The organism is Nocardioides luteus, from assembly GCF_015752315.1.
Lineage (GTDB): Bacteria > Actinomycetota > Actinomycetes > Propionibacteriales > Nocardioidaceae > Nocardioides.
Window position 1 is genome coordinate 3,288,301 of record NZ_JADOVJ010000001.1, and the last position, 55,981, is coordinate 3,344,281.

54 protein-coding genes and 1 tRNA gene (1 of these 55 cut by a window edge) are annotated in these 55,981 nt (G+C 70.4%); 23 read left to right on the plus strand and 32 right to left on the minus strand.

Features of this window, described 5'->3' with window-relative positions:
- Nucleotides 1-20: 20 nt before the first annotated feature.
- Genes HD557_RS15790 through HD557_RS15800 form a run of 3 tightly spaced genes read right to left on the minus strand, consistent with a single transcriptional unit; the run spans nt 21 to nt 3,096 of the window.
- A complete protein-coding gene (locus HD557_RS15790; RefSeq protein ID WP_196874585.1) occupies nt 21-1,118 on the minus strand; it encodes a catalase family protein in 1,098 nt (365 codons plus the stop codon).
- Between the two features lie 13 nt (nt 1,119-1,131).
- Complete coding sequence (locus HD557_RS15795) at nt 1,132-2,475, minus strand: Dyp-type peroxidase (RefSeq protein ID WP_196874586.1); 1,344 nt, start codon at nt 2,473-2,475, stop codon at nt 1,132-1,134.
- Nucleotides 2,476-2,487: 12 nt separating this feature from the next.
- Nucleotides 2,488-3,096: a hypothetical protein gene (locus tag HD557_RS15800; RefSeq protein WP_008361693.1), complete on the minus strand. Its 609-nt coding sequence runs from the start codon at nt 3,094-3,096 to the stop codon at nt 2,488-2,490.
- A gap of 231 nt (nt 3,097-3,327) precedes the next feature.
- On the opposite strand from HD557_RS15800, the gene HD557_RS15805 reads away from it, so the two are divergent.
- Genes HD557_RS15805 through mhpA form a run of 5 tightly spaced genes read left to right on the plus strand, consistent with a single transcriptional unit; the run spans nt 3,328 to nt 9,206 of the window.
- Complete coding sequence (locus tag HD557_RS15805) at nt 3,328-4,461, plus strand: VOC family protein (RefSeq protein ID WP_196874587.1); 1,134 nt, start codon at nt 3,328-3,330, stop codon at nt 4,459-4,461.
- Nucleotides 4,458-5,393 (plus strand): fumarylacetoacetate hydrolase family protein, encoded by a 936-nt coding sequence (locus HD557_RS15810; protein WP_196874588.1) that lies wholly within the window; start codon nt 4,458-4,460, stop codon nt 5,391-5,393. Before HD557_RS15805 ends, HD557_RS15810 begins: the two co-directional genes overlap by 4 nt.
- Entirely contained in the window at nt 5,390-7,306 is a 1,917-nt protein-coding gene (locus HD557_RS15815; protein ID WP_231380316.1) for an acyl-CoA synthetase, read from the plus strand. Before HD557_RS15810 ends, HD557_RS15815 begins: the two co-directional genes overlap by 4 nt.
- Before the next feature lie 8 nt (nt 7,307-7,314).
- Nucleotides 7,315-7,665 carry a DoxX family protein gene (locus HD557_RS15820; RefSeq protein WP_196874589.1) on the plus strand — a complete coding sequence of 117 codons (351 nt, stop codon included), beginning with the start codon at nt 7,315-7,317 and terminating at the stop codon, nt 7,663-7,665.
- On the plus strand, nt 7,665-9,206 hold the full coding sequence (gene mhpA, locus HD557_RS15825) for a bifunctional 3-(3-hydroxy-phenyl)propionate/3-hydroxycinnamic acid hydroxylase MhpA (RefSeq protein WP_196874590.1): 1,542 nt from the start codon (nt 7,665-7,667) through the stop codon (nt 9,204-9,206). Before HD557_RS15820 ends, mhpA begins: the two co-directional genes overlap by 1 nt.
- 59 nt (nt 9,207-9,265) lie before the next feature.
- Here mhpA and HD557_RS15830 read toward each other — a convergent pair whose 3' ends face one another.
- Genes HD557_RS15830 through HD557_RS15845 form a run of 4 tightly spaced genes read right to left on the minus strand, consistent with a single transcriptional unit; the run spans nt 9,266 to nt 14,114 of the window.
- A complete protein-coding gene (locus HD557_RS15830) occupies nt 9,266-10,798 on the minus strand; it encodes an amidohydrolase family protein (protein ID WP_196874591.1) in 1,533 nt (510 codons plus the stop codon).
- Nucleotides 10,799-10,825: 27 nt separating this feature from the next.
- Nucleotides 10,826-12,370: an FAD-dependent oxidoreductase gene (locus HD557_RS15835; protein WP_196874592.1), complete on the minus strand. Its 1,545-nt coding sequence runs from the start codon at nt 12,368-12,370 to the stop codon at nt 10,826-10,828.
- Complete coding sequence (locus HD557_RS15840; protein ID WP_196874593.1) at nt 12,367-13,257, minus strand: alpha/beta fold hydrolase; 891 nt, start codon at nt 13,255-13,257, stop codon at nt 12,367-12,369. The genes HD557_RS15835 and HD557_RS15840 overlap by 4 nt, the downstream gene beginning before the upstream one ends.
- Entirely contained in the window at nt 13,254-14,114 is an 861-nt protein-coding gene (locus tag HD557_RS15845; RefSeq protein ID WP_196874594.1) for an alpha/beta fold hydrolase, read from the minus strand. The genes HD557_RS15840 and HD557_RS15845 overlap by 4 nt, the downstream gene beginning before the upstream one ends.
- 65 nt (nt 14,115-14,179) lie before the next feature.
- Between HD557_RS15845 and HD557_RS15850 the strand changes: the two genes are divergently transcribed.
- Entirely contained in the window at nt 14,180-14,896 is a 717-nt protein-coding gene (locus HD557_RS15850) for a TetR/AcrR family transcriptional regulator (protein WP_196874595.1), read from the plus strand.
- Nucleotides 14,897-15,403: 507 nt separating this feature from the next.
- Here the strand turns inward: HD557_RS15850 and HD557_RS15855 are convergent.
- Nucleotides 15,404-15,475 (minus strand) — tRNA-Val (locus HD557_RS15855).
- A gap of 112 nt (nt 15,476-15,587) precedes the next feature.
- Between HD557_RS15855 and HD557_RS15860 the strand changes: the two genes are divergently transcribed.
- The gene (locus tag HD557_RS15860) at nt 15,588-16,397 is read left to right on the plus strand and encodes an alpha/beta fold hydrolase (protein WP_196874596.1); all 810 of its coding nucleotides are present in this window, start codon (nt 15,588-15,590) and stop codon (nt 16,395-16,397) included.
- An 8-nt stretch (nt 16,398-16,405) separates the two neighbouring features.
- Here the strand turns inward: HD557_RS15860 and HD557_RS15865 are convergent, their stop codons facing one another.
- Nucleotides 16,406-16,759 carry a nuclear transport factor 2 family protein gene (locus tag HD557_RS15865; RefSeq protein ID WP_196874597.1) on the minus strand — a complete coding sequence of 118 codons (354 nt, stop codon included), beginning with the start codon at nt 16,757-16,759 and terminating at the stop codon, nt 16,406-16,408.
- A 99-nt stretch (nt 16,760-16,858) separates the two neighbouring features.
- Here HD557_RS15865 and HD557_RS15870 point away from each other — a divergent pair, with 99 nt between their 5' ends.
- Nucleotides 16,859-17,728, plus strand: a complete 870-nt coding sequence (locus tag HD557_RS15870; RefSeq protein WP_196874598.1) for a LysR family transcriptional regulator — start codon at nt 16,859-16,861, stop codon at nt 17,726-17,728.
- Here the strand turns inward: HD557_RS15870 and HD557_RS15875 are convergent.
- Nucleotides 17,710-18,363, minus strand: coding sequence for a DUF3159 domain-containing protein (locus HD557_RS15875; RefSeq protein WP_008361716.1), 654 nt, complete (start codon nt 18,361-18,363; stop codon nt 17,710-17,712). The two genes, HD557_RS15870 and HD557_RS15875, sit on opposite strands and share 19 nt — an antisense overlap.
- A 243-nt stretch (nt 18,364-18,606) precedes the next feature.
- Between HD557_RS15875 and HD557_RS28285 the strand changes: the two genes are divergently transcribed.
- The 3 genes from HD557_RS28285 to HD557_RS15885 all read left to right on the plus strand — a co-directional run bounded on the left by HD557_RS28285 (nt 18,607) and on the right by HD557_RS15885 (nt 20,903).
- Nucleotides 18,607-19,212: a hypothetical protein gene (locus HD557_RS28285; protein ID WP_231380317.1), complete on the plus strand. Its 606-nt coding sequence runs from the start codon at nt 18,607-18,609 to the stop codon at nt 19,210-19,212.
- A gap of 177 nt (nt 19,213-19,389) precedes the next feature.
- Nucleotides 19,390-20,370 carry a hypothetical protein gene (locus HD557_RS28290; RefSeq protein ID WP_231380318.1) on the plus strand — a complete coding sequence of 327 codons (981 nt, stop codon included), beginning with the start codon at nt 19,390-19,392 and terminating at the stop codon, nt 20,368-20,370.
- Nucleotides 20,367-20,903 carry a hypothetical protein gene (locus HD557_RS15885; protein WP_196874599.1) on the plus strand — a complete coding sequence of 179 codons (537 nt, stop codon included), beginning with the start codon at nt 20,367-20,369 and terminating at the stop codon, nt 20,901-20,903. Before HD557_RS28290 ends, HD557_RS15885 begins: the two co-directional genes overlap by 4 nt.
- 23 nt (nt 20,904-20,926) lie before the next feature.
- On the opposite strand, the gene HD557_RS15890 is transcribed toward HD557_RS15885, so the two are convergent.
- Nucleotides 20,927-21,556 (minus strand): trimeric intracellular cation channel family protein, encoded by a 630-nt coding sequence (locus HD557_RS15890; protein WP_008361723.1) that lies wholly within the window; start codon nt 21,554-21,556, stop codon nt 20,927-20,929.
- A gap of 124 nt (nt 21,557-21,680) precedes the next feature.
- Here HD557_RS15890 and sepH point away from each other — a divergent pair, with 124 nt between their 5' ends.
- Nucleotides 21,681-22,724 carry a septation protein SepH gene (sepH, locus tag HD557_RS15895; protein ID WP_269210646.1) on the plus strand — a complete coding sequence of 348 codons (1,044 nt, stop codon included), beginning with the start codon at nt 21,681-21,683 and terminating at the stop codon, nt 22,722-22,724.
- Nucleotides 22,725-22,880: 156 nt separating this feature from the next.
- Complete coding sequence (locus HD557_RS15900) at nt 22,881-24,563, plus strand: alkaline phosphatase D family protein (RefSeq protein WP_196874602.1); 1,683 nt, start codon at nt 22,881-22,883, stop codon at nt 24,561-24,563.
- Between the two features lie 149 nt (nt 24,564-24,712).
- On the opposite strand, the gene HD557_RS15905 is transcribed toward HD557_RS15900, so the two are convergent.
- From HD557_RS15905 to HD557_RS15935, 7 genes are all read right to left on the minus strand, one after another.
- Nucleotides 24,713-25,369, minus strand: a complete 657-nt coding sequence (locus tag HD557_RS15905; RefSeq protein WP_008361729.1) for a thymidine kinase — start codon at nt 25,367-25,369, stop codon at nt 24,713-24,715.
- Between the two features lie 10 nt (nt 25,370-25,379).
- The gene (locus HD557_RS28295) at nt 25,380-26,024 is read right to left on the minus strand and encodes a CGNR zinc finger domain-containing protein (protein WP_231380320.1); all 645 of its coding nucleotides are present in this window, start codon (nt 26,022-26,024) and stop codon (nt 25,380-25,382) included.
- 18 nt (nt 26,025-26,042) lie between these two features.
- Complete coding sequence (locus HD557_RS15915; RefSeq protein ID WP_196874603.1) at nt 26,043-26,672, minus strand: pyridoxamine 5'-phosphate oxidase family protein; 630 nt, start codon at nt 26,670-26,672, stop codon at nt 26,043-26,045.
- Between the two features lie 111 nt (nt 26,673-26,783).
- A complete protein-coding gene (locus HD557_RS15920) occupies nt 26,784-27,908 on the minus strand; it encodes an alkaline phosphatase family protein (protein ID WP_008361735.1) in 1,125 nt (374 codons plus the stop codon).
- A 7-nt stretch (nt 27,909-27,915) separates the two neighbouring features.
- Nucleotides 27,916-28,500, minus strand: coding sequence for a DUF5998 family protein (locus HD557_RS15925; RefSeq protein WP_196874604.1), 585 nt, complete (start codon nt 28,498-28,500; stop codon nt 27,916-27,918).
- Between the two features lie 33 nt (nt 28,501-28,533).
- The gene (locus HD557_RS15930) at nt 28,534-31,236 is read right to left on the minus strand and encodes a bifunctional acetate--CoA ligase family protein/GNAT family N-acetyltransferase (protein ID WP_008361737.1); all 2,703 of its coding nucleotides are present in this window, start codon (nt 31,234-31,236) and stop codon (nt 28,534-28,536) included.
- 57 nt (nt 31,237-31,293) lie between these two features.
- Complete coding sequence (locus HD557_RS15935; protein ID WP_196874605.1) at nt 31,294-32,184, minus strand: TIGR03620 family F420-dependent LLM class oxidoreductase; 891 nt, start codon at nt 32,182-32,184, stop codon at nt 31,294-31,296.
- Between the two features lie 71 nt (nt 32,185-32,255).
- Here HD557_RS15935 and HD557_RS15940 point away from each other — a divergent pair, with 71 nt between their 5' ends.
- Entirely contained in the window at nt 32,256-32,558 is a 303-nt protein-coding gene (locus HD557_RS15940) for an ArsR/SmtB family transcription factor (RefSeq protein WP_008361739.1), read from the plus strand.
- Here HD557_RS15940 and HD557_RS15945 read toward each other — a convergent pair.
- A complete protein-coding gene (locus HD557_RS15945) occupies nt 32,552-32,779 on the minus strand; it encodes a type II toxin-antitoxin system VapB family antitoxin (RefSeq protein ID WP_008361740.1) in 228 nt (75 codons plus the stop codon). The two genes, HD557_RS15940 and HD557_RS15945, sit on opposite strands and share 7 nt — an antisense overlap.
- Nucleotides 32,780-32,955: 176 nt before the next feature.
- On the opposite strand from HD557_RS15945, the gene HD557_RS15950 reads away from it, so the two are divergent.
- Complete coding sequence (locus HD557_RS15950; protein WP_196874606.1) at nt 32,956-35,418, plus strand: DNA gyrase/topoisomerase IV subunit A; 2,463 nt, start codon at nt 32,956-32,958, stop codon at nt 35,416-35,418.
- 139 nt (nt 35,419-35,557) lie between these two features.
- On the opposite strand, the gene HD557_RS15955 is transcribed toward HD557_RS15950, so the two are convergent.
- Genes HD557_RS15955 through HD557_RS15980 form a run of 6 tightly spaced genes read right to left on the minus strand, consistent with a single transcriptional unit; the run spans nt 35,558 to nt 41,596 of the window.
- A complete protein-coding gene (locus tag HD557_RS15955; RefSeq protein ID WP_196874607.1) occupies nt 35,558-36,556 on the minus strand; it encodes a cyclase family protein in 999 nt (332 codons plus the stop codon).
- Nucleotides 36,553-37,725 (minus strand): alpha/beta hydrolase family protein, encoded by a 1,173-nt coding sequence (locus HD557_RS15960; RefSeq protein WP_196874608.1) that lies wholly within the window; start codon nt 37,723-37,725, stop codon nt 36,553-36,555. Before HD557_RS15960 ends, HD557_RS15955 begins: the two co-directional genes overlap by 4 nt.
- A 27-nt stretch (nt 37,726-37,752) precedes the next feature.
- Complete coding sequence (locus HD557_RS15965) at nt 37,753-38,481, minus strand: SDR family NAD(P)-dependent oxidoreductase (protein ID WP_196874609.1); 729 nt, start codon at nt 38,479-38,481, stop codon at nt 37,753-37,755.
- The gene (locus HD557_RS15970) at nt 38,478-39,467 is read right to left on the minus strand and encodes a fumarylacetoacetate hydrolase family protein (protein WP_196874610.1); all 990 of its coding nucleotides are present in this window, start codon (nt 39,465-39,467) and stop codon (nt 38,478-38,480) included. The genes HD557_RS15965 and HD557_RS15970 overlap by 4 nt, the downstream gene beginning before the upstream one ends.
- Before the next feature lie 9 nt (nt 39,468-39,476).
- Nucleotides 39,477-40,442 carry a VOC family protein gene (locus HD557_RS15975; RefSeq protein WP_008361750.1) on the minus strand — a complete coding sequence of 322 codons (966 nt, stop codon included), beginning with the start codon at nt 40,440-40,442 and terminating at the stop codon, nt 39,477-39,479.
- 26 nt (nt 40,443-40,468) lie between these two features.
- Entirely contained in the window at nt 40,469-41,596 is a 1,128-nt protein-coding gene (locus tag HD557_RS15980) for an FAD-dependent monooxygenase (protein ID WP_196874611.1), read from the minus strand.
- 115 nt (nt 41,597-41,711) lie between these two features.
- Here HD557_RS15980 and HD557_RS15985 point away from each other — a divergent pair, with 115 nt between their 5' ends.
- The 5 genes from HD557_RS15985 to HD557_RS16005 all read left to right on the plus strand — a co-directional run bounded on the left by HD557_RS15985 (nt 41,712) and on the right by HD557_RS16005 (nt 47,590).
- Nucleotides 41,712-42,638: a LysR family transcriptional regulator gene (locus HD557_RS15985; RefSeq protein WP_196874612.1), complete on the plus strand. Its 927-nt coding sequence runs from the start codon at nt 41,712-41,714 to the stop codon at nt 42,636-42,638.
- A gap of 121 nt (nt 42,639-42,759) precedes the next feature.
- Nucleotides 42,760-43,950: an MFS transporter gene (locus HD557_RS15990; RefSeq protein ID WP_196874613.1), complete on the plus strand. Its 1,191-nt coding sequence runs from the start codon at nt 42,760-42,762 to the stop codon at nt 43,948-43,950.
- Between the two features lie 80 nt (nt 43,951-44,030).
- Nucleotides 44,031-45,119, plus strand: coding sequence for an FUSC family protein (locus tag HD557_RS15995; protein WP_196874614.1), 1,089 nt, complete (start codon nt 44,031-44,033; stop codon nt 45,117-45,119).
- 48 nt (nt 45,120-45,167) lie between these two features.
- Nucleotides 45,168-45,875, plus strand: coding sequence for an LppX_LprAFG lipoprotein (locus tag HD557_RS16000; RefSeq protein ID WP_008361761.1), 708 nt, complete (start codon nt 45,168-45,170; stop codon nt 45,873-45,875).
- Nucleotides 45,872-47,590, plus strand: a complete 1,719-nt coding sequence (locus tag HD557_RS16005) for an MFS transporter (RefSeq protein WP_196874615.1) — start codon at nt 45,872-45,874, stop codon at nt 47,588-47,590. Before HD557_RS16000 ends, HD557_RS16005 begins: the two co-directional genes overlap by 4 nt.
- Here HD557_RS16005 and HD557_RS16010 read toward each other — a convergent pair.
- Complete coding sequence (locus HD557_RS16010; RefSeq protein ID WP_196874616.1) at nt 47,587-48,138, minus strand: DUF4188 domain-containing protein; 552 nt, start codon at nt 48,136-48,138, stop codon at nt 47,587-47,589. The two genes, HD557_RS16005 and HD557_RS16010, sit on opposite strands and share 4 nt — an antisense overlap.
- A gap of 89 nt (nt 48,139-48,227) precedes the next feature.
- Here HD557_RS16010 and HD557_RS16015 point away from each other — a divergent pair, with 89 nt between their 5' ends.
- A complete protein-coding gene (locus HD557_RS16015) occupies nt 48,228-48,860 on the plus strand; it encodes a MerR family transcriptional regulator (RefSeq protein WP_196874617.1) in 633 nt (210 codons plus the stop codon).
- Between the two features lies 1 nt (nt 48,861).
- On the opposite strand, the gene HD557_RS16020 is transcribed toward HD557_RS16015, so the two are convergent.
- The 6 genes from HD557_RS16020 to HD557_RS16045 all read right to left on the minus strand — a co-directional run bounded on the left by HD557_RS16020 (nt 48,862) and on the right by HD557_RS16045 (nt 53,985).
- On the minus strand, nt 48,862-50,046 hold the full coding sequence (locus HD557_RS16020) for a cytochrome P450 (RefSeq protein WP_196874618.1): 1,185 nt from the start codon (nt 50,044-50,046) through the stop codon (nt 48,862-48,864).
- A gap of 11 nt (nt 50,047-50,057) precedes the next feature.
- Entirely contained in the window at nt 50,058-50,306 is a 249-nt protein-coding gene (locus tag HD557_RS16025) for a hypothetical protein (RefSeq protein ID WP_196874619.1), read from the minus strand.
- Nucleotides 50,307-50,421: 115 nt separating this feature from the next.
- On the minus strand, nt 50,422-50,565 hold the full coding sequence (locus tag HD557_RS16030; RefSeq protein ID WP_008361769.1) for a GPGG-motif small membrane protein: 144 nt from the start codon (nt 50,563-50,565) through the stop codon (nt 50,422-50,424).
- Between the two features lie 40 nt (nt 50,566-50,605).
- Nucleotides 50,606-50,848: a hypothetical protein gene (locus HD557_RS16035; protein WP_008361770.1), complete on the minus strand. Its 243-nt coding sequence runs from the start codon at nt 50,846-50,848 to the stop codon at nt 50,606-50,608.
- Between the two features lie 87 nt (nt 50,849-50,935).
- On the minus strand, nt 50,936-52,945 hold the full coding sequence (locus HD557_RS16040; protein ID WP_196874620.1) for a catalase: 2,010 nt from the start codon (nt 52,943-52,945) through the stop codon (nt 50,936-50,938).
- 77 nt (nt 52,946-53,022) lie between these two features.
- Nucleotides 53,023-53,985 (minus strand): glycosyltransferase, encoded by a 963-nt coding sequence (locus HD557_RS16045; protein ID WP_008361772.1) that lies wholly within the window; start codon nt 53,983-53,985, stop codon nt 53,023-53,025.
- A 134-nt stretch (nt 53,986-54,119) separates the two neighbouring features.
- Between HD557_RS16045 and HD557_RS16050 the strand changes: the two genes are divergently transcribed.
- Entirely contained in the window at nt 54,120-55,784 is a 1,665-nt protein-coding gene (locus HD557_RS16050; RefSeq protein ID WP_008361774.1) for a carbamoyltransferase family protein, read from the plus strand.
- Nucleotides 55,781-55,981, plus strand: the beginning of a protein-coding gene (locus tag HD557_RS16055) for an HAD-IIIA family hydrolase (RefSeq protein WP_196874621.1). The gene runs 1,302 nt beyond the window's last position; the window shows 201 of its 1,503 coding nt (coding positions 1-201); the start codon lies at nt 55,781-55,783; the stop codon falls past the right edge of the window. The genes HD557_RS16050 and HD557_RS16055 overlap by 4 nt, the downstream gene beginning before the upstream one ends.

Sequence of the window (55,981 nt, forward strand, 5' to 3'; positions counted from 1 at the left end):
CAGGCGGCCGAGGCTCGGGGTCAGGCGGGGATCTCGTCGATGCTGACCGGCTCGTGCTCGGCCACGCCGTTGTAGTCGTGGCGGAACGTGCTCGAGTGTGGATAGGCGCTACGGCGGGACCGCATGACAGACCCGAGCGGCCGGTGCGCGGCCAGTGCGTGCCACGGGTTGAACGAGAGCAGGTCGTCGGCGTAGCGGCGCCTCGCGTCGCTGTAGGGGTCTTGGGCCGGCAGGTGCACCGTGGCCACGACCTCGTGCGGCGAGAGCTCCTCGGGCCAGAGCACCGAGGCGTCCTCGATCGGCATCCGCTCGACGTCCACGCACAGCTGGGCCCGCAGGTCGTACTCGGCGCCCTGCTCGGTGAAGAAGTCTCCGACGAGCTCGCGCAGCGCGGATTCGCCGAGCTTGGGGTCGACGGGCTGCCCGGTCAGGTTCCTGACGTTGGTCGAACGCGGCGCGACCGACAGCTTTGCCACGTGGTCGCCGTAGCGCACCGCGGCCATCGAGTGGAAGGTCTCGCCGAGGATGTGGTTGTTCTGGGCCGCGAGGGTCTCCGCGGCCGGCGGGATCGGCCGGCGCAGGCGGGTCAGGACGGCATCGGCGACCCGCGCACCCGCACCGAGGACCTTGAGCTGTTGATCGCTCTGTCGGGGCTGGCTCTCGAGGAGGTTCTGCAGCTTGGCGTACTCGCCGATCGTGCCGAACGGGAGGGTGGGGTGGTTGACCAGGAGGAAGTCCTGGGTGCTGAAGCCGTCCTCGACCGCCCGATCCCCGGACACGCCCAGGACCTTCATGGCGAACCCGCGCTGAACCGGCACCTGATCCGTACGGAGGTCGCCGGGGGCGGTCGAGAGGCGCACCACGATCGGGTACGTCGCCGGCGCCTCGAACAGGCCCTGTGCGAGGTGCTCGGGTAGACCTGCGTGGACGCGCAGCTCGCCGACAAGCACTCCGTGGCTCTTGGCATGTGCATCGCGCAGGCCGTGCCGATGCTTGGCGGCCACCTGCTTGTTGGCCTCGAGCATGGCTGCCACGACCTGTCGGGTCAGCTCCTCCTCGTCCGGGAAGGGTTGTTCGAGGTCGTCGCGGTATCGGACATAGCCGACGGGTTCGGTCATGATGATCTCCGGTTCAGGCCGTTGGTTCCTGGCTCAGCCAGGCGATGGCGGACAGGCTGGGCATGAACAGGTACTCCCCGCCCAGCAGCGTGTTGAAGCTCTGGATGCCCTGGACGCGGCGCGGAGGTGTGCCGGGCACCGTGAAGTAGGCCCCCTTGTCCTGGTGGGAGATGAGTGGGTCCTTCTCCTTGTCGAGGCCGGCGAAGTTGCCCGAGTTGACCCATTCGCTCTGCAGGAACTCGACGGTGTCGATCGCCCGCGCGCTGAGCGCGATGAAGTCCAGGCCGCGACTGCTTCCGTCGTCGCGTACCTCGCTGTCGGGGACAGCGTCGCCGTAGGACGTGCTGCGACGGATGAGCCGGCGGATCCTGAGGTCGGTGAGGATCTCGAGCTTCGAGTCGCGCGGGTTCATGCGCCGGATGTGCGATCCCAGCGGCGTACGCAGCCCGCGAGGGTCCTCGGCGTACTTGAAGTGGTTCTGCCGTCTCGGATCTTCGCCGAGCGCCGGGTCGTCGCGGTCCGGGGAGAGCGCGAGCGGGGCGCCGCTGCGCCAGCGGCCCACGAGCTTCGCCGCGAGCAGCTCCCGCTCCTCGGCGGTGTCGGCGTTGTCGTGCAGGAACCGGTTGAACGCGGCGACGTGGGAGTGGTACTTCCGGAAGACCACGTAGGTGCCGTTGCGTCCCAGGACGCTCGGGCTCGGCATCGGCAGCGGTCGGCCCGTCTCGCTGGGATAGCCGAGGACGAACTCGCCCGGCTTGATCGGCCGCCCGTCGCCCGGCATCGTCTCCGCACCGCTTCCTTCGACCGCGGGCTGCGTGAAGCCGTCGCGGTAGCCGAACACGTTGAACCCGGTGGCCCCGAAGTCCTGGTGCGACAAGAGGTCGACCCCTGCCACCTGGGCCAGCTCTCGCTGGTAGCCGTCGACGGCGTCCTGCCACGCCTCCTTGCTCTCGGCGTAGACGCTGACAGCAAGATGGGCACGGCCGGTGCCGAAGGGGAACTCCCAGTTCTGCGGAGCGTTGGGGCCGGTGTCGCGAAGCCTCTCGGCGCGGGCCGCCATGCCGGCACGGAAGTTGGCAGGGAACGAGGCCAGGCTCTCCTCGGAGACCCCCAGTGCCTCCAGCCCCGGGTAGCTGATCGCCACGACGGTCCAGGCCGGGACGGGCTCGTCCCAGCGGGCCGCGGAGGTGATCCGCGGCGCGAGTCGCCGCAGGAGCTCCCTGCCGGCCGCGGCATCGGTGATCTCCAGGATCGCGTGGGTGCCGAAGTACGGCTCGGGCCGCGCTCGCAGGACTGCCGCCTGGATGTCGTCCAGTTCGAGCGTCGGCTGTTTGGTCAGGCGGCGGAACAGGTCCATGGCCGCGCGAGATCAGTTCAGCTCGGTGAGGAAGTTCTGCACCGTGCGGTCGAGGCGCTTCAGACGGTTGGCGCCGGCGACCGTGAGGGTGGGATGGGCGACGAACCAGGCCTCCGCCGGGAGCTGGTACTGGACGATGAAGTCCTTCACATCCGGCGACTGGATCCCAGGCCAGCCCTCGACGTTGCCGAACAGGTAGTCCATGAACTCGGGGATCTTGGTCGCGAAGTCGTCGATGTAGGGATCCCACTCGCCGTCGTAGGCGGTGGCGAAGAGCAGCTTGGTGTCGTCGTCGAGGAACACGAAACGCATGTTGTGCAGCGTGCCGACCTGGCCTGCGCCCGCCAGGTTTCCCCCGACGAGGCCGAAGAACTTGCGCAGCTTCTCGGCGCCGCCCGGCTTCAGCGGCATGATCGCCGTCAGCTCTGACACCTCACCGCTCTTGGCTCCGACGCGGCCGGCTGAGGTGACGGCGTGCTCGGCCATCTCCTCCTTGTCGGCGAGCAGCTCGGCCACTCGCAGCTTCAGTGCGATCTTGGCGTCGTCGATGACGGCGTCGATCTTCTCGCGGATGGCGGTCGGCAGACCCTGGAATCGGTTCTCGAGATCGCGGTCACTCATGGTTCCCCCTTGGTCGATGGATGGCGCCCCGGAACTGGAGCGTCGCTACGACAGTACTCCAACCTGACGAATTTGTCAGTCCTGCTGGTTTCGGCAAACAGCCGTTCGCAATAGTCCCCGAAAGCACACTGACCAGCTTTCGCTCAAGAATGCCGATTTCGTCAGCGAGGTCTTGACTGAGGATATGCTCGTAAGTGACGATTGTCTCAGTTGAGATGAAGGGAGTGGATGATGGCTGGCCATCACGGCACGCACAACGACCTCCACAGCGAGCAGGGCGCCGTGCGCGGCGAGCACCCGGGCCGAGCGACCGACCCGGTGATCAAGGTGCGCGACCTCGCCTGGCTGGAGTTCCAGAAGCCCGACCTCGCGGCCTCGGAGCGGTTCGCCCACGCGTTCGGGTTCAGCACGCTGACCCGCACGGCGGACGAGCTCCTGCTCCGCGGCACCGAGGCCGGCGGGCCCTGCGTCATCGTGCGCAAGGGACCCTCCAAGTACCTGGGCGCGGCCTTCCAGGCAGCAGATGCCTCCGATGTCCTGCGGCTCGCGGGGGCAGTGGGCACGAGCGCCGCACAGCTCCCCGAGAACCTCGGGGGCCTGGGCGTCGACCTCGTCGACCCGAGTGGCGCCAGGGTGCGAGTGGTGGCCGACCTGTACGAGCATCCCGCCCTGCCTGATCAGCCGGTGCAGACACTCAACACCGGCCGGCAGACCCTGCGGGTGAACCGGACCCAGCGGCCCGCGCGCGAGCCCGCGCGGGTCGAGCGGTTGGGCCATGTCGTGCTCCAGACCACGAAGTACGTCGAGACGCTCGACTGGTACCTGGAGCACCTCGGCCTGATCGTGAGTGACTTCAAGTACTTCGAGGGCCAGCGGGAGCGCGGCCCGACGATGAGCTTCATCCGCTGCGACCGCGGTTCGGAGCCGGCCGACCACCACACGCTGGCGATGACGCTGGGGCCTCGCAACCGCTACGTGCACTCGGCCTACCAGGTCGCCGATCTGGATGCGCTCGCGGCGGGCGGAGAGCACCTGCTCGCACTGGGCTACTTCCGGTCGTGGGGAATCGGCCGTCACATCGAGGGGAGCCAGATCTTCGACTACTGGCGCGACCCCGACGGGTTTCTCGTCGAGCACTTCACCGACGGTGACCTCTTCGACAACACCCTCGAGCCCGGCTGGTCCCCGATGACCGCCTCCGGTCTGGCCCAGTGGGGCCCCTCGGCCTCTGCCGACTTCATGGGCGTCTCTCCCCGGCGCGCCGACACCTTCCGCGAGCTCGGTTCGATGATCACCGCGCTGCGCGGTGACAACGAGTTCGACCTCTCCCGCCTCCGCGGCCTCCTGAAAGTTGCCTCCTCATGACCATCTCCGTACTCCGCACCGCCGACGCCTGGTGGGTGCAGAAGACCGACGGCGCCACCCGCGTCGAGACCGACGCCCTCACCACCGCCGACCTGCTGGCCGACCGGACCGCCGTGGTGGCGGCGCTGTCGCAGCCGGCCACGACCTCGGTGGAAGACCTCGACCTGGTCTCGCCCGTGACGGTGCCGTGCCGCGTCGTGGCGCAGATGACCAACTACGCCTCCCACGTCAAGGACGCGGGCATGAACCCGGCGAGCATCCCGCTCACCTTCTTCCGCAAGACCTCTGGGTCGATCAGCGGCCCCTACGACGAGGTCGTACGGCCGCCCCACGTCCGTCTGCTCGACTACGAGGCCGAGATCGGCATCGTCATCGGGCGTTCGATGCCGGTCGGCACCACGATCACCGAGGACAACCTCGCAGACTTCGTCGCCGGACTCGTGATCACCAACGACGTCTCCGCCCGCGACGTACAGCTGCCCAAGACCCAGTTCTTCGAGGCCAAGTCCTACCCCACCTTCACCCCGACGGGCCCGGCGCTGCTGCTGCTGGAGGCCGACGACCTGAAGCGGTTCACCGATCTCCGGCTGCGGCTGTGGGTCAACGGCGAGCCACGCCAGGACATGACCGTCGCAGACATGATCTACAGCCCCCTCGAGGCCCTCCAGGCACTGTCCCTCTTCCAGCGCCTCGATCCCGGTGACCTCCTGCTCACCGGCACCCCCGTCGGCACGGCGCTCAGCGCACCCCCGAAGCCGATCGAGATCATCGGCTCCTTGTTGCCGCCGGCGACCAAGTGGCGGCTGTTCTTCCGGGCCCAGGGCAAGAACCCGAAGTATCTCGAAGAGGGTGACGTCATCGAGATCGCCATCGCGACCGACGACGGCGCTCTCGACCTGGGCCGGCAGCGCACCGAGGTGAGGCACGGATGAACAGCATGCTCTGGCCGACGTACGACGCACCCGGCGACCTGACCGCGATCGAGGCGGTCCCTCTCGCCGACCGCGGGCTGCCCGAATCCACCTACTCCCTCCTGAGCCGGGCGGCCTCTCTGTGGCCCGACCGGGTGGCGGTGTCCGTCCTTCCCGACGCCGCACGGTGGGAGCAGCCCTCCGAGCGGACCTTCCAACGGCTTCTGGCGGATGTGCATCAGGTCGCCAACCTGCTGCACCGCATCGGCGTCGACCGAGGCGATGCCGTCGCGCTGCTGTCCCCGAACTGCGACGAGCTCATCACCGCGACGCTCGCTGCGCAGCTGGCGGGCGTCGCAGCCCCGATCAACCCGGGACTCTCGCCCGACCACATCACCCAGCTCCTGAACCGGTCCGGCGCCCGGGTGCTCATCGCCGCCGGCCCCGAGCTCGACCCAGGGGTGTGGCAGACAGCCCGCGAGATCGCGTCCCGGGGTGAGCTGGACGCCCTGCTGGTGCTGCGACCCACCGCCGGAGATGGACCGGCCGAGCCGCTTCCGGCGATCGGGGACGTACGTCTGGACTACCTGTCCGTGCTCGCGCAGGAGGAACCCGACTTCGGTTTCGCAGGAGTCGAACCCACCGGCAGCGACCCGGCCGCCGTCTTCCACACCGGCGGAACCACCGGCACCCCGAAGCTGGCCGCCCACACGCACGCCAACGAGGTCTCGGACGCCTGGATGATCGCGGCCAACGGCCTGCTCGACGAGGACAGCACCGTGTTCGCCGCGCTCCCGTTGTTCCACGTCAACGCCTTGGTCGTGACCACGCTGGCCCCGCTGTTCAAGGCGCAGCGCGTCGTGTGGGCCGGACCGCAGGGCTACCGCGACGCGAATCTCTACGGGTGCTTCTGGCGGCTGGTCGAGCGTTACCGGATCGCTGCGATGAGCTCGGTGCCCACCGTCTACGCCCTCCTGGCCGGGTGCCCGGTGGACGCCGACATCACCTCCCTGCGCTTCGCGCTGGTCGGAGCCTCTCCCCTGCCGCTGGCCATACGCGAGAGCTTCGAGACGCACACGGGAGTCGCCCTGGTGGAGGGATACGGGCTCACCGAGGCCACCTGTGCCAGCGCCCGCAGCTTCCCGTACGCCCCTCGCCCGGGAGCGGTCGGGCAACGACTGCCGTACCAGCAGGTCAAGACCGTCGAGATCTCCCCGAGCGGCGAGTGGGTCGACCTGCCGCACGGCACCGTCGGCATCCTGGCGATCAAGGGACCCACGGTCTTCCCCGGCTACGTCACCGGCCGCAGCAGCGAGGGAGGCCTCCTGCTCGACGGCCTCGGCAAGCTCCGCGACGGGTGGCTGGACACCGGCGACCTGGCCTGGGTCGACGCCGAAGGCTTCGTCCACCTGGCCGGTCGCGCCAAGGACCTGATCATCCGTGGCGGGCACAACATCGACCCCGCCGTCATCGAGGACGCACTGCTGTCCCATCCTGACGTGACGGCTGCACAAGCCGTCGGCCGTCCAGATCTGCATGCCGGCGAGGTGCCCGTCGCCTTCGTCACGCTGGCACCCGGTGCCACGGCGACCCCCGCCGAGCTACGAGACTGGGCGCGCGACAACGTGGCCGAGCAGGCCGCCGCACCGAAGTCGATCACCGTTCTCGAGGCCATGCCGGTCACCGACGTGGGCAAGCCCTACAAGCCTGCGCTGCGCGCTGAGGCGACCCGCGACGCGGTCGTGGCCGCCCTCGCCGGCATCGACGGCGTCGCCGAGGTCCGCGGGCTGGTCGAGGACGGCGGCGTGGTCGCCGAGATCGAGACCACGACCGGACTCGAGGAGGCACTCGTCAAGGACGCTCTCGGGCGCTATCCGATCGCCTGGCGCCTCGCCGCGACCGTCCCCGATCCCCTCGTGCGCACCCGACCGTAGGAACCTCGATGACCATACTCTTCATCCTCACGGTCGCCCTGGCCGCTGTCTTCACAGCGCTGGGCGCGGCCAAGCTGCTTGGTCTGCCCGCGATGGCTCAGCGAGCCGCCCACGTCGGATTCAGCGTCGCCGCCTACCGCGGCATCGGCGCCCTCGAGATCGCCGGCGCGGTCGGGCTGCTCCTGGGATCGGTCTCGAGGTTCATCCCCGTCGCGGCCGCGCTCGGGCTATTCATCCTTCTCGGTGGAGCGACCTTCGTCCATCTCCGCGGCGGGGACGGGGTGAGGGAAGCAGCGCCTGCGCTGGTGCTCGGTGGCCTGGTCGTCATCGTTCTGGCACTCAGGCTGGGGAGCCTGTGATGAACTCAGCAGCTCCCTCCGAGACGTACCCGATCGTCATCGCCGGCGCCGGCCCGACGGGCGTCACCGCCGCAACACTGCTGGGGCACTACGGCATCCGATGCCTCGTGCTGGACCGCTGGGACGGGGTCTACCCCCAGCCTCGCGCTGTTCATCTGGACGACGAAATCTACCGGATCCTCGCCGAGCTCGGGCTGGCAGACGACTTCGCTGCGATCTCGCGACCTGCGCACGGTCTGCGACTCGTCGACCGGGATCTCCGGGTTCTGGCGGAGTTCGACCGGAGAGGCGAGCAAGGACGCCACGGGCACCCGCGCGCGAACATGTTCGACCAGCCGGCCCTCGAACACCTCTTGCGCACGAACCTGAAGGACCAGCCGAGCATCACCGTACGTGGCAACGTCGAGGTGACCGATGTGACCCAGGACGGTCACGGCCGTGTCCGCGTCGACTTCACCGACCGGATCACCGGTGCCCACGAATCGGTCCTGGCGACGTACGTCCTGGGCTGTGACGGTGCGAACAGCGTCGTGCGGTCCGCCATCGGAGCCCGGATGGAGGACCTGCACTTCGAGCAGCGCTGGCTCGTCGTGGACGTCGCGACCTCGGCCGACCTCGACCAGTGGGAGGGCGTGCACCAGGTCTGCGACGCCACCCGTGCCGCGACGTACATGCGCATCGGCGAGACCCGGTACCGGTGGGAGTTCCAGCTGCTGCCGGGAGAGACCGCCGACGACTTCGCCTCGCTCCAGGCGCTGCTCCCGATGATCCAGCCCTGGGTCAGGGGCACCGCCATCTCCTATCTCGAGCTCGTTCGAGTCGCGGAGTACACCTTCCGCGCCCAGGTCGCCGACCGGTGGCGCGATGGCAACGTGTTCGTGTTGGGGGACGCCGCACACCTGACCCCGCCCTTCATCGGCCAGGGCATGGGCGCGGGCCTCCGAGACGCGATGAACCTGACCTGGAAGATCGCCGGTGTGCTGGCCGGAGACCTCCCCGAGAGCGTGCTGGAGACGTACGAGGCCGAGCGCAAACCGCATGCTCAGGCGCTGATCCGCCTCGCCAAGCTCATGGGCGTCCTGATGACGCAGGGCGGCCGCGCGGGCGACACCGCTCGCCGGGTCCTCGCCCCGCGCCTGCGCTACATCCCCGGCATGCGGGCCAGGATCCTGGACAGCGAGACCCCCGCACTGGCGCGCACCGCACTCGTCAGGAGGTCGCGGCTCCGCCGCTCACCGGCGGGGCATCTGGCACCGAACGCCGTCATCTCCGACAGCCGTCGGTTCGACCAGACCGTCGGGCACCGGTTCGCTGTCGTCTCCGCACAGCCCCTCACCGCCTCCCAACGCTCGCTCCTGACCAGCCGGGGCGCGGTCTCGGTCGAAGCACCCGCCGGCTCCCCACTCCACGCGTGGCTGATCAAGAACCACGTGGCCGCGGCGCTGGTGCGGCCGGATCGAACGGTCATGCTCGCCAGCCGCGACGCGGCCGCCGTCTGCGCCGCGACTCCGACCTTCCGGCCCGAGCGGGAGCGGTCGTAGGGCAGCAGCGGCCGACGCGCGTCACCGGCTCCGCGGGCCGCGCATGCGCGGGCATCATTTCATCGTCTGGTTCTGGACCGTTGGCCCTTGGCGGACTGGGCGAGCATGACCCTGAACACCATGTCGTCCAGGCCGCGGACCTGCAGAGCCTTCCCCGCGACCCGAGCTCCGATCGCGGTTGCTCTGTCCAGCGGGAATGCTGCCCGGACGTAGATGTACGCCTGGTCGAGGCTGTGCTGGGTCGCAGCCGTGAAGATCCGATCGGCGGCCTGCTGAAGACGTAGCTCGATCCCGTGCCAATCGGTGCCCACCAGTTTCCCGTCTCGTTTGACGATCCTGCCGTCAACCATGACCAGCTCGACGTCGCCTGCCCCTGCTTGCACGACGACGGTCTTGACCGGGTCGAGGAGAGGCGACAGGTGGTGCTCCGCGGTGCGCACCAGGATCAGGTCAGCACGCTTCCCGACCTCCAATGTGCCCACCTCGCGGTCCAGGCCGGCCGCGCGGGCGCCGTCGATGGTGGCGGCGCGCAGGGCGTGCTCCGTGGTCAGCTGCAACTTGTCCGGCATCATCCGGTGGTCGCCGAGCTTGTCGTTGGCGGCCATGCGCCCGGCTGCCAAGGCCAGGCGCATCTGGGTGAACAGGTCCCCCGAGCCTCCCGAGACGATGTCGACTCCCAGACCACAGGCCACTCCTGCGTTCCGTGCCCTGGGCCAGATCGGAGTTCCCATACCCATCTGCATCTCGCTCTCCGGGGTCACCGAGATCGAGGCGCCGACGCTCGCGATACGTGACAGGTCGGCGCGGGACAGCACGTTCCCGTGGACCAAGAGTGTGCGGTCGTCGATCATGCCCTTCGCCAGGAGTCGGGTGACATAACGGGTGCCGCGGGCGAACGGCCCGTTGGCGACGTGCACCGAGAACCGATGCGCACCCAGGCGCCGGGCAAGCTCCACCTCCGGGACGGTGTAGTGCAAGGGGGCGAAGAGGAAGTCGCTGCCGCTGATCCCGAACCGGATCAGACCAGCGTCAGCAGGCAGCCTCGCGGCGCGAAGCCTCTCCGCGTCCTGGTGGCGCCAACGGGAGGTGAAGGTCCGTTCAGGCTCGATGGGTACGTCGGGGTTGGCGACATCGGGCAGGCCGTAGCAGTAGACGGCTCGAATCCCCGCGTTCTCCAGACCCGTGAGCAACGCGTCGGCATGATCCGGGGTGACGACCAGGTGAGCGTTGTCGACCACCGTTGTCACGCCGGCGTTCAGCGCATCCAACGCGCCTGCGTAGTTGGCCAGTTCCGCGTCAGCCGCGGTGAAGTGGGGCGCGTAGCCGTAACGCACCAGCGCCATGTAGTCGTACAGGGTCCCGTCGGCCAAGGTGGCTCGCAGGAGCGACTGCCAGGTGTGACGGTGCGTGTCGACCATGCCGGGCATGACGATGCCTGCACGTGCGTCGACCACCTCGGCATCGGTGACTCCGAGGTCTTGTCCGATCGCGGCGATCCGACCGTCCTCGACCAACAGCTGGTTGAGTCCAGGCGGAGCCGGTTCGGCGACGGTCAGCAGGTTGGCGTTGGTGATCAGTACGCGTCTGGACATGGTTCCACCTCGGATCGATTGCGGCTTTCAGGTGGCGGAGGGGGTCAGCAGTGAGATCGCGGCCTGCGTCTTGCTGACCATGTCTCGTGAGGCGACCGAGGCGAGATAGCCATCCGGGCGCACCAGGAGCAGCGTGTCCTCGTCGACTCCGTAGGAGTCGCGGAAGCTCCCGTTGTCATCGGTCAGAATCAGATCGGCGGTCGGGGACTGTGCGTCGATCGCCACCGTCCTCAGGGCCGCGCCGGCCGCTGGCCACTGGATCTCGCTCAACGCACGAGCTGCTCCGTCGCCGTAAGCGACGGCGGTGAAGTGTGGGCCTCGGTAGGCATCGAACATCCTCGTGGGCTTGCCCTCGGCGTCGACCACCTTGGCATCCGGCGCGCGGTCGCCGCCGCTGAGCCCGCTGGTGGTCTGGTCACCGGAGGCTGCCAGCGGACCGCCCCGATACGTGATCCCGAGCTGCTGTTCGTCCTTGCCACGACGGATGCTGGTGGGATCGAGCTTGCCGATGGCCTCGTACTTCTTGGTCGACAGGCCGAGGACTCCGGCTGCGATGGGCTGGCGCTCGGCCTCGTAGGAGTCGAGAAGGGCGTCGTCAGCTCCCCCGAGGACCTGGCCGAGCTTCCAGCCGAGGTTGTAGGCGTCCTGGATGCCGGTGTTGAGGCCTTGAGCTCCTGCGGGGGTGTGCACGTGCGCTGCGTCCCCGGCGATGAAGACCCGGCCCTGGCGATAGCTGCTGGCGAGCCGGGTGTTGGGGCGGAACACCGACCGCCAGCGAATGTCTTGGAGCTCGACACCCGATGCGTGGGTGTGGGCACGGATCCGCGCGTTGATCTCGTCGAGATCGGTGGGCGGGTTCTCGTCCGGCGCGAGCCGGACCATCCATTGGAAGAGATCGCTGTCGGGCAATGGGCACGCCGCGACGAAGCCTGCACGGAGGCGGGGCCACATGTGCCACCGGTCTCGCGACAGGCCGGTGGTGGTGGCGTCGACGATGAGGATGCGGTCCTGCTCGTCGGTCGACCCGATGAAGTCGATGCCGAGTGTGGAGCGGGTCGTGCTCGCACCACCGTCGGTGCCGACCAGGTAGCGGGCGGTGACGTGTTCGACACCGGCGGCCGTGGTGAGGGTCGCGGTGACCGTCGTGTCGTCCTGGGTGAATCCGGTGATCTCGGTGCCGTACTCGACCTTGCCGCCCAGCTCGGCGAACCGAGCGTGCAGCGCCGCGTCGGTGGCGAACTGAGGAATGAGCCACGTGTTGGGGTACGGCACGTCGGCGGTGGCCGCGCGGTTCTTCATCATGCTCCACGGGATCACGGCCCGCCCGAGGTGGAGGCCGAGCTTGGGATACAGGCTCCCCTGGTCGAGGACGGCCGAGAGAACACCGAGATCGTCGAGGACCTCGAGTGTTCGCGGCTGGAGTCCCTTCGCGCGGGACCCTTCAAAGGAGTGCGGTGCCTTGTCGACGATCCGGACGTCGAGGCCGCGACGCACCAGGTCGATCGCCAGCGCCGAGCCACTCGGGCCGGCACCAGCGATGAGTACGTCGATCACGGTGTCATCTGTCTTCATTGCTCGAGCCGTTCTGTTGGATGGGTGGTGAACGACGCGACCAGGTGCGCGACCTCGTCGGGTCGCTCGAGTGGCGTCATGTGCCCGCACTGCGCGATCACGTGACACTGTCGCGGCTGCAGGAGTGTGCGAGCCTCGTCGAGGCTGGCGATGGGGGTGACGTGGTCGTCGTCGCCCCAGATGAGCATGGTGGGAATGCCCGAGTGGCCGGTGCGACCGAAGAGTTCGGCCCGGCCGTGCAGGGGCAGATTCTGCAGCGTCGAGAACAACGCGTACATGGAGCCTTGGTAGCGAAACGCGTCGCGCACCATCCGGGTCAGGGCCGCCGCACTTGCGTCGTCCCGCACGTTGTGGCCCAGGTGGTTTTCCAGAATTCGCCGTCCGAGCCGTCTGCCGACGAACGCGGCAGCGTGATCGCTCTTGAAGAGCCAACGGCTCGCCGGGGCGGCGGACAGCCCTGCCGGCCCGGCAAGAGTCAGGCTCTTGATGTCCGAGCGGCCCGCCACGTACGCCATGGCGATGATCGCGCCCATCGAGGTCCCGACAACGTGGTGAGGTGGGAGTCCGAGCGCGTCCACGAGCTCCTCGACCTGACCGACGAATACTGCCTCGTCGTAGTCGCACGTCAGGCGCTGCGAATACCCACGTCCATAGGCGCTGAACGCGAGCGTTCGCAATCCCATGCCGTGCAGGTGCTCGGCCAGGCCGTCCCAGTAGAACAGGGGAACGGTCAACCCTCCGGTGAGGACGACGGTCTCGCCGTCCTCGGGGCCGGTCAGCTCGTAGTGCGTCACGCCCTGGGACAGCTCGACGAAGCTTCCGCGTAGGCCGCGCCTCGCTCGCTCGTCCAGGAGAAGGTCCTCTCCTTGACCGACGAAGTACTTCATGATCGCGCCCCGTCCTGCGTCGGGCGATCTCTGTGGAGATCCGGATCGCCTTCCAGAAACTCGCGGATCCGCGCGGCAGCCCACTCAGGGTCCTCCTCGGGCAGCAAGTGGCCCCCGGTCGGGTGGGTCCGCTCGACCGCTCCCGGGATGTCCCGGCCGAAGTGCTGAGCGTCGATCGACGCGCTGCGAAGCACGAGCGTCGGTACGGCGACATCAGGAATCAGGCTGCTGCGATCCTCCTGGTCCGTGTTCGCGAAGTCGACGAAGGCAGACCGGTTGCCAGGGAGGTTCATCATCGCGTGGACGCGGTCGACCATCGCCTCGTCCACGATCGACGGTCGACCGACAAGCGCGCGAAGGTTGCGCTCCGTCGCCCGCCTCGGAAGCCCGCGCCGCAGCAGCGGACGGAGGATCGGGTTGCGGGCCAGTCGTATGCCCATCGGGAGAGACTTCTCGGGGTAGCCCGTGGCGTTGATGAGCACCAGGTTCTCCACCCGAGAGGGTTCGGCCAGGGCAAGGTTCCAGCCGATGTTGCCGCCGAGCGAGTTGCCGACGACGGAGAAGCGTTCCAGGCCCAGCTCGGTCATGAACCCAGCGACCGTGTCGACGTACGTCGACACCCGGTAGTCCCTGTCGGGGCGCGGTCCGGTGAGCCCGAAACCAGGGAGGTCGAGGGTGATGACGTCGAACGACGTGGACAGGCGCTCCGCGACGCGCTCGAAACCGTGGATCGACGAGCCGCTCCCGTGCAGCAGCAGAAGCGGGCGGCCGCTGCCGGAGCGCTTGAAGTGCAGCCGCAGGTCGCCGACGACGGCGAATCGAGAGTCCGGGTCCGGATCAACAAGGGAGGATTTCATAACGGATACAGTGTTGTCATTAATGCTGGCGCTTGTCAACAACTATCGGATACGATGTAACCGATATGAATGCGCGCACTGATTCCGCTGCCGAATCGACCTCAGGTCCGGACGGCGACACCGACGCCCCTCGTCCTGGCCGCTCGCGCGGCCGTCCGCCTGTCCCCAAGGAACGAATCGTTGCGACAGCACTGAAGATCGTTGACGAGGAAGGTGCCGAGGCCCTCTCGCTCCGCGTTCTGGCGCAACGGCTGGACTCGAGCACCGCGACCCTGTATCGACACTTCTCCAATCGGGCCGAGCTGATCAACCACGTGATCGACCACACGTTCGGCAGGGTCCCTGTTCAGGTCGACGAGCTCCGGAGCCTCGGCTGGGAGAACGCGTGCCGAGCCATGGCCACGTGGATGTTCGAGAACCTTCGACGCCATCCGAACGTCGCACCCCTACTCCTCGCCCAGGTGCCCACCGGGCCGAATGCGTTGGCACTGCGGGAGGTCGCCCTCCAGGTGCTTCTGGACGCCGGGTTCCAGCCACCAGTCGCAATCCGTTGCTACGCGACGCTCGCGCGATTCGTCCTGGGTTTCGCCATCCAGCTCAACGGTGAGGACACAGAGGACGCGGCACCCGCCCAGGCCTATCGGAACCCCGGCGACGACAGCCGCCCCGCCTCAGCTGCCGTGGCCGACTTCTTCCCCGTCCCGCTGGATGACGAGTTCAGCTTCGGCCTCAATCTTCTGGTGACCGGACTGGCCCAACTGCGACGAGAAGGAAGCGCATGAGGTCCTCACAACCCTCTCGAGAACCCGCGCGAGGCTCCGCCGAGGGCTCCGGCTCGAGCTCGGTCGAGATCCCAGCGGCAGCAGCGCGCATCGCCGCCACCGCCCCACCGGGCCGAATCCCCTTGCCGATCAACCGGCTCACGGCACCTCTCCTCCGGGCAGCCGTCAATCGGCGCGTTCGCCAGCAGATGCGTACGGCGCTCACGAACTTCGACGGCGACATCGCCGAGGACAACGTCGCCGGCGTGCGCGTCACCCGCGCTTGGAAACGCTCAGCAGCACTGAACGGTGGCATGCAGCCATGGGCCGTCTCACCCAGATCAGCCGGGTCCGAACTCTGACCAGGTCATGTATCTGAGCGGGGTCCACGGTCCGTCCGCGACGAAGTGCGCGTGGCCACCTGTTCAGGCAGTTTGTCAGGCAAGACCGGACAATCGTTCGACGGACCGAAAAGCAAACCAGCCTCCGACCCGGGTAAAACACCTGGTCGGAGGCTGGTTCTTCGCGTGCGTGATACTGGGTTCGAACCAGTGACCCCTTCGGTGTGAACGAAGTGCGCTACCACTGCGCCAATCACGCGTTGCGGGTGAAACATTAGCGCATCCGCTCGCCGGACCCACATTCGGGGACACGCCGGACGTAGGCTCCGAGCCATCGGCACGACACCCGAGGGCAACCCGAAGGAGCAACGATGCTCGCGTACGAACGGACCGGCAGCGGGGAGCCGCTGCTCCTGATCCATGGGATCGCGCACCGCCGGCAGGCGTGGGCGGGGGTGGTGGAGCGGCTGGCCGACGAGTTCGAGGTGATCACGGTCGATCTGCCGGGACACGGTGAGTCGCCGGCGTTCGATCTGGCGGGACGTACGGTGCGGGAGGCGGTGACGGCGGAGCTCCATGCGCTGCGCAGCGAGCTCGGGGTCGAGCGGCCGCACGTCGCGGGCAACAGCCTCGGCGGGCTGCTCGCGCTGGAGATGGGCGATGCCGGGCACGCGCGTACGGTGACGGCGCTCTCCCCCGCCGGGTTCTGGATGAACCGCGTCGACTACCTCTACGTGCGCGGGCTGTTCGCCGGCATCCAGGCGGTCGCGCGGCCGCTGGCGCCTGTGGCGGGGACCGTGCTGCAGTCTCGGGTGGCGCGTACGGTCACGATGAGCCCCTTCTTCGCCCACCCGGAGCGGATCGACCCGGCGGTCGCGGCCGCCGACACGGCCAACATGGTCACCTCGCGGGAAGGGATCAAGACGTTCTTCAGCGGTGTCTACCGCTACGACTACCCCGGACCGCCCGAGCCCGAGGTCCCCACCACGATCGCCTGGGCATCGCGCGACCTCACCCTGCTTCCCTACCAGGCGAAGGTGGCCGCGCGACGCCTTCCGCACGCAAACCATCGGTGGCTGGCGGGGTGCGGCCACGTACCGATGAACGATGACCCCGACCTGGTGGCCGAGGTCATCCGCGAGACCGCCCGTACGCAGCCGCGCGGCCAGCAGGTCGCCTAGCAGGTCGCCTACCCGCGAGCGGCGAGGATCCCGCGCGGGTCGAAGGCGACCCGGATCTCGGTGATCAGCCCGTCCTCGACGCGCATCCAGTTGGCGGTCGGGGCGGGCTCGGCGACGGTGGTGTGCAGGTCGAACCAGGTGATCACGCTCGGCCCCTCGGCGAGCCGCTCCTTCACCTCGATCCTGTCGAGCACCTGCGCCATCCCCTCCAGGCCGGCGACGCACTCGTCGGCGCCTGAGATCGTGGCGAGCGGGCCGGCGAAGCTCACCTCGTCGGCCAGCAGCGAGCGCAGGCGGGCGAAGTCGCGCTCCTGCCAGGCGGTGAAGTACGTCTCGGCGAGCTCGGCAGCGGATGCGGTCATCGGGTCTCCTCAGGTCGGTTCGATTTTCACCACCCAGCCTGACCGGGATCGATTCAGCACTCAAACAGATAGTTCTGCTGGTTGCTAGCATCAATGCTTATGGAGATCGGACAGCTCCGCTACTTCGTCGCCGTCGTCGACCACGGCTCGTTCACGGCCGCGGCGCAGCGGCTCCACGTCAGCCAGTCGGGAATCAGTGCCCAGCTCGCCAAGCTCGAGCGCGAGCTCGGGCACGACCTGCTCGTCCGGGGGCCTCGCAGCGTACGGCTGACCCATGCCGGCGAGACCCTCCTCCCTCGCGCCCGCGAGGCGATCCGGGCGATCGAGGGCGTGCGGCAGAGCGCCGACGAGCTGAGCGACCTCATCCGGGGCCACGTACGCCTCGGGATGATCGCCGGCTGCACGATCCCCGGTTTCCTCGACGCCGTCGCCACCTTCCACCGGGAGCACCCCGGCGTCGGCGTCGAGCTCGTCGAGGACACCTCCGACCGCCTCCAGCGGCGTACGTTGGCCGGCGAGCTCGATTTGAGCCTGATCTCCCATGCGGGACCTGTCATCGACGGCCTGGCCACGGAGTCGGTCAGCGACGAGCGGCTCGCGGTGATCACGCCGGCCGGCCATCGTCTCGCCAACGCGCGGCCGCGGCTCGCCGATCTCCACGCGGAGACGGTGCTGTGCATCCCACCCGGGACGGGCGTACGGACGGCTCTGGAGCAGTCGTGCGCCCGGGCCGGGGTGGAGCCGAAGGTCGACCTGTCCGGGTCGAACCCGGAGACGCTGCTCGGGCTCACCGCGCGCGGGCTGGGGGTCTGCGTGCTGGCCGAGTCGATGGCGGCCGGGACGGATCTGGTCGCGACGCCGATCGTGGATGCGGAGGTGCGCGCCGGTCTGGCGCTCGTGATCCGGGAGGGCGACCAGCAGCGCGCCAGCCGCCGGCTCCACGGCCTGCTTCAGGCTGCGCTGACCTGAGGATGGCGCAGCCCGGGGTGGTCCTCGGGCAAGGAGCGGCGCAGCACGAACCAGCTCACCAGCAGGCAGAGCGCGACCAGGGGCCAGCTGAGCGCGACCCGGGCGATCGCCAGGGCGACCACGTCGCCGGACCACCACAGCGGGCCGAAGATCGCGACCCGGATGACGTACTGACAGACCCAGACCCAGCTCGCCAGCGCATAGCCGCGCAGCAGGACGGGATCGCGGCGCCAGGCACCGCGCTGGCGCAGCACCAGGCCGACGACCACGCCGAGCAGCGGCCAGCGGAACGCGATGCTGACCACCCACACCAGGGCGCTGGCCGCGTTGGCCGCGAGCTGGACCACGAAGAAGTCCTCTGCCCGCCCCGTACGCAGCGCGATCATCGCCGCGACCGCGACCCCCGCCACCCCCAGCAGCACAGCGCGCGGCTTGCGCCCCTTGCGCCACTGCCAGACGGCCACGAGCGCGGCCAGGCCGAGCGCCACCACCGTCGCAACCCACAGCTCCCCGCTGACCAGCCAGCCGGCCACGAAGGCGACCGGCGGCACCGTGGCGTCGATCGCGCCGCGGGCTCCTCCGAGGAGGTCGGCCAGGGTCTCGGCGTCGTCGTCGCGGCGGTCGGTCGTCGTCACGCGAGTAAGGGTAGCCTTACTAGCAAGTGGCATGACGTCTCGGGCCGCCGAAGTGACGCCTCGCCCGGCCGGGGTGACGCCTCGCCCGGCACAGCTGACGCCTCGGCCCGCGGGGGTGACGGCTCGGCAAAATTTCACCGGGAGGGCAACCGGGCGACGTACCCCGGCCATCCGGCGCCGATTGGCTCTGAGCGCCGCTGCTCGGGCACGCGGAGACGGCTTATCTCACGCGGAGGATTCAACGTGTCACACGAGCACCACTCCCACTCGCACGGGCCCGACGGTCACCACCACGCCCACGAGCACGGCCACGAGCACGGCCACTCCCACTCTCACTCCCACGAGGTCGACGAGATCACCCTCGCCGCCTCCTCGGACGCGTCCGACAGCGACCTGCGTCCCGCCGAGGTCTCCCGGCGCAACCTGCTCCGCGCCGCCGGCATCGCCGGTGCGGTGACCGCCGGGATGGCGGGCATGACCGGCGTGACCCCGGCGATGGCCGAGACCGCGACCGCCACCGCCCGGACCGGCAACCGGGCCACCATCCGGCACTGGCTCGCCGGCGACCACCACATCCACACCCAGCACAGCTCGGACGCGATGTACCGGGTCATCGACCAGGCGCAGCACGGCGCGGCGTACGGCCTGGACTGGCTGGTCATCACCGACCACGGCGGCGCGACCCACGCCAAGCTCGGCGTCGAGCTGGTCAACCCCGACATCGTGGCCGCGCGCAAGGTCCTCAAGGACACCCTGATCTTCCAGGGGCTGGAGTGGAACATCCCGGCCGCCGAGCACGGCACCGTCTTCGTCGCCCCGGGCGCCCACGAGGTCGCCGTGCTCAAGTAGTTCGAGAACGACTACGACGGCTCGGTCAAGGGCGCCAGCGGCAACTCCCCAGAGAACGAGGCGCTCGCCGTCGCCGGCATCCAGTGGCTCGGCAAGCAGGTCGACAAGCGCCGCGTCGCGGACGCCCTCTTCCTGGCCAACCACCCGGCCCGCAACGGCATCGACAGCCCGCACGAGGTGCGCGGCTGGCGTGACGCCGACCCGCGGATCGCGATCGGCTGGGAGGGTGCCCCCGGCCACCAGGCAGCCGGTCTGCCCGCCGGCTACGGTCCCGGCAGTGCCCGTGGCTACTACGGCAACGGCCCCGGCCCGAACTCCTTCCCCGGCTACCCCGCCGAGTCCTACCGCTCCTGGGGCGGCTTCGACTGGTTCACCTCGACCGTCGGCGGCCTGTGGGACTCGCTGCTCGCCGAGGGCAAGCCGTGGTCGATCAGCGCCAACTCCGACTCGCACGTCAACTGGGGCGACACCTCGCGCCGCCCCGACGGCTCGGACTCGGCGTACTTCAACGCCAACGGCCGCTACGGCGACCCGGTCTACGCCGGCTCGGTCAACAACACCGCCGGTGACTTCTGGCCGGGCTACTATAGCCGTACCCACGTCGGCGCCACCGAGCGCAGCTACGGCGCGGTCATGAAGGGCCTGCGCAACGGCCGGGTCTGGGTCGACCACGGCGCGCTGGTGAAGTCGGTCGACGTCCGCGTCGTCTCCTCCGACGGCGGCTCGGAGAGCCTCGGCGGCACCCTGAAGGCCAAGAAGGGCAGCCGGATCTCGCTGGTCGTCACCATCGCCGCCCAGGACGTGCCGAACTGGTCGCAGTTCATCCCGTCGCTCAACCGGGTCGACGTGATCCGGGGCGCGGTCGACCCGACGTACGTCTCGGACCGCGACACCTGGAAGGCGCCCGACACCAAGGTGATCGAGCAGACCGACACCTCGGGCCGCACCGGCACCTTCCAGCTGCGCTACGACCTCGGTCGCGTCGAGGAGGCGTTCTACGTACGCGTCCGCGGCACCGACGCCAACCGGTTCCAGCCCGGCTACCTCGGTGCGAGCGTCGACCCGGCCGGTCCCGCGATCGACGTCGTCGGCGACGCCGACCCGTGGGTCGACCTGTGGTTCTACACCAACCCGGTCTGGGTCGTCCCGACTCGATGACCACCCTGGCCGTCGACACCGACGCCCGGGATCTCGCCGGCGCCGAGCACCTCGTCCATCGCCTGGACGAGGTGCTCGGCGCGGGCCGGCCCGAGGATGCGTACGTCATCAGCACCCATGTCGTGCGCGAGCCGACCGCCCGCTTCGTGGCCGTCCTGGACTGGCCCGGCGGCCCGGCGGTCGAGGAGCTGACCGCGCTGCTCGCCGACCGGCTCCCCGATGCGTACGTCACCCTCGACTCCCCCGCGATCGCCGAGGCGGAGGCCCGGACCGCCGGCCGCCTGGCCCGCTACCCGGGCCGGAGGAGCATCGAGACCGTCACCACGGTGGCCGCGGTCGAGGCCGGCAGCGTCGTCGACGCCGTCGAAGGCCTGGCCGGGATCGACCTCGAGCCCGCGGACACCCTCGACCTCACCGGGTTCGCGCGGCCGGTGTGGCGCGAGGGGCGCTGCGTGCTCCTGGTCCAGCGGGCCGCCGCCGGCCTGGTGCCGTTCGAGGCCCGCCACCAGATCCCCTGCTGCTCCGACCACTGAGACCAGCCACCGATCGAGAAGCCTCAGACCGACGCGGAACCCCGCGGCAGTGGCGCCTCCCAGTGGCGCCACATCGCCAGCAGCCGCCACCCGGAGCAGGTCACGAACGCGACCGCCATGGCGAGTGTCGCGGGTATCCCGGCGTAGAGCCCGAAGGCCGCGACCGCGGCGCCGGCGAAGGCCGGGATGGCGTAGAAGACGCTGCGGCGCAGGATGATCGGGACCCGTCCGGCGAGCACGTCGCGGATCGCGCCGCCGCCCACGCCCGTGGCCAGGCCCATGATCGCGGCCGCGAGCGGGGAGAGGCCGAAGTCGAGCGCCTTGACGGCGCCGGCGATGACGAACAGCCCCAGCCCGAGGGCGTCGAAGACGTTGACCATGGGCTCCAGGCGGCCCAGCGCGGGGTGGAAGAAGAAGGTCAGCAGACCGGCCGTCATCGGCACCACGAGGTAGCGCCAGTCGGAGAGCGCGGCGACCGGCGTCGCGCCGATGGCCATGTCACGCAGGAAGCCGCCGCCGAGACCGGTGACGCAGGCGAGGACGATCACGCCGAAGATGTCGAGCTCCTTGCGGACCGCCATCAGGCCTCCGGAGAGCGCGAAGACGAAGCACCCGACCAGGTCGAGCACGAGAAGGGTCAGCGACTGTTCCACTGCCAAATGGTCGCCTCGTTGATCGCGAAAACCCCAAATGCCACGGCCTCGCGGCATGGGCACCCCATACGATGACGGTCAGTGGCGTAGGGTCGTCACAACCGTTTCTAGAATTGAGAAGAGGATGTCGGCCGAAGGATTGCCTTTGACTCCGGGCCAGCTCGAAGAGCAGGCACCGGATGAGGTTGGTCCCGTCCTTCTGCGGCTCATCTCGGTCAGTGACGATGGTCTACGCATGCTTCTCGTCGATGACGAGGATCGTGAATACACCGCCGACATCGACGACCGTCTCCGTGCAGCACTCGAGGCTGTGTCGACCCGCCGATCGGAGCAAACCGTGAACAAGACCCCGAGCAGCAGCCTGCGGCCCCGTGACATTCAGACCCGTATCCGTGCGGGCGAGAGTGCCGAGGAGGTCGCCGCTGTCGCCGGCACCACGGTCGAGAAGATCTTGGCCTTCGCCGGTCCCGTCCTCGCCGAGCGCGAGCACATGGCGCAGCGTGCCCAGCAGGCTTCCGTACGCCGTCGGCCCGGTGAGGCCGCCAGCACCGCCCGCACCCTGGGCGAGGCCGTCAGCGCCCACTTCCAGACGATGTACGTCGACCCCGACTCGGTCAACTGGGACTCCTACCGGCGTCCCGACGGGCGCTGGAAGCTCACCGGTGAATACGAGACCGCCGAGCGCTCCGGCATCGCCGAGCTGACCTACGACGCCCCCGGCAACTACGTCGAGCTCGACAACGACGACGCCCGGTGGCTGACCGGCGAGAAGCTCGAGGCCGCTGCGCCCGAGCCGGAGCCGGTCGTCACCGACGACATGCTCGCCGCCCGCCGGCGCCGCGCGAAGAGCCCGGCCCCGGCCGCACCGGCCACCCCTCCCCCGGCTCCCAAGCCGGTCCCGGCGGCCAAGGCCGCGAAGCCGGACCCGGTCGATGTGGACACCCCGCTCGAGGCCTTCCTGGGCGACGAGAGCCCGACCGAGAAGCAGGCAGCGGTCCCGGCCGAGCCGGAGCCCGTCGCCGAGCCGATCGCCGAGCCGGCAGCCGCCGAGGCAGAACCCGCCGAGGAGGCCCCGCAGAAGCCCGCCAAGAAGGCGTCCTCGCGCCGCAAGCGCGCCTCGGTGCCGAGCTGGGACGAGATCATGTTCGGCGGCGGCAAGCAGGACTGACAGACTCCTCACACCACGTTCACGGACCGGCCATCGGCCGGTCCGTGATGCGTTGGGGAGCCGACCGACCAGTGTCGGGCTGGGGTCGGTCGGCGTTCATGCGCCACCGATGAAGTGAGTGGAGGCAAGCACTTTCACCTTTCTCGGAGGCCCCCGATGCTCCTGCCCGAATCGCTGAGCCGACGCTCCCTCCTCTCCGGCACCGCCTCGACCGGTGTCACCGCAACCGCCGCCATGCTGCTCGGCACCGGCTCGATCCCCGCCGACGCCGTGTCCGTCAAGACCGTCAAGCCGCTCTCCCGCTACCCGTTCACCCTGGGCGTCGCCTCCGGCGACCCGCTCCCCAACTCCGTCGTGCTCTGGACCCGCCTCGCCCCCGAGCCGCTCGCCGCCGACGGTCTCGGCGGCATGCCGCAGGAGCCGGTCAAGGTCCGCTGGCAGGTCGCGGAGGATCCCCTCTTCCGCAAGGTCGTCAAGGCCGGCACGGTCACCGCCACCCCCAACTTCGGGCACTCGGTCCACCCCGAGGTGTGGGGTCTGCGCCCTGGCCGCGACTACTGGTACCGGTTCATGGCGGCCGGCGAGGTCAGCCAGACCGGTCACACCCGGACCGCCCCGGCGTACGGCTCCCCGCTGGCACGGATGAGCTTCGCCTTCGCCTCCTGCGCGCTCTACAGCCACGGCTTCTACACCGCCTACCGGCACCTGGCGGACGAGGACGTCGACGTCGTCTTCCACCTGGGCGACTACCTGTACGAGTCCGGCGTCACCGCCGAGAACAACTGGCGCCGGACCACGGTCGACCCCTCGCTGGCCGGGGAGACCCTGGACCTGGCGCGCTACCGCCAGCAGTACGGCCTCTACAAGTCCGACCCGGACCTGATGGCCGCCCACCAGTCGCACGCGTTCGTGGTCGCCCCCGACGACCACGAGATCGAGAACAACTGGGCCGACGAGATCCCCGAGGAGCGCAGCCAGTCGCAGGGCGCGCTGTGGATGCCGCGGCGTACGGCTGCCTTCCAGGCCTACTACGAGCACCTGCCGTTCCGGGCCAGCTCGCTGCCCGACGGACCGGACATGCAGATCTACCGGAACCTGCGCTACGGCGACCTGGTCGACTTCAACGTGCTCGACACCCGGCAGTACCGCGACGACCAGGCCTACGGCGACGGCAGCGACCCGGCGAGCCCGGAGCTGACGCCGGACATCTACGACCCGTCGCGCTCGATGATGGGTCTCGAGCAGGAGGCGTGGCTGCAGCGCAACTGGCGGCAGTCGACCGCCCGCTGGCAGGTGCTCGCCAACCAGGCGCCGATGGCCGAGACGGACCTCGACGAGACCGAGGCCAAGACCCTCTACATGGACCCGTGGGACGGCTACATCGCCAACCGCAACCGGCTCCTCGAGGGCGCCCGCACCAGCGGGATCGAGAACCTCGTGGTCATCACCGGCGACCGGCACCACAACTACGCCAGCAACCTGCTGGCCGACTACGACGACCCCGAGTCAGCCGTCGTCGGCAGCGAGTTCGTCGGCACCTCCATCGCCAGCGGCGGAGACGGCGCCGACATGACCACCGGCGGCGAGAGCCTGCTCCGGGCCAACGACCACCTGAAGTTCTTCAACAGCCAGCGCGGCTACGTACGCGTCAGGGTCACGCCCGACGAGCTCTCCAGCGACTTCCGGGTCGTGCCGTACGTCGAGCGCCGGGGTGCCCCGATCTCCACCCGCGCGACCTACGTCGTCGAGAACGGTCGCCCCGGCGTCCAGCTCGACACCCAGAACGCGGCCGTCGGCACGAAGTACGCCGACGTGCCCATGCCGACGCTCAACCGCTGACCGCTGGTCGAGCCGCCGGAGCCGCTAGGCGAAGGCGTGTCGAGACCAACACAGTCCCGTCGAGCGCCGACAGGACTGTGTTGGTCTCGACACGCTCGGCCGCAGGCGGCCTCGCGGCTCGACCAGCGGAGCGGCTCGACCAGCGGGTGTCAGCCGAACGGCAGGGGCTCGGGCACGAGGGAGACGGACTTGGCCCGGGCCGCCGTGAGGCGGCGGCGGTGGTGCTGGCGGCAGAGGACCTCGTAGGAGACCGCGCTGGGGGTGGTGCCGGACTCACGGTCGGTGTCGCCGACGACGACCTGGTCACCCTCGGTGACCATGACGCCGTCCTCGACCCGGGCGTTGTGGGTGGCCCGCTTGCCGCACCAGCACAGTGCCTCGACCTGCAGCACCTCCGTACGGTCGGCGAGCTCGACCAGACGGGCGGCGCCCGGGAAGAGGCGGGTGCGGAAGTCGGTGAGGATGCCGAAGCAGAACACGTCGATCTGCAGCTCGTCGACGATCTTGGCCAGCGCCTCGATCTGCTCGGGGGTGTAGAACTGGGCCTCGTCACAGATGAGGTAGTCGATCCGGGCGCCGTGGGTCAGCGCGTCGACGGCGTGGCGCCAGAAGTCGAAGTCGTCGGTGACCTCGATCGCGTCGTGGGTCAGGCCCAGGCGAGAGGTGACCACCGCCTCGCCGGAGCGGTCGTGGACGGTGAAGATCAGCCCCACCCTGCCGCGAGCCGCGTGGTTGTGGTTGGTCTGCAGCGCGAGAGTCGACTTCCCCGCGTCCATCGTCCCGGTCCAGAAGGTCAGCTCAGCCACTCGCCGAAGCCTAGTGGTCCGCGCCGCGGCCCGTGGCAGGACCCTCGTCGCTGGACCTGCTCCGCCGATAGTGGCGCGCGACCCGTGCCCGGTTGCCGCAGCCCGCGGAGCACCACTCGCGCCGCGGGTGGTCGCGTACGAAGTAGAGGACGCAGCCGGGGCCGCCGCACGCCTTCAGCTCGTGGGGTGCCTGCCGGGTCAGCACCTCGGATCCGTCCAGCGCGATCAGGTTCAGCTCCCGCTGCAGGCCGGAGCCGTCGGTGAGCCACTCGCGCACGTAGCCGCCCTGCGGACCGTGGCGCAGGACGGGCGCGCAGTGGGAGACGAACTCGTTGAGCACCGCGAGCGCCGCTTCGGAGCTGAGCCCCTCCGAGACACTGTGCGGCCGGCTGTCGCCGGTCACCTCGGCGGCCAGCCGGCGCAGGGCGTCCCGCAGGGCCCGGGCCCGGGCCAGGTCGTGCTCGCCCAGGCCCTGGTGGCGGCCGAGCCCCGCCTCCTCGGCCCAGGCCTGGAGGTGCGCCACGCTCTCCAGCGAGTCGTGCACGGCCGCCCGGTCGGCCCAGATCGTGTTCATGAGGCGTACGGCCGCGGGCTGGGTCGGATACAGCACCGGCACCTGCAGCTCCACGGCCGTCCCCTCCGTCGTCGAACTCATCTCGATCTAATGGTCAGTCTAGGCTTCAGCCGTTACACCGCCGCCACGGGCGATGGCCAGCTGGGCCTCGAGCTCGCTGATCCGCTCGGTCAGCTCCGCGACGGTGTTCTGGGCGACCGCCAAGGGCACCAGCTGCGGGATGTGTTGCTTGCAGTTCCAGTCGTACGCCTCGACGTCGATCAGGATCCCGCGCTCGACCTTCGCCGAGCTCCCGGCCGGAGCCAGCGACTCGACCAGCTCGGGATCGTCCTCGGGCTCGACGACCCGCGCACGACCGAAGATCTTCATCCTGGCCTGGAGCTGGTAGTCGATCAGGAACAGCGAGACCCGCTCGTCGTGGTCGAGGTTGCCGCGGGTGATGTACTGCCGGTTGCCCCGGAAGTCGGCGAAGCCCAGCGTGGTCTCGTCGATCACCTTCAGGAACCCGGGAGGCCCGCCGCGGTGCTGCATGTAGGGCCAGCCGGTCTCGCTGACCGTCGCCAGGAAGAAGCTGTCCCGCGACGAGATGAACGCGGCCTCGCCCCGCCCGATCCGGTCCGGAACGCTCTCGCCGTCCGCCATACGTGCGTACGCCGCCGCGCTCCCGTGGATCGCCTGGTGCTCGGTCACCAGCGGCGTGAACGCGACCTGTCCGTAGTGCCCGGTCATCGCCGGCCCTCGACTCCGTGCTCACCCATGACACACCCCTTCCCGCCGGATACGGCGAGTCGTCACTAATGGATACTTAGGATGTAACCATTAGAGACGGGGTTCATTCCCCTAGGAGACCAGCAGTGGGATGAGCATCTCGTCGGGGGTCAGCGAGCCGTGCAGCCCGACCAGCGTCGTCTCGTAGTTGAACAGGCTCGTCGAGACCACCGCGTGCTCGCCGTGCGAGGCGACGATGACGTCGCCGAGCCGCGGCAGCACCGACGGGGTGACCGGCCCGAACCAGCCGCGACGGATCGCGGTCTCCCGGGTCATCACCTCGGCCTTGTCGCCCAGCTTCTCCGACCAGGTCGCGACCACGTCGTCGACCGCGCCGCGCGAGCAGTAGAGATGGCGGAACCGGGCCTCACCACCGACCAGCGCGACACCGTCGCGGAGCTCGGGGAAGTCGTCGATGTCGGTGCGAGAAGCCGCCGGCGAGTCGACCATGCCGTGGTCGGCGAGCACCAGCAGGCGTACGGACGGGTCCAGGGCGTCCCGCAGCTGTTCGGCCTCGGCGTCGATCATCGAGAGCTGCTGCAGCCACGGCGAGGAGGCGACCCCGTACTTGTGGCCGGTCCAGTCCAGATCGCCGTCGTAGAGGTAGGTCAGCGACCCCGGGACCCGCGAGAGCGCGACCGCCGAGGCGATCCGCTCCCCCACCCGGTCGGCGCCGACGAACTCCGCGCCCCGGTGGGCGGCGATGGTCAGCCCCGAGCCACCGAAGGCCCGCTTGTTGATGACCGTGACCGGCACCCCGGCCTCGCCCAGCCGCTGGAAGACGGTCTGGTTGGGCTGCCACTCGACCGGGTCGACGTCCTTGCGCCACTGCAGCGCGTTGAGGAGGTGCTCGGTGCCGGGGATGCGCGAGGTGTAGCCGACCAGCCCGTGACCACCGGGCGTCAGCCCGGTCCCGAACGAGGTGAGGCTGGTCGCCGTCGTCGACGGCACCCCGGCCGTACCTGCCTCCTGGTCCTCGCTCAGCGAGGCCAGGAACGGAGCCGCGTGCGCATAGCGACGCAGCAGGTTGGTGCCCATCCCGTCGACCAGGAAGACGACGTACGCAGCGGCGGACGGCAACTCGAGACCGGATCGCGCCTCGGAGGTGCCCAGCGGGATGCCCATGGCGGCGGCGACCGCCGGCAGGACATCACCCAGTGAGCGCTCCCCGTAGGCGGGGGCGAGAAACCCGGTCACCCCGCCGTCACCGGTTGTGGGTGCGAGCCGAGAGCGATTCTGCGAAGGAGAGCAGGCGGGCGACCGAGTCGTGCCCGTCGGCGGCAGCCGAGACGCGCAGCGAGAAGTCGTCGGGGGTGAACACGCCGGTGTAGCCGTGGTCGGCGTCGCAGTTGGGGTCGGAGCAGCCCGCGGGCTCCAGGTCGACGCGGTTGACGCCGCCCCACCCGATGGTCATGACGACCTCGGCCGGCTTGCTCGACCCTTTGGTCGGGTTGGTGATCATCCGGGTCACCACGACGGAGTTGACCGAGTCGATGCGCACGGCCTCGGTCGAGGTCGAGGTGTAGGGCTCGGGCAGCAGGTCGTCGCCGGCGTGCTCGTCGGTGTGGGCCAGGATCAGCCGGGTCGGGGTCAGCACCAGCACGGAGAGGTGGCGGCGCACCTCGTCACGGTCGAAGGTCGGCTCGTGGTGCAGGAAGAAGGAGGACACCTTCTCCCCCGCCACGGCGGACGCGACGCAGTCGGCCACCACCTCGGGGTAGTAGCCGGTGCGGTCGATCTCTGCGCGCAGATCGTCGGCGCGGTCGAGATCATCGGTGCGGGTGCTCATACACCCATCCTTCCACGGGCCGCCACGGGCCGCCTAGCCAGGCAGCGTGTCCCCGACCGCCGGGTTGAGGCGGCGTACGAACCAGTCCGAGCGGGGATCGGCGACCAGGTCGACCCGGGCGCTGGCGGTCAGGACGGCGGAGTACTCCTGACCGACCAGGACCAGGGACAGGTCGAGCGAGGAGATCTGGGGCAGGTCGTTCTGCAGCTGGGCGACCTTGAGGACGAGCCGCTCGATCTCGTCGACGTCGACCATGTCGCCGCCGCGGTACCCGAAGAGCAGCGGCGCGGCCTTGATCTCGCGCACCATCGAGGCCGCGTCGCGCTGGGACAGCGGCGGGATCCGGTAGGCACGGTCGGCCAGCAGCTCGGTGATCGCTCCGGCGATGCCGAAGGAGACGACGGGCCCGAACAGCGGGTCCTCCATCGACCGGATCGCGACCGGGACACCCGGCGGCGCGGTGCGCTGCACCGCGAACCCGCCCGTGTCCGGCGGGATCCGGCTGGTGATCAGCTCCCAGGCCTCGGTCATCTCCTCGACGTCGTCGATGTTGCGTACGACGTGGGCCTGGTCGGGCCGCTCCCGGACGCTCTCGACGGTCGCCTTGAGCACGACGTCCCAGCCGAGGTCCTCGGCGGCGGAGATCGCCTCCTCGAGGGTGGTGACCTTGTGGGTCTTCCAGAGCTTGATCCCGTACGCCGCCAGCACCATCCCCAGGTCCTCGCGGCTCAGGTCGCCACCCGAGGGTCGCGCGGCGAGCACGTCGGTGACGATCTTGCGGGCCGTACGCGGGTCGCACTCCTCCGCGCTGAGCCACGGGATCTCGCCGTCGGCGGTGCGCAGCCACACGGCGTACTCCACGACCTTGGCCAGGGCGCGTACGGCCGACTCCACCGAGGAGTAGGACGGCACCGAGCCGCGACCGGCGGTCGACCCGGCGACGTCGGGGACCCTCAGGAGCTCGGGGACACCCTCGGCACCGAGGAAGCTGGTGACCAGCGGCTTGTCGGACTGCTCGCCGACCGCGGCGAGCACGTTGGCGATCTCCTCGCCGGACACGTTGAGCGGCGGGATGTAGACCGAGATCACCGCGTCGACCTCGGGGTCGTCGATGGCCGCGTCGAGAGCGTCCTCGAAGTCCTCCGCGGACGGTTCGGTGGGCAGCGGGACCTGCTTGTTGACCTGCAGCCCCACCGAGACGGCGGCGTCGGCGGCCAACAGGCCCAGCGCGTCGGAGTTGCCGACGATGGCCACGCGGCGTCCGCGCGGGAGCGGCTGGTGGGCGAGCAGCTGGGCGACGTCGAACATCTCGTCGAGGGTGTCGACCTGGATGATCCCGGCCTGACGGAACATCGCGTCGACCGCGGCCGGCGGGGCGCTGATCTTGCGGACCGCGTGGCCCATCGGCACACCCTGCGTGGTGCGTCCTGAGCGGACCGCGACGATCGGCTTGCGCTGGGAGACGCGGCGGGCGATGCGGGAGAACTTCCGCGGGTTACCGATGGACTCGAGGTACATCATCACGACCTCGGTCGAGACGTCCTCCTCCCAGTACTGGAGGAGGTCGTTGCCGGAGACGTCGGCGCGGTTTCCGGCGCTGACGAAGGTCGACAGACCGAGTCCGCGATTGTTGACCTTCTCCAGGATCGCCGAGCCGAGCGCACCCGACTGGCAGAAGAAGCCCGCACGACCGCGCGGCGGCATCGTCGGCGCGAGGCTGGCGTTGATCTTCACCTGCGGGTCGGTGTTGATGACGCCGAGCGCGTTCGGCCCGATCAGCCGCAGCCCGTAGGAGCGGGACAGGTTCACCAGCCGGCGCTGCCGCTGGCGACCCTCCTCGCCGGTCTCGGCGAAGCCGCTGGAGATGACCACGAGCCCGTGCACGCCCTTGGCGGCGCAGTCGAGCACGACGTCCTGCACGGCGTCGGCGGGCACCGCGACGATCGCCACGTCGACGTCGTCGGGGATGTCCTGGACGCTCTTGTAGGCCGGCATCCCGCTGACCGCGCTGGAGCTGGGGTTGACCATGTAGACCCGACCGGTGAAGTCGCCGATCACCAGGTTGCGTACGAGCGCCTGGCCGACGGTCTCCTGCCGTCGGCTGGCGCCGATGACCGCGACCGAGCGCGGGTTGAAGAAGCGGTGGATCGAGGCGGCCTCGGCCTCGTGCTCGCGCAGCGCGAGGCGGCCGACCGCGGTGTCGGTGACGTCGATCCCGAACTGCAGCGAGATGACCCCGTCCTCGTAGACGCTGGCCACCTTGTAGCCGGCGTCGCGGAAGGTCTGGATCATCCGCGCGTTGTCGGGGAGGACGTCGGCGGTGAACTTGGTGACCCCGCGCTCGCGTCCCGCCTGGGCGAGGTGCTCGAGCAGGATCTGCGCGATCCCGCGGCCCTGGTAGTCGTCCTCGACCAGGAAGGCGACCTCGGCCTCGCCGGGCTTGACCACGTCGTAGCGACCGACCGCGATCATCCGGCCTCGGAGCGTGAGGATGAACGCCACCCGGTCCTTGTGGTCGACCTCGGTGAAGCGCGCGACGTCCCGGGCCGAGAGGTGCGGCATCGGCGAGAAGAAGCGGTAGTACTTCGACTCGTCGCTGACCCGGTGGTCGTAGAAGTCGACCAGCAGGTCCTTGTCCGCCGACCTGATCGGCCGGATGTGTGCCGTCCGCCCGTCGCGCAGCAGCACGTCCGCCTCCCAGTGGGAGGGGTACGGCGGGGTCTGCTGCGCGGTCACGAGAGAAATCTAGCGGTTGGCCCCAGGTCGACGCTCATGGCAAGCCGTGCGAAATCATCACGAGAGCTCGAGAGCGCTCGCAAGCCGCCGCCACTCGGGCAGCGGCAGCTCGGAAGGGCCACGCTCGGTGAGCACCTGGACCAGGACATGGTCCGCTCCGGCGTCGCGGTGGGCATGCAGACGAGCCCGCACGGCGTCCTCATCGCCCCAGGCGGCGCCCAGGTCCACCCATCGGTCGCTCCCCTCGCCCTCGAAGTCTTCCGGCACGAGGCCGTAGTCCCGCAACGCACCGGTGTAGTTGGGCAGACCGAGGTACATCGACAGCCGCTGCCGCGCGACAGCGCGAGCGCGTGCCGGGTCCGTCTCGAGGACGACCTTCTGCTCGGCAGCCAGCAAGGGCCCCGCTCCGAGCACGGCGCGTGCGTGCGCGGTGTGCGCCGGCGGCATCAGGTAGGGATGCGCGCCGGCCGTGCGGTTGCCGGCGAGACCGAGCATGCGCGGGCGGAGGGCAGCCAGCAGTCGGCCCTCCTCCGGGACCGTGCCCGCAGCGTCGAGCTCGTCGAGATACGCGACGGTTCGGCTGTACGGCTTGACGTACGTCTGCTCGCCGACCTGCTGAGCATGGCTGTTGCCGAGACCGAGCACGAACCGACCACCGTACGTCGCGTCGAGCTCTGCATAGCGGGCCGCCACCGCGGTCGCGGGGTTCTCCCAGATGCTCACGATCCCGGTGACGACGAGCAGGTCGGTGCTGCCGGCGAGCAGGGCCTCGTGCACCGCGAACGGCATCGAGGAGGACCCGACCCAGATCGCGCCGTAGCCCAGGCTCTCCACCTCGGCCGCGACCTCACGCGCCCGGCCGAGGTCTGTCCACTGCCGCGCACCGGTCCACACCCCGTAGGACGTCAGCCGCTTCTTGAGCTCGTCCACCTTCTGCTGGTCGGGCATGCAGAACTCCCTCCGATCGACTATGTTCGACGGTGATCGAACATCCCAACCTTGTACGACGGAGATCGAACATGTCAACCGATTCCCGGCCCCCGGCGGCCGACGCAGAGCTCCAGCGTGCTCTCGACGCGGTCGGCGACCCCGTACGACGCTCGATCCTGCGGCAGCTGGCCGCGGCCGATCCGTGGACGATCGCGTGCGGTCAGTTCGACCTCCCCGTCGGGAAGTCGACGCTGACCCATCACTTCAGGTCCCTCGTCGAGGCAGGTCTTCTCGAGCAGCGCGACGAGGGCAACCGGCGGATGAACCGCCTGCTGCGCGACGAGTTCGACCGCCGGTTCCCCGGGCTGCTCGACCTGGTGCTCGATCAGTGACGCACGACGTTGGCGCGGTCGCGCTCGTTGAGCACCCGCCAGCCGTCGTAGTCCCAGTTCCGCGCCAGCTTCTGGGCGTGCTTGGGGGCGTCGCCCTCGTGGTTGCGGAGGACGAGCTCGCGCACGGCGAACTCCACCGCCTCCTGGGGCGTGGCCGCGCCGGAGATCCGCTGGACCTCCGCGAGCAGCTCGGTGTCGAGCTCGATCTGGGTGACAGCCATCTTCAAGCACCTCCATGTGCGTTGAACCGGTGACTCCTGGACGGTTTGACCTACACAGCCAATGTACGCGGATGTGCGGCGTACGAAAGGGCTGCGTGCCTCGGATCGGAGCCTAAATCGGCACAGTCGGCGAGCCCGGTGTCGCGTTCGCACAGGGATTCGAGACAATGCCCCTTATGGCACGCGGCAAGACCACCCAGGATCTCCCCGACGACTTCGAGGAGCACATCCTCGACACCGACATCGGGGAGGAGATGCGCTCCTCGTTCCTGGAGTACTCCTACTCCGTCATCTACTCCCGGGCGCTGCCCGACGCCCGCGACGGCCTCAAGCCCGTGCAGCGCCGGATCCTGTTCACGATGAACGACATGGGAGTGCGCCCCGACCGCGGTCACGTGAAGTGTGCCCGCATCGTCGGTGAGGTGATGGGCAAGCTGCACCCGCACGGCGACGGCGCGATCTACGACGCCCTCGTGCGGATGGCGCAGCCGTGGGCGATGCGGCTGCCGATGATCGACGGGCACGGCAACTTCGGCTCCCCCGGCGGCGACGACCCGGCTGCGGCGATGCGTTACACCGAGGCCCGGATGGGCCCGGCCGCGCTGGCGATGACCGACGACATCAAGGAAGACACGGTCGACTTCCGCCCCAACTACGACTCGCGGGAGATGGAGCCGAGCGTGCTCCCCGCCGCGATCCCCAACCTGCTGGTCAACGGTGCCACCGGCATCGCGGTCGGCATGGCCACCAACATGGCCCCGCACAACCTGGTCGAGGTCATCGCCGCCGCCCGCCACCTGATCAAGCACCCGGGCGCCGAGCTCGACACGTTGATGAAGTTCATCCCCGGTCCCGACCTCCCCACCGGCGGCACCATCGTCGGCCTGGACGGGATCCGGGATGCGTACGAGACCGGCCGCGGCTCCTTCAAGATCCGCGCCACGACGCGGATCGAGACGTTCGGGCGCCGCAAGGGCATCGTGATCACCGAGCTGCCGTTCAACATCGGCACCGAGAAGATCATCGAGCGGGTCAAGACGCTGGTGCAGTCCAAGAAGATCCAGGGCATCGCCGACCTCAAGGACCTCACCGACCGCCAGCACGGCACCCGCCTGGTGATCGAGGTCAAGAACGGCTTCGTGCCCGAGGCCGTCCTCGAGCAGCTCTACAAGATGACCCCGCTCGAGGACTCCTTCGGCATCAACAACGTCGCGCTCGTCGACGGCCAGCCGCGCACCCTCGGCCTCAAGGAGCTGCTCGAGGTCTTCCTGGGCCACCGCTACGACGTCGTCCGCCGGCGTTCGCAGTTCCGCCGCGACAAGGCCGCCGACCGGCTCCACCTGGTCGACGGCCTCCTGATCGCGATCCTCGACATCGACGAGGTCATCCAGCTGATCCGCGCCTCGGAGAACGCCGGTGAGGCGAAGGACCGATTGATGTCGGTCTTCGACCTGAGCCAGCCGCAGGCGGAGTACATCCTCGACATGGCCCTGCGCCGGCTCACGAAGTTCTCCAAGATCGAGCTGGAGAAGGAGCGCGACGAGCTGCAGGCCACCATCGAATACCTCGACTCGATCCTCGGCGACGACGAGATGCTCCGCAAGGTCGTCTCCGACGAGCTGGGTGAGGTCGCCAAGACGTTCGGTACGCCACGCCGCACCGTGCTGCTCGCCTCGGCCGGGACCCCGGCGCTGGAGGCGATGAGCCTCGAGGTCGCCGACGACCCGTGCTTCGCGATGCTCTCCTCGACCGGGCTGCTGGCCCGCTCCTCCGACGCCGAGCCCTTCACCACCGGCTCGGCGCGCGCCAACCACGACGTGATCGTCTCGGTGGTCCCGGCGACCGCGCGCGGCCAGATCGGCGTGCTCACCTCCCGCGGCCGTCTCGTACGTCTCGGGGTGCTCGACCTGCCGGCGATGCCGCCGACCCACGGTGACCCCAACCTGTCCGGTGGTCTGCCGCTGTCCGCGCTGCTCTCGCTGGAGTCCGACGAGCGCGCGCTGGCGCTCACCACGCTGGCCACCGACGGGCCGGGCATCGCGCTCGGCACCCGCCTCGGTGTGGTCAAGCGGGTCAACCCCGAGGTGCTGCTCAACAAGGACGAGTGGGAGGTCATCAAGCTCGCCGACGGCGACGAGGTGGTCGGCGCGGCCCAGCTGCGCACCGGCACCGAGTCGCTGGTCTTCGTCACCTCCGACGCCCAGCTGCTCCACTTCCCGGCCGACGCGGTGCGGCCGCAGGGCCGCAGCGCCGGCGGCATGGCCGGCGTCCGGATGGCCCACGGCTCTCGCGTCGTCTTCTTCGGGGTCGTCGCGCCCGACGCTCCGGAGGGCGCCGCGGTCGTGACCGTCGCCGGGTCGTCCTCGGCTCTGCCCGGGACGGAGACCGGCAGCGTGAAGACCACGCCGTTCAGCGAGTTCCCGGCCAAGGGCCGGGCCACCGGCGGCGTACGCGCGCACCGGTATCTCAAGGGCGAGGACACCCTCGTCTTCGCGTGGGTCGGCGCCGCTCCTGCGATGGCCGCCGCGGCTTCCGGTGCGCCCATCGACCTGCCCGAGATCGACCCCCGCCGCGACGGCTCCGGAGTCCCGCTCGAGCAGCCGATCGACGCCGTGGCCGGCCCGGTCGCCTACCGATAGCCCCCGCTGGTCGAGCCGCCGGAGCCGCTAGGCGGAGGCGTGTCGAGACCAACACAGTCCCCATCGAGCGCCGAGGGGACTGTGTTGGTCTCGACACGCTCGGCCGCAGGCGGCCTCGCGGCTCGACCAGCGTTGCCGGTCAGCGCAGCGCGATCGGGTTCACCGGGGCGCCGACGGCCCCGGTGACCCGCAGCGGCGCCGCGGTGAGCAGGAACTCGTAGCGGCCGTCCTCCGCGCACGCGACCGCGAGGCCGTCGAGGTCCCACATCTCACCCAGGAAGAGCCCGAGGTGCGGGATCGCGACCTGGTGCAGCGGCTGGAAGGCGTCGTCGAACTCGTTGGGCCGCACCTCGAAGCCCCAGGTGTCGGTGGCGATCGCGGCGATCTCGGTGCGGTGGAGCCAGTCGGCGGTGGTGAAGGACAGGCCGGGCGCCGGTCCCCCGGCGTAGCCGCCCCAGCCCTCGCCGGCGGCGACGCCGCGGCGGGCGCGGGCGAGCTGCCCGGTGCGTACGACGACGATGTCGCCGCGGCCCACGGCCGAGGTCGGGCCCTGTGCGGCGATCGTGCGCTCCAGGTGCTCCTCGGTGATCGCGAAGCCGTCGGGGAGCTCACCGTCCGTGCCGAGCTCGGTGCCGACCGCGCGACCGACGTCGAGCAGCACCCCGCGGCCGCAGACCACCTCGGCGACCGTCTCGATCCCGGTGACACCGTCGCCGAGCGAGGTCACGACCGTCTCCGCCGGGCGGCCGTTCCAGGCACGCCCGTGGTCGAAGATGTGGCCCAGCCCGTCCCACTGGGTCGAGCACTGCAGCGGCATCGCGATGACGTCGTCGGCACCGCCGATGCCGTGCGGGAAGCCCTGGACGCCGGTAACCGCGTCAGTGCCGGTGTCGAGCATGGTGTGCACCGGGTTCGTACGCCGCCGCCAGCCGTTCTGCGGCCCGTCCATGTCGAAGGGCAGCGAGAGCGAGTGGGACCGGCCGGTCCGCACCAGCCCCGCGGCCTCGACCCGCTTCGCGTCGGTGAGGAAGTTCATCGTCCCGCGGACGTCGTCCTCGCCCCAGCGTCCCCAGTTGGAGACCCGGGCGACCGTCTTCGCGATCTCGCCCTCGGGATCGGTGCGGTCCAGGACGGTCACGACGCGTCCAGCTCGGCGAAGGTGTCCGCGACCCAGTCGGCGATGAAGCCGGTGACGTGCGGGAGGTGGTCCAGGCCGATGTGCTCGGTGGCGCCCTCCTCGGGCGTGAAGATCCTCAGCTCACGCTTGGGGCTGCGCGTCGCCTGGTCGTAGGAGCGATGGGCGTAGGAGAGCGGGATCTGCCGGTCGTTCTCACCGTGGGCGATCAGGAACGGCACCGTGATCTGCTCGACCACTCCGTCGAGGTTGACGTCCTCGGCGAACCGGATGAACGTGTCGATGTCCGGCTGCCCCCACACCCACAGCACGTGGTCCCAGTAGTGCGGCACCGGGTTCTCGCCCTCCCGGTCGAGGCGGCGCTTCTGCACCGCGCCCCAGTCGTGGTTGGCACCCCAGGCCACGCACAGCGCCAGCCGCTTCTCGTACGCAGCGGCGCGAGGCGCGTAGTAGCCACCGAGCGACCAGCCCACGAGCCCGATCCGGTCGGCACGTACGTCCGAGCGCGTCTCGAGCCAGTCGACGCAGGCCGCGGCCCAGGCCTCGGTGTCGACGCGCGCGGTCAGACCGTCCAGGCGCAGCGCCTCCCCGGCGCCGCCGCAGTCGACCATGAGCGTCGAGATGCCACGCGCGGCCAGCTCGGTGTGGACGCCGGAGCCGACCATCATCTCCTTGGTCGAGTCGAGCCCGTTCCACACGATCATGACGGGCGCCGGGCGGCCGTCGGCGTTCGCCGGGTGGAAGTAGGCGGGCAGGCTGGTCTCACGGCCGTCCTCGACGTACGGGACGGCGACCTTCACCGTCGGCTGGTCGAGCAGCTCGAAGGAGCGGACGAGCAGGTCGACGCTGCGCTGGTACTCGGCGTTGCGGCCCGGGTCCTTCGCGCTCTGCATCCGCTCGGCCTGGGAGACGTAGACCGAGGCACGGAAGAGCTTCTGCCCCGCCGTACGCCGGTGGCCGGCCTTCTCGGCCTCACCGGCCTGCTCCTCGAGCTGGTCGGCGACGCGGCGCCAGGCGGCCATGAACTCGGCGGTGCCCACGTCGGAGCCCTGCGCGGCCAGCTCCCGCAGCGGCCGGCAGGCCCGGTCGACCTCGTCGATCAGCCCGCCGGAGTTGAGCGTGGCGACCACGCCCAGGTTCCAGACGTAGTTGCCGGGAAAGTACTCGAACATCTCTTGTCCTCTTGGTTGTGATGGATCTCAGCGCAGCGCGTCGGAGACGGCCTTGGCGCCGGCGTGCGAGGCGACCCCGCCGTCGACGGGGATCTCGGCACCGGTGACGTACGCCGCCCCGTCACCGAGCAGGAAGACCACGACCGACGCGACCTCCTCGGGTGTGCCGACGCGGCCGAGCGGGGTCGCGGCGACCGAGGCCTCGCGGAACGCGTCAGGCGCGGAGGCGGTCATGGCGGTCTCGATGAAGCCGGGATGCACGGCGTTGACGCGGATCCCGCGCTCCCCCAGCTCGAGCGCAGCGGTGTGCGTGAGCCCGCGAACGGCCCACTTGCTGGTGGTGTAGGCCACCGGGTAGTGCCCCTGCAGCGCGGCGAGCGACCCGATGGTGACGATCGACCCGCCGGCGGGCATCAGCGGCGCGAGCGCCTGGATCCCGAGCAGCGGCCCGAGCACGTTGACGTCGTGGGCGTCGCGCATGTCGGCCACGCTCGCGGCACCGACGCGGGCGCGCCGGGTCACGCCGGCACAGCTCACCAGCCCGTGGACCGGTCCATGCGTCGACCCGGCGAGCTCGTCCGCCAGCTCGGCCCAGGCGTCCTCGTCGCGGACATCGAGGGTCCGTACGCCGGGCGCGACCTCGCGGTCGACGCTCACCGCCGTCCCGCCCGCGGCGGTCACCGCGGCCACGACCGCCGCGCCGATCCCCGAGGCCGCTCCGGTGACCACGACCGTACGTCCGGCCAGCGGGCTCATCGGGGCACCTCCCGGGCGGCCGCCCGAGACGCACCGTCGCGACGGCGCACCGGCGGCAGCTCGGGGGCGGGCGGGGCGACCGCGACGGTGTTGGTGAGGGTACCGATCCCCTCGACCTCGAGGGTGACCACGTCACCGGGCTGCAGCGGCTTCGGCTCCTGCGCGCCACGACGGCCCCAGAGCTCGGCCAGGCACCCGCCGTTGCCGACGGTGCCCGAGCCGAGGACGTCGCCGGCGACCACGCGGGAGTCGCGGGAGGCGTACGCGATCATCGTCTCGAAGGTCCAGCCGATGTTCGAGAGGCGGTCGCGGCCGACCTCGGTGCCGTTGACCGAGACGGTGCACAGCAGGTCGAGGAAGCCGTCCTCGTCGCGGTGCGGCTCGAGCTCGTCGGCGGTCACGATCCACGGCCCGAGGGTGGTCGCGAAGTCCTTGCCCTTCGCCGGCCCGAGACCGACCTGCATCTCGCGACCCTGCAGGTCGCGCGCCGACCAGTCGTTGAGGATCGTGTAGCCGAAGACGTACGCCCCGGCCTCCTCGGGCGCGACCGACCGGCCCTCGGCGCCGATGATCACCGCGACCTCCAGCTCGAAGTCCCGGGCCTCGCAGGCTGCAGGAAAGGGGACCTCGGCATCCGGTCCGAGGATCGCGTGGGGGTTGGTGAAGTAGAAGGCAGGGGCGTCGTACCAGGCGTCGGGGACGCCGACCGCGCCGTCGACGGAGCGGCGTACGCCCTCGACATGCTCCTCGAAGGCCACGAAGTCACGGACCGAGGCGGGCTCGAGCGGCGCCAGCAGCTCGACCTCGGCGAGGTCGAACGGACGCGCCGCCCGGGCATGATCGGCGGCACGCTCGAGCGCGTCGCGCCCGGCCTCGATCAGCGAGCGCATGGTGTGCCGGACGGCGAACGGGTGCAGGCCGTCGCCGGTGACCAGCCCGACGCGCGGCGCCCGCAGGTCCGGGTCGAGGAAGGTGGCAAGCTTCATCGGCTCTCCTCAGACCGGCGGGGCGACGAAGACGCCCTTGTCCGGGTCGTTGAAGGACTTGCCGGCGATCAGCTCGTTCATCGGGTTGGCGGTGCCCCACTGGTCGGTGACCTCGGGGTCGCTGAAGTCGTAGAGGTGCGGATGCCAGGTGTCCTCGGCGAGCTCCTCGAGCTCGGTGGTGTACTCGATCGTGTTGCCGTGCGGGTCCAAGAAGTAGCTGAAGGTGTTGTTGCCGGCCAGGTGCCGGCCTGGCCCCCAGATCTTCTCCACGCCGGCGCGCAGCAGCCGCCCGGTGCCGCGCATGTACTCGTCCAGGCCGCGCATCTCGAAGGAGGCGTGGTGCAGCGCGACGTGCGGCCCGCGGGCGACCGCGAGACTGTGGTGGAACGTGTTCGTACGCAGGAACCACATCATCGACCCCAGCCGCGGATGCATCAGGGTGTCGGAGAGCGCGAAGCCGAGGTGGCGCTGGTAGAACGCCACGGTCTGCTCCGGGTTCGGCGAATTGATGACGACGTGGGAGAGCTTGACCGGGACGGACTCTCCCTCCTCGATCTTCCGATGTTGACGCACGGCAACATCGCAGGAGACCTCGACCGTACGTCCGTCGTTGTCGAAGAAGCGGAAGCCGTAGCCGCCACCCGGGGTCAGCACCGGGCCGGGCTCGCTGACGAGGGTCACCCCGGCGCGGCCGAGCCGCTCGGCCATCGCGTCCACGTCGGCGGGACTGGCCGCGCCGAAGGCGATCAGGTCCAGCCGCTTGTCGTCGGCGCGGCGCAGGCGCACGGAGTAGTGCTCGGGCGAGCCCTCCGCGGCCAGGAACGCCAGGCCGGAGTCGGTGGTCTCGGCCGTGAGCTTCCAGGTGTTCGTGTAGAACTCCAGCTGCCGCTCGTAGTCGGGCACGGCCAGGTCGACGTGGCGCAGGTGGGTGATCAGCCGCTCGGCGGGCGGGGTCTCGATGACGGGGTCGGTCACGGTGTTCTCCTCGTGAGATGGGTGGGTCAGGCGGGCTGGGTGACGAGGGTGGCGACGCGGGCCATCAGCCCGGGTACGTCACCGCGCTCGTGCGCCTTCAGCCAGGTGCAGAGCTGGAGCGAGGCCTCGACGACGGCCTTCGCACGCGGTAGCCGGCGCTCGGTGAACGCGGGCCAGACGGCGTCCAGATCGTCGAGACCGGTGAGGAGCTCGGCGAGCACCGCGGCGTCCTCGAGCGCCTGGGCCGCGCCCTGGGCCATGGTCGGCGGGCAGCTGTGGGCGGCGTCGCCGATGATCACGACCCGGCCGCGGTTCCACGGGCCGTCGACGACGTGGCTCTCGAAGTGGGTGTGGTTCACCCGCTCGGCGTCGGTCAGCGACGCCCGGATCTCGTCCCACGGCCCGTGGTACGCCTCGGCCAGCTCGCGCATCACCGCCAGGCCCTCCGCCGGCGAGAGGTCGGCCCGGTCCTGGGCCGGCTCGACGATGTAGGCGTAGAGGGAGTCCGGAGAGGTCGGGCAGTAGCCGGCGATGTAGGACGGTCCGCCGTAGAAGAGGTCGGTGCGGGTGACCTCGGCCGGCCGCCGGGTGAAGGCGCGCCAGATCCCCATGCCGACCGGCTCGGGCTCGACCTCGATCCCGATCGCCCGACGCGTCCACGACCGCAGCCCGTCGGCGCCGACGACGAGGTCGTAGCGCCCGTGCGAGCCGTCCGCGAAGGCGACGTCGACGCCCGCCTCGTCCTGCTCGAGGCTCGACGGCGTGACCCCGAAGCGCACCTTGGCGCCGGCCGCGGCGGCCCGCTCCACCAGAATCCGGGCCAGCGCGGGGCGGTACATCCCCACCGTCGCCGGCAGGTCCGGCCCGCCGGTGCGGTGGTCCTCGAGCTCGACCAGCAGGGTCCCGGCCGGGTCGGGCGCACGCAGCCCGAGGGTGTCGTAGCCGAAGCCCTCCGTCCGCACCTGCTCCCACACGCCCAGGTCGCGCAGCACCCGCAGGGCGTTGCCCTGCAGGGTGATCCCCGACCCGAGGGCGGCGAGATCCGGCTTGGCGTCGACGAGGTCGACCGAGACGCCGCGTTCGGCGAGCAGGATCGCGGTCGCCGTCCCGGCGGTTCCGGCGCCGATGACGAGAACCGAGCTGATGGCGGGCATGAGATCTCCCTGGAGGTGCGGGGGTGGAGTGACGAGCACCACTCTCGCTCCCGCAGAACTATTCAGGAAGGGCAGATCTTCTATCCCGCCTATCCATGGTGTTTATAGTCGGAGCATGGCCGCCGATCCGCTCCGCAACCTCGATCTCAACCTCCTGCTGTCGCTGGACGCGCTGCTCGAGGAGCGCAACGTGACCCGGGCGGCGGAGCGGCTCGGGCTGAGCCAGCCGGCGGTCTCGGCCGCGCTGCGGCGCCTGCGGCGGCACTTCGGCGACGAGCTCCTCGTCCGCACCGGCAACCGCTACGACCTCACCCCGCTGGCCACCCAGCTGCGCGGCACCACCACGACAGCGCTCGTCGGCGTACGTCGGGTCTTCGAGGCCGAGCCCGGCTTCGACCCGGCGACCTCGACCCGCGAGTTCACCGTCGTCGCCTCGGACTACTCCGCGACCGTCCTCGGCGACCACCTCGCCACCGAGGTGGCCCAGGAGGCCCCCGGCGTACGCCTGCGGTTCCAGCTGCAGACCCACGCCGACGTCGACCAGGCGCCGGAGTCGCTGCGGCACGTCGATGGGATGGTGCTCCCCCACGGCTTCGTCCACGACGTGCCCGCGGTCGAGCTCCACACCGACGGCTGGGTGCTGGTCGTCTCGGCCGACAACGACGCCGTCGGCGACGAGATCACCATGGAGCAGCTCGCCGAGATGCCGTGGGTGGTCACCCACCACGCCCCGACCGCCTTCACCCCCGCCGTACGCCAGCTCAGCATGATCGGGGTCGATCCCGACGTCCACGTGGTGACCGAGAGCTTCCTGCCGGTCCCGTTCCTGGTCGCCGGGACCCCGCGGGTCGCCCTGCTGCAGCAACAGCTCGCCGCCCGGCTCGCCGGGGCCGCCGGCGTACGCACCCTCGACTGCCCCTGGGACGTCCTCCCGCTCAAGGAGGCGTTCTGGTGGCACCCCGCCCACCGCGCCGACCCGGGACACGGCTGGCTGCGCCGGATGATGGCCCGTGCCGCGGCGCAGCTGGGCCGGCCGGACTGACCCCGAACCATCGACGGGGCTGATACCCGACAGAAGCAGGTTTGGCTTCCGCAATACCTTCCGCATCTCCCACGATTCTGTGACTGCTGTCACATCATCTCGGCCGACCGTGGGAGACCCCATGCCCGACACCACCATGCCGTCCCGGCGAGCCGGACGCCCTCAGGGCTTCCTGCTGATGTTCATGAGCTGCCTGCCCGTCCTCGGCGCCGTGCTGCTCGCTCCCGTCCTGCCGCGGATGCAGGACCACTTCGGTGACAGCGGCGCGGCGACCGCACTGGTGCCGCTCTCGCTCACCGTCCCGGCGCTGATGATCGCGCTGCTGGCGCCGTTCGCGGGCCGCATCGTGGACCGGTTCGGTCGCAAGCGGCTGCTGCTGACCGGCCTGGTGGTCTACGCCGTCTTCGGCACCGCGCCGCTGTGGCTGGACGGGCTCGCCGCGATCGTGCTCAGCCGCGCCGGGGTCGGCGTCGCCGAGGCGGCGATCATGACCTGCTGCACGACGCTCATCTCCGACTACTTCTCCGGCACCGAGCGCGACCGCTGGCTCGGGATGCAGACCGTGTTCGCGTCGCTGTCGGCGACCGCGTTCTTCGCCCTCGGCGGTGCGCTCGGCGCCCAGGACTGGCGCACGCCGTTCTGGCTCTACGCCTCCAGCCTGGTCTTCCTCGTGCTCGCCGCCGCACTCATCTGGCAGCCCGCCGGCGAGACGGCCCGCACCGGCGAGCGCACGCCCCTCCCACCGTTGCCCGCCCGTGCCCTCGCGCTGCCGTGCGCGGTCACCGTCGTCGGGGGCGTCGTCTTCTACACCCCCATCGTGGAGCTGCCCTACGTCCTCGACGCGGCCGGGATCACCGCCGTCCCCACCATCGGCGCGTTCACCGCGCTCGCCTCGCTCGCGACGGCCGGTGGTGCGTACGCCTTCGGCCGGATCTCGGCCCGCGGCACCGCGTTCCTGCTCCCGCTGGCCTTCCTGCTGGCCGGAGCCGGTCTGGTGGTGCTCGGTGCCACCTCGGTGGTGCCGGTCATCGTGCTCGGCGCGGTCGTCGCCTCGGCCGGCACCGGCCTGATGCTGCCCACGCTGCTCGTCTGGGCGCAGTCCGGGCTCAGCTTCGAGCAGCGCGGCCGCGGCACCGGCCTGTGGACCGCCGCCCTGTTCCTCGGCGAGTTCGTCTGCCCGCTGCTCGTCGTCGTCTTCACCGGTGCTCTCGGCGGCCTCGGTGCCGCCGTCGTCCTCGTCGGAGCCGTCGCCGTCGTCCTCGCCCTCCTCACCCGTCGCGTCCTCACCCGCGGCGTGCCCGTCGCCGCCTGAGCTCCGAGTGAACTCCGAGGAGGTCAAGAACCGGAATACCGGGTACCGGATCCCTCCGTCGCCGAGCGAGGGAGCATGCCATGACACCTGCCGCCACACCCGCCACGGAACGATGGGCCCGCTTCCGTGCGCGTGTCCGCCGGCTTCCGTGGGGTCAGGCGCTGACGACGGCGGTCGCAGGTGCCATCGCATTCTGGGTGGGTGCGGTCTTTCCCGGCCCGGCGGGCGAGTTCCCCTACTACGCACCCCTGGGCGCCGTGGTGGCGATGTCCACGACCGTGCTGGGCTCGGTGCGCACGTCCGTCCAGAGCATGGTCAGCATCTGGCTGGGCTCGGCGATCGCCCTGGCCATCGGGGCGGTGCTCTCGCCCAGCCCCGCGACCGTGGCGCTAGTGATCGCGGCGGGAACGATCGCCGGATCCACGGGCTGGCTCGACGACTCCGGCTACTGGGTCCCGACGGCCGCCTTGTTCGTGCTGATCATCGGGACGGAGGACCCGGTGGCGTTCGTGAGCGCCTTCGGCGGCCTCACCCTGATCGGGGCCGCGATCGGAGTCGCGATGACGATGCTCTTCCCGCAGCTGCCTCTCGCACCCGCGGAGCGAGCGATCAGCGACGTACGTCGCGAGGTGCTCGTCCAGCTCCGACGGCTGGCACATGCCCTCCAACGAGACACGCCACCGACGGAGACCCAGTGGAGCGACTTCCTGGCGCAGCCGGAGCCGGCCCTGCAGAGCATGCGCGCCGCGAGACAGCTCGTCCTCGACGCCTCCCGCGCGAACAGGCGTCGGGAACGCCACCGGTACCGCCTGGACAGGCAGCTCGAGCAGGCGGCGAGCCTCGAGCGGGTGTGCCTCCTGGTCGAGGAGCTCACCCAGCTCCTGGAAGAGGAGGAACGGGAGGGCAACGATCAGGTCGGGCTGGGCCCGGAGCTGCGTCCTCCCACGGCGCGGGCGCTGCTCGCGCTCGCGGGCCTGGTGGAGTCGGGCGACGGGCGCACCGCCGACCCGGAGGCCAAGGCGGACGCACAGGTCGCGCTGGCCGCCCTCGTCGACCAGATCCACGAGGTACGCGTGAGCGAATCCCCGGATGACGAGCTGTTCACCGCCGGCGGCATCGTCACCACCATCCGGCGGTGCATCGAGACTCCGCGTCCGGTCCACCGATGAGGCCACCTGGGCACCGTGGGGGTTGCGGGACGTGGCATTCTGAGCGGCATGCCACTGAGCCTGCCACGCCTCACCTTCGCGCTCGTCGCCCTTCTGGCCGCGCTTCTCGTGATGACCTCCTGCGGCGACGAGGACCCGGCCCAGGGCCGTACGCCGAAGCAGGTGCTCGCGGCCGCGAAGAGCCATCTCGACGAGACGAGCGGGATCAACTTCTCGCTCGCCTCCGACGACCTGCCCGAGGGCATCACGACGCTCAAGGCGGCGACGGGGACGCTGACCCGCAAGCCCGCGTTCGAGGGCAAGCTGACCGTGCCGGTGATGGGCGCCGAGGCGCAGGTCGACGTGGTCTCGGTCGACGGCGTCGTCTACGCGAAGCTGCCGTTCACGACGACGTTCCAGGAGCTCGACCCGGCCGACTACGGCGTGCCCGACCCGGCGGCGCTGATCGCGCCCGAGACCGGCATCTCCTCGCTGCTCTCCGCGACCGAGGACGTGAAGATCGGCAAGTCGGTGCGCGGCGGCGCCGACAACGACGAGATCCTCTCGACCTACACCGGCACCCTGCCGGACACGGCGGTCCAGAAGATCCTGGCCGGCGCGGCGGGCGACTTCGACGTCACCTACATCATCAACGACTCCGACGAGCTCACCGAGGCCACGATCAAGGGCCACTTCAGCGGTGAGGGCGAGGCGGCGTACTCCTACACGATCGACATCACCGAGTACGACGTCGAGAAGGAGATCGCCAAGCCGTGAGGGTGATCCTCTGGCTCGCCGCGGTCGCGGTGGCTTTCGCCGCCGCGGACACCTACGTCGTCGTGCTGGCGCTGCCGGACATGATGGCGGGCGTCGGGCTCTCGATCGAGGAGCTCCAGCGGGCCGCGCCGCTGATCTCGGGCTTCCTGCTGGGGTACGTGGCGGTGCTGCCGCTCATCGGACGCCTCGCCGACCTCCTCGGCCACCTGCCGGTACTCGTCGGCGGGCTGGTGGTCTTCGCCTTCGGCTCGTTCCTGACCGCGCTGTCGTGGGACCTCGCGGCGATGGTGGTCGGCCGGTTCTTCCAGGGGCTGGGCGGTGGCGCGCTGGTCCCGGCGACCCTCGCCCTGGTCGCGGCGCTCTACCCCGCCGAGCGTCGCGGCGTTCCGCTCGGCCTGGTCTCGGCGGTCCAGGAGCTCGGCTCCGTGCTCGGGCCGCTGATCGGGGCGGTCGTGCTCGCGGTCGCCGACTGGCGCGCGATCTTCCTGCTCAACCTCGTCGTCGGCGTCGTCCTGGCGGTCGCGATCCAGCGCCTGGGCCGCTCGGACCCGGCGCTCGCCCGGTCCACCCGACCGGACCTGATCGCGCTCCTGTTCCTGCTCCTCGCCGGCGTCGCGTTCGTGCTGCTGGCGGTCGAGCCCGCCGCCCTCGTCCAGGACCTGACCTGGGGCGCGCTCTACGTGCCCGCGGCGGGGTCGACGCGCTGGCTGACCCCGCTGGGCCTGGTCACGATCCTCGCCACCCTCGGCTTCGTGCTGAAGTGGGGCCTGCGACCCGGCGTACGCAGCGTGCTCGGCCGGATCACCGCCGAGGTCGACCTCCTCGGGGCGCTGCTGCTCTCGATCGCCCTGGCCGGGGTGATCCTCGCCTTCGCGACCGCCGACCCCGAGATGGCGGTCTTCTCCGAGCAGGGCACCTGGTATCTCGTGGCCGGCGGGCTGGCGCTGCTCGGCTTCGTCTTCCACCTGCGCCGGGCACAGGACCCGATCGTGCCGCGCGGCGCGTTCGCCCGGACGCCGGCGTGGGGCTCGGTGCTGGTCTCGTTCTTCGTCGGGGCGGCGCTGGTGGCCGCGCTGATCGACGTTCCGCTCTTCGCCCGCACCACGATCTACGGCGACAGCCAGCTGAAGGCGGCCCTGGTGCTGCTCGAGTTCCTCGTCGCGCTGCCCGTGGGGGCCGTCGCGGGCGGCTTCCTGACCAGACGGCTGCCGGCCGGGGTGATCGCCGGAGCCGGCATGCTGCTGGCGGCGGTCGCGTTCGTGTTCATGGCGCGCTGGGACGCCGACGCGCTGCGCTCGATCGCGGCGACCGTCGTGCTCGTCGCCGGCGGACTCGGCTTCGGTCTCGCCCTAGCGCCGGTCAACGCCGCGATCCTGGCCACCACCGAGCAGTCGATGCACGGCCTGACCACGTCCTTCACCGTGGTGGCCCGGATGGTCGGCATGCTGGTCGGCATCTCGGCGCTGACCACGATCGGCCTGCGCAGCTACTACGCCGCCCAGGCCGACCTGCCCTCGCTCTCCTCGGTGTGCACCGGCGGCGGGATGTGCGAGGACTACCAGGACCTGCTCATCGGCGCCGCCATCGCCCAGGAGCACACCGTCTTCGCCGGCGCCGCGGTCTGCGCCGCGATCGCCGCGCTACTCGCGGTGGTGCTGCTGCGGGGCGCTCCCACCCGGGCCCTGTCGCCGAGCGAGACCGTCACCGCGCTCTAGGTCGTCTCGACGTACTCCGGACGGGTGGAGCCCATCCGCTCGTGCGTCGCGTTGCGCCGCCCGCCGGCCCGCTCGACCACGCCGAGCGCGGCTCCGAGCCCGAACGTCGGCATGTTGCCGTAGAGCGTCTCGACCTGATCGGCCGGGACGCGGTAGGTCTCGTGCCAGATCCCGATGTCACCGGTCGAGGCCGCGCGCCGGTTGAAGGCGGCCCAGGCCGGAGCGTGCGTGAGCGACGGGTCCTTGGCGAACCGGCCGAGCTCCTCGACGCTGCGCCAGTACTGCAACGTCATCAGCACCCTCCCCGACCAGTAGCTGCGCGCCGAGAGCAGGCCGAGATCCGGGTTCTTGGCGAGCTCGGCGAGCATCCGCGGCATCGCGACGAACACCGGGAACCAGCTGCGCACCTTGCGCCAGCGATTGACGCGCATCCCGATCAGGAACACGACGACCTCGCCGGTGCCGACATCGGCGACGCGGTGGCCCGGCGCGACGCCGCTCGGCACGTTCTTCGGAGCCTCTCGGTAGGCCCGCGCGATCTTGGACATGCCCGTCTCCTCACTAGATAGCGACAGTATCTAGTCTAGGATAGTGCTCCTATCCAGCAGGGCTGTCAACCACTTTCAACGGAGGAACCATGCGGATCTCCGAGCTCGCCGACTCGACCGGCGTGAGCGTCGCGACGATCAAGTACTACCTGCGCGAAGGCCTCCTCTCCCCCGGCAGAAAGCTCTCCGAGCGCCTGGCCGACTACGACGACCAGCACGTACGCCGCCTCCGCCTGCTCCGGGTGCTGCGCGACGTCGGCGCCGTCCCGGTCGGAGCGCTCAAGGCACTGGTCGACGCCACCCAGGACCGCAGCGCGTCGGTGCACGACATGTTCGGCGAGGCCTGCGACGCGCTCCGCACGGAGACGACGGTCCCCGAGACGAGCGACGCCCACCTCCGCGAGCTCGCCGACCAGATCGTCGAGCGGGCGGGGTGGACGAAGGTCAGGCCCGACGCCCCCGAGCGAGACCATCTCGCCGGCATCATCAGCGTCATCCTCGACAGCGGCCTTCCCACCGACCCCGAGGGCGCGGCGACCTACCTGCCTCTCGTGGACGCGATCGCCGCCTACGAGCTCGACCAGATCGACGCCACCCAGGACCGCGAGGCCATGATGGAGCAGATGGTGCTGGGCCAGGTCGTCCTCGGGGAGTTCCTGCTCTGCCTGCGCCGGCTGGCGCACGAGCACCACAGCGCCCTGCGGTTCGCCGGACGCCGCTGACCTAGCCCACCCGGATCTGCAGCCGTTCGCGGGCAGGGATCCGCGGGTAGGTGCTCCCGCGCTCGACCACGCTCCAGGAGGCACCGGCGAAGATCTCCACGGTGGCCGAGATCATCGCGATCGTCGAAGGCTCACCCGGACACCGGTGACCCTCCGCCGGGTCTCCCCCGCCCTGCGGCACGAGCTCGAAGGCGTCGACGTCGCGACCGACGAACCGCTCGGCCGAGAAGGTGTAGGGGGCGGACCACGATCCCGGGTCCAGGTTGGTCCCGGGCACGTCGAGGACGACCCGCTGTCCCGGGGAGACGATCTCGCCGTCCCAGTCGGCATGCTGCCGGGCGATGCCGGCGAGCGCGGGGACGAACGGGAAGACGCGGCGTACCTCCTGGGTGAAGGCGTGCCGCCGCGAGGGATCCTCGGCGAGCACCGGGCGCAGCCCCGGCTCGTCGTCGAGGGTCTGGACGGCGAAGGTGCCGAGGTAGGCCACGGCGACGGCGGGACGGAGCACGTTGAGCAGCTCGACCGCGGCCACCGGGACCGGCAGCAGGTCGTCGTGCGGGTCCCGCCAGGCGGCGATGACCTCCACGGGCGTCGAGGGCGGGGTCCGGGCCGCGCGTGCCTCGCGGATCAGAGCCCGCGCCCAGCGGTTGGCCCACAGCCGGGCCGCCCAGGCCGTCGGGTAGGACGAGCCGGAGAAGCCGAACCCGTCGACGATCGCGGCCAGGCGCCGCCCGACCCGGTCGGGGTTGCGCACCGAGATGCCGGCCCACTCCAGGACCGCCCGGGCGTAGGCCTCCGACAGCAGGGTGAACATCTCCACCGTCTCGCCGCGACGTTCGCCCAGGGCCGAGCGGAGGTGGCGGCGTACGAGATCGTGGAGGGTCGTGTCGGCGTCGTCGAGCAGGTCGAGGAAGTGCGCCTTGCGGTGCAGGTGCTCGGCGCCGTCGAGGCCGTGGACGGCGCCACGGCCGAAGAGCAGAGCGGCCAGCGGGGCCGGCACCGCACCGGTGCGCCGGATGAGCGAGGGATCGTAGAAGCGACGTACGGAGGCGGGACCGCTCACCACCAGCGCGTCGTTCCCGAGGAGCTTGACGGGGCAGGCCGGAGGGTCGCCGGCTCGCCGTCGGGCGTCGGGAATCGCGTGGTAGCCGTGGCGAAGCAGGTCCGTGGCGAGATCGCGGGTCATCCGGATCGCCGTCAGGAGCCGCTGGTGACCCGGTCGCTCACCCCGGTCACACCGACTTCGTGGGCGCAGTGGGCACAGCAGAACATGTGCTGCTCGTTCTGCACCCCGTGTCCGAGGATGCGGGTGCCGCAGTTGACGCACACCGGCGCGATCACCGACACCGCACACTCGATCGAGTCGAAGACATGCTGCTCACCCGAGGCTGTGGTCACCTCGAAGCTCCCGTCGTACTCGTTGCCGCACGTGGCGCACTTACCCATGGTCGGTCCTTTCGTTCGGCTTCGTCACCCGGCCTCACACCGGGCATGACTCCGGGCTTCACTCCGGACACCACGCGGCCCGGGGCCCCACAGGGGGCACCGGGCCGCACGGTCTCTAGGTGAAGATGCTCACCCCACCGGGGCCGACCAACAGACCGACCACGATGAGGACAGCTCCCCACAGGATTTGGCCACGGACCAGCGCAAGGATTCCGCCGATCACCAGGACTGCCGCGATCAGCCATAGGAGTAGTGCCATTTTGATCTCACCTCGGTGTGTAGTTGTTGCGGGGGAAAGCTCAGACGTTCCCGTCCAAGCGGCTACGGAGCAGGGCCTTCGCCTCCTCGGCACCCTGCACGGAGTTGGCCTGAGCACGGACGAACAGGTCCTCCAGGTCGGTGTCCTTCGAACGGCGCGCGTCCTCGATGTAGGTGTCCAGACGCAGCGCGTTGTCCAGGCAGGCCTCGGTGAACCAGATGAGGTTGTAGTCCTTGTCAGGGGTTCCCGTGACGGTTCCGGTCTCAACGCTCTTCGTGGTCATGCGGATCACTCCTCATGAGTTCTCTCGTGCGTACGGCCCCACCGGTACCCACCTCGCGCGCCCGTAAACCCTCCGACCGGGAAACGATCAGGAGAGAGCGAACCTCTCCCAGGAACGGTGCGCGCCCAGGAGGTCGGGAAGCTCCGCGGCGACCATCGATCCGGACGCCTCCGCCTTGACGCCCGGCGCGGGCACGGCGATACCCGCCGTCGCGATGACCTCGACCCCGTCACCCCAGGCCAGGAGCGCCTTGCCGTGCCGGAAGATCTCCTCGACCAGCAGCATCACGTGCGGGTCCGAGGCGACCGAGGCCGCGCCGTCGGCGACCACGAGCGCGTCGAGCTCGACCGAGCGAGCGGTGGCGAACGTACGCTGCACGGTCAGGTCGTCGCCGAGCGGTGCCGCGGTCGGGGCGACCAGCAGCGGCATCATCCGCGACCCGAGGAGCGCCGTACGCAGCCCGTCGATCTCGTCGGCCGGGCTGTCCGGGCTGGCGACGATCCCGACGACCCGGCCGTCCGGCGGGTAGGAGCCACCGAGCATCGACAGGGCCGGGCTGGGCTCCGGGTCTGCGAGCTCACCCGTCGGCGAGGGCGCCGGTAGGCCGAGGGCGGTGGCGACACCGCCGCACAGGTCCGGGGCGATCTCGGCCAGGCACTGGAGCTGGCGCTCCCGGATCTCCGGCTCGTGGACCTTGCCCAGCTCGAAGGCGTACGCCGCGACGATGTGCTGCTTCTCCACCGGTGTCATCGACAGCCAGAAGAGCCGCGCCTGGCTGAAGTGGTCGTCGAACGAGGCCGGCTGCGTGCGCTGCTTGACCGTCTCGGGCACCGTCACCGGGTTGTCCAGGAAGGCTCCCTGCGGGTCGCCGGCCAGGAACGGGCAGCCGCCGTCGAGCGAGTTCGGGTGGTAGGGCGCCACCCCACGGTGCACCTCGTGCTGGTGGAGCCCGTCGCGCAGCATGTCGTTGACCGGCGCGTGCGGGCGGTTGACCGGGATCTGGTTGAAGTTGGGCCCGCCGAGCCGGGTCAGCTGGGTGTCGACGTAGGAGAAGAGCCGGGCCTGCAGCAGCGCGTCGTCGGTGACGTCGATGCCCGGCACCAGGTTGCCGACGTGGAAGGCGACCTGCTCGGTCTCGGCGAAGAAGTTGTCCGGGTTGCGGTCCAGGACCAGCCGGCCGATCGTCTGGACCGGCGCGATCTCCTCGGGAACGAGCTTGGTCGGGTCGAGCAGGTCGATGCCCTCGTAGGTCTGCTCGGGGGTGTCCGGGAAGACCTGGACGCCCAGCTCCCACTCCGGGTAGGCACCGGCCTCGATCGCGTCGGCGAGGTCGCGGCGGTGGAAGTCCGGGTCGAAGCCGCCGAGCATCTGGGCCTCCTCCCAAAGCAGGCCGTGCACCCCGAGCTTCGGCTTCCAGTGGAACTTGGCCAGGCTCGTCCTCCCCGCCGCGTTGACCAGCCGGAAGGTGTGCACGCCGAAGCCCTCCATCATCCGGTAGGAGCGGGAGATGCCGCGGTCGGACATGTTCCACAGCGTGTGGTGCTGGGCCTCGGTGTGCAGGGAGACGAAGTCCCAGAAGGTGTCGTGCGCGGACTGCGCCTGCGGGATCTCGCGGTCGGGATGCGGCTTGCCGGCGTGGATCACGTCGGGGAACTTGATGCCGTCCTGGATGAAGAAGACCGGGATGTTGTTGCCGACGAGGTCGAAGGTGCCCTCCTCGGTGTAGAACTTCGTCGCGAACCCGCGGGTGTCGCGCACCGTGTCCGCGCTGCCCCGCGAGCCCAGCACCGTGGAGAACCGCACGAAGACCGGCGTCTCCCGGCCCTCGGCGAGGAAGCCGGCGCTGGTGACGGTCTCGGCGGTTCCGTACGCCGTGAAGGTGCCGTGCGCCCCGGCACCGCGGGCGTGGACCACGCGTTCGGGGATCCGCTCGTGGTCGAAGTGGGTGATCTTCTCGCGAAGATGGTGGTCCTGGAGCAGGGTCGGGCCGCGTTCGCCCGCCTTGAGGGACTTGTCGGTCTCGCGGAGGCGCACACCGCCTGAGGTGGTCAGCCACTCGGTCTGGTCGGGGGTGCCAGGGCTCGGCGTGTCGGTCATGGCGGTCCTTCGGTCGGGGAACGGGCTTTACCTCCCGTACCCGCCCCCGCGCCCCGCGATGCCCGAACGCGCCCGTCTCAGCTGGCGCTGCTGCTGGCCACCCAGCGGAGCACGTCGTCCCACTCGTCGAGGAACCGGTCCAGGCCGTAGCGCCGTCTGGCATGCCGGCGCCCGATGAGGCCGGCCTCCTCGGCGACGTCGGGATCCTTCATCAGGTGACGTACGGCCGGGACGATCTCGTCGCGGCGGGTGGTGACGAAGCCGGCCTCGTGCGGCACCGCGAGCGGGGTCTCGGTCGTGGCCAGGGCGACGACCGGCATGCCGAGGTGCATCGCCTCGATCAGGGAGAGCCCCAGCGAGGTCCAGCGGTTGAGGTGCACGTACACACGACGCCGCGCGAGGTGGTCGTGCAGATCCTGCTGCGAGTAGTTCTCGTACGTCCGCAGCCCCTGGTAGTCGGGCAGCCGCTCCACGCGCATGCCGAAGACGTCGGCGCCGACGCCCTCGGCCAGCGCCGGGATGAGGTCGGCGCCGACCGAGCGGCCGCGGCGTACCGGATCGTTGACGACCACCCCGGCGCGCTCGATGTCGCCGGTGTAGCGACGGCCCGGGTCGACGATGCCGTGCTCGATCACCGTGGTCGGGGTGCCGCTGCAGTCCCAGACGAGGTCGTTGAAGCCGGTGACGTGCACGATCGGGATGCCGCCGCCGGCCATCGGGTGACGGGTGTCGGGCACGGCACCGGCCGGGGTGTTGTGCTCCAGATAGATCGCCGGTACGTCGCGGCCAGGCCGCCGTCCGCCGAGCCACCGCTCGGCCAGGTCGACCTCGTGCGGGCGCTGCAGGACGACGACGTCGACCTCCTCCTGCGCGAGGGCGTCGCTGCTCACCTCGCGAGCCGACGACGGCCAGTCCCAGGTGCGGGCCCGGCCGAGGCCGTCGGGGCCGCGGTCGGGGGTGGTCGGCAGCAGGTAGTCGTGGCGGCCGTGCACGAACGCCGTCGTCCAGGAGCCGTGCACGTGCCAGATCAGGATTCTCATTCCCCTTCAGTGCCCGGGAGCACCTTCGGTGATGCGGCGGTGCGAGACAAGTTCCGCGGTGAGGCGACTCAAAGCGCTTCGCCCCGGGTACGGGAAGCACTTCGCATCCCTATCCGGTCCGGAAGGCAGCACAGATGAAGGTCCTTGGCGTCAACGCCCTCTTCCACGACCCCAGCGCAGCACTCGTCATCGACGGCAGGACGGTCGCGGCGGCCGAGGAGGAGCGCTTCTCGCGCCGCAAGCACGGCCACCGCCCGGTGCCGTTCGCGGCGTGGGAGCTCCCCGACCACGCGATCCGATGGTGCCTGGAGGAGGCCGGGCTCGAGCCCGGCGACCTGGACGCCGTCGCCTACTCCTACGACTTCTCCCTGGCCCGGCCGGCGGACGAGATGGGGCTGCACGACCCGTGGGACGGCCTGCGCCAGGCGTACGCCGCCCACGCACCGGACTTCCTGACCAACATCCTGCCCGGCCTGGACCGGGCCGACGTACGCTTCGTCCCCCACCACGTCGCCCACGCCGCCTCCGCGGCGCTGGCCTCGCCCTACGTCGCCGAAGGCAGCGACGTGCTGGTCCTCGACGGCCGCGGTGAGTGCCACAGCCATCTCGCCGGGCGCTACGACGCCGACGGGTCGCTGACGACCCTGCGCAGCCAGGAGCTGCCGCACTCGCTCGGACTGGTCTTCGAGGAGCTCACCGAGCATCTGGGGTTCCTGCGCGCCAACGACGAGTACAAGGTGATGGCGCTCGCCTCCTACGGCAAGCCGTTCGCGTCCAGCGGCCACCGGATGGACGAGCTCACCGAGCGGATCCGGCTCACCGGGGACGGCGGATTCATCACCGAGCCGATCGACTGGTCCGCCCTCGCGCCACGGCTGCGGCCCGGCGAGGCCTGGACCGTCGACCATGCCGACCTGGCCGCGAGCGTGCAGCTGCGCTTCGAGGAGGTGCTGGTCGAGCTCGCCCGGTGGCTGCGTGGGCGGACCGGCGGCAGCCACCTGACCCTCGCCGGCGGGGTGGCGCTCAACTGCGTCGCCAACACCCGGCTGGTCGAGCGCAGCGGCTACGAGAACATCTGGGTGCAGCCGGCCGCGGGCGACGCCGGGACGGCGCTCGGCGCCGCGCTGCAGATCGCCGCCGACAACGGCGACCGCCTGGAGCCCATGCCCGGCGCCGACCTGGGACGCGGATGGCCGGAGGAGGAGATCGAGGCGACGCTGCGTACGGCCCGGGTGGCCTACGAGCGTCCCGCCGACCTCGCCGCGACCGTGGCCGAGTGCCTGGCCGACAACGGGATCGTCGCGTGGTTCCAGGGACGCAGCGAGTTCGGCCCGCGCGCCCTCGGGCACCGCTCGCTGCTCGCCCACCCTGGCCGCCAGGAGAACCTCGAGCGGATCAACGACGTCAAGGGCCGCGAGCAGTTCCGGCCGGTGGCGCCGATGGTGCTCGCCGAGCGCGCGGCCGACATCTTCGAGCGCGGACCGCTGCCCTCCCCCTACATGCTGTTCGTCCACGACGTCACCGCGGAGTGGCACCCGCTGATCCCGGCGGTGACCCACGTCGACGGCACCGCCCGGGTGCAGACGGTCGATCCGCAGCACGAGCCGCTGGTGGCGCGGATGCTCGCCGAGTTCGAGGCCCGGACCGGGCTCCCCGTCGTCGTCAACACCAGCCTGAACACCGCGGGCCGGCCGATGGTCGACTCGCCCCGGGACGCGCTGGAGTGCTTCGGGTCGGCGCCGATCGACCTGCTCGCCATCGGCCCGTTCGTCGTACGCCGCGCAAGGACGAGCTCATGACCATCGAGACCACCATCGTCATCCCGACCGTCGGCCGGCCGAGCCTGCGGGTGCTGCTGGACGCGCTGGCGAACCAGACCGTGCCGCTGCACCGTCCGGTGATCGTGGCCGACGACCGCCCCGACGGGGACGACCTGGTCCTCGACGACCTCTCGATCGACGTCGAGGTCGTCCGGACCGGAGGCGGCGGCCCCGCC

Bases quoted from the DNA above. Each gene is read 5' to 3' on its own strand.
- HD557_RS15790 (WP_196874585.1), bottom strand. From the start codon at position 1,118: ATGACCGAACCCGTCGGCTATGTCCGATACCGCGACGACCTCGAACAA.
- HD557_RS15795 (WP_196874586.1), bottom strand. From the start codon at position 2,475: ATGGACCTGTTCCGCCGCCTGACCAAACAGCCGACGCTCGAACTGGAC.
- HD557_RS15800 (WP_008361693.1), bottom strand. From the start codon at position 3,096: ATGAGTGACCGCGATCTCGAGAACCGATTCCAGGGTCTGCCGACCGCC.
- HD557_RS15805 (WP_196874587.1), top strand. From the start codon at position 3,328: ATGGCTGGCCATCACGGCACGCACAACGACCTCCACAGCGAGCAGGGC.
- HD557_RS15810 (WP_196874588.1), top strand. From the start codon at position 4,458: ATGACCATCTCCGTACTCCGCACCGCCGACGCCTGGTGGGTGCAGAAG.
- HD557_RS15815 (WP_231380316.1), top strand. From the start codon at position 5,390: ATGAACAGCATGCTCTGGCCGACGTACGACGCACCCGGCGACCTGACC.
- HD557_RS15820 (WP_196874589.1), top strand. From the start codon at position 7,315: ATGACCATACTCTTCATCCTCACGGTCGCCCTGGCCGCTGTCTTCACA.
- mhpA (WP_196874590.1), top strand. From the start codon at position 7,665: ATGAACTCAGCAGCTCCCTCCGAGACGTACCCGATCGTCATCGCCGGC.
- HD557_RS15830 (WP_196874591.1), bottom strand. From the start codon at position 10,798: ATGTCCAGACGCGTACTGATCACCAACGCCAACCTGCTGACCGTCGCC.
- HD557_RS15835 (WP_196874592.1), bottom strand. From the start codon at position 12,370: ATGAAGACAGATGACACCGTGATCGACGTACTCATCGCTGGTGCCGGC.
- HD557_RS15840 (WP_196874593.1), bottom strand. From the start codon at position 13,257: ATGAAGTACTTCGTCGGTCAAGGAGAGGACCTTCTCCTGGACGAGCGA.
- HD557_RS15845 (WP_196874594.1), bottom strand. From the start codon at position 14,114: ATGAAATCCTCCCTTGTTGATCCGGACCCGGACTCTCGATTCGCCGTC.
- HD557_RS15850 (WP_196874595.1), top strand. From the start codon at position 14,180: ATGAATGCGCGCACTGATTCCGCTGCCGAATCGACCTCAGGTCCGGAC.
- HD557_RS15860 (WP_196874596.1), top strand. From the start codon at position 15,588: ATGCTCGCGTACGAACGGACCGGCAGCGGGGAGCCGCTGCTCCTGATC.
- HD557_RS15865 (WP_196874597.1), bottom strand. From the start codon at position 16,759: ATGACCGCATCCGCTGCCGAGCTCGCCGAGACGTACTTCACCGCCTGG.
- HD557_RS15870 (WP_196874598.1), top strand. From the start codon at position 16,859: ATGGAGATCGGACAGCTCCGCTACTTCGTCGCCGTCGTCGACCACGGC.
- HD557_RS15885 (WP_196874599.1), top strand. From the start codon at position 20,367: ATGACCACCCTGGCCGTCGACACCGACGCCCGGGATCTCGCCGGCGCC.
- sepH (WP_269210646.1), top strand. From the start codon at position 21,681: ATGTCGGCCGAAGGATTGCCTTTGACTCCGGGCCAGCTCGAAGAGCAG.
- HD557_RS15900 (WP_196874602.1), top strand. From the start codon at position 22,881: ATGCTCCTGCCCGAATCGCTGAGCCGACGCTCCCTCCTCTCCGGCACC.
- HD557_RS28295 (WP_231380320.1), bottom strand. From the start codon at position 26,024: ATGAGTTCGACGACGGAGGGGACGGCCGTGGAGCTGCAGGTGCCGGTG.
- HD557_RS15915 (WP_196874603.1), bottom strand. From the start codon at position 26,672: ATGACCGGGCACTACGGACAGGTCGCGTTCACGCCGCTGGTGACCGAG.
- HD557_RS15925 (WP_196874604.1), bottom strand. From the start codon at position 28,500: ATGAGCACCCGCACCGATGATCTCGACCGCGCCGACGATCTGCGCGCA.
- HD557_RS15935 (WP_196874605.1), bottom strand. From the start codon at position 32,184: ATGCCCGACCAGCAGAAGGTGGACGAGCTCAAGAAGCGGCTGACGTCC.
- HD557_RS15940 (WP_008361739.1), top strand. From the start codon at position 32,256: ATGTCAACCGATTCCCGGCCCCCGGCGGCCGACGCAGAGCTCCAGCGT.
- HD557_RS15945 (WP_008361740.1), bottom strand. From the start codon at position 32,779: ATGGCTGTCACCCAGATCGAGCTCGACACCGAGCTGCTCGCGGAGGTC.
- HD557_RS15950 (WP_196874606.1), top strand. From the start codon at position 32,956: ATGGCACGCGGCAAGACCACCCAGGATCTCCCCGACGACTTCGAGGAG.
- HD557_RS15960 (WP_196874608.1), bottom strand. From the start codon at position 37,725: ATGTTCGAGTACTTTCCCGGCAACTACGTCTGGAACCTGGGCGTGGTC.
- HD557_RS15965 (WP_196874609.1), bottom strand. From the start codon at position 38,481: ATGAGCCCGCTGGCCGGACGTACGGTCGTGGTCACCGGAGCGGCCTCG.
- HD557_RS15970 (WP_196874610.1), bottom strand. From the start codon at position 39,467: ATGAAGCTTGCCACCTTCCTCGACCCGGACCTGCGGGCGCCGCGCGTC.
- HD557_RS15980 (WP_196874611.1), bottom strand. From the start codon at position 41,596: ATGCCCGCCATCAGCTCGGTTCTCGTCATCGGCGCCGGAACCGCCGGG.
- HD557_RS15985 (WP_196874612.1), top strand. From the start codon at position 41,712: ATGGCCGCCGATCCGCTCCGCAACCTCGATCTCAACCTCCTGCTGTCG.
- HD557_RS15990 (WP_196874613.1), top strand. From the start codon at position 42,760: ATGCCCGACACCACCATGCCGTCCCGGCGAGCCGGACGCCCTCAGGGC.
- HD557_RS15995 (WP_196874614.1), top strand. From the start codon at position 44,031: ATGACACCTGCCGCCACACCCGCCACGGAACGATGGGCCCGCTTCCGT.
- HD557_RS16000 (WP_008361761.1), top strand. From the start codon at position 45,168: ATGCCACTGAGCCTGCCACGCCTCACCTTCGCGCTCGTCGCCCTTCTG.
- HD557_RS16010 (WP_196874616.1), bottom strand. From the start codon at position 48,138: ATGTCCAAGATCGCGCGGGCCTACCGAGAGGCTCCGAAGAACGTGCCG.
- HD557_RS16015 (WP_196874617.1), top strand. From the start codon at position 48,228: ATGCGGATCTCCGAGCTCGCCGACTCGACCGGCGTGAGCGTCGCGACG.
- HD557_RS16020 (WP_196874618.1), bottom strand. From the start codon at position 50,046: ATGACCCGCGATCTCGCCACGGACCTGCTTCGCCACGGCTACCACGCG.
- HD557_RS16025 (WP_196874619.1), bottom strand. From the start codon at position 50,306: ATGGGTAAGTGCGCCACGTGCGGCAACGAGTACGACGGGAGCTTCGAG.
- HD557_RS16030 (WP_008361769.1), bottom strand. From the start codon at position 50,565: ATGGCACTACTCCTATGGCTGATCGCGGCAGTCCTGGTGATCGGCGGA.
- HD557_RS16035 (WP_008361770.1), bottom strand. From the start codon at position 50,848: ATGACCACGAAGAGCGTTGAGACCGGAACCGTCACGGGAACCCCTGAC.
- HD557_RS16040 (WP_196874620.1), bottom strand. From the start codon at position 52,945: ATGACCGACACGCCGAGCCCTGGCACCCCCGACCAGACCGAGTGGCTG.
- HD557_RS16045 (WP_008361772.1), bottom strand. From the start codon at position 53,985: ATGAGAATCCTGATCTGGCACGTGCACGGCTCCTGGACGACGGCGTTC.
- HD557_RS16050 (WP_008361774.1), top strand. From the start codon at position 54,120: ATGAAGGTCCTTGGCGTCAACGCCCTCTTCCACGACCCCAGCGCAGCA.